The 56,522-nt window shown below is 73.5% G+C and carries 50 protein-coding genes (1 of these 50 cut by a window edge); 19 read left to right on the forward strand and 31 right to left on the reverse strand.

The window, feature by feature from the left end; all coding sequences use genetic code 11:
* Positions 1-30 precede the first annotated feature (30 nt).
* On the forward strand, positions 31-513 hold the full coding sequence (locus ACLQ14_RS06505) for a hypothetical protein (RefSeq protein ID WP_425811095.1): 483 nt from the start codon (positions 31-33) through the stop codon (positions 511-513).
* A 92-nt stretch (positions 514-605) separates the two neighbouring features.
* Here ACLQ14_RS06505 and ACLQ14_RS06510 read toward each other — a convergent pair whose 3' ends face one another.
* The 3 genes from ACLQ14_RS06510 to ACLQ14_RS06520 form a co-directional block, all read right to left on the reverse strand.
* A complete protein-coding gene (locus tag ACLQ14_RS06510; protein WP_425811097.1) occupies positions 606-1,637 on the reverse strand; it encodes an NADPH:quinone reductase in 1,032 nt (343 codons plus the stop codon).
* Positions 1,638-1,706: 69 nt separating this feature from the next.
* A complete protein-coding gene (locus tag ACLQ14_RS06515) occupies positions 1,707-3,149 on the reverse strand; it encodes a dihydrolipoyl dehydrogenase family protein (protein ID WP_425811099.1) in 1,443 nt (480 codons plus the stop codon).
* Position 3,150: 1 nt separating this feature from the next.
* Positions 3,151-3,717, reverse strand: a complete 567-nt coding sequence (locus tag ACLQ14_RS06520; protein WP_425811101.1) for a hypothetical protein — start codon at positions 3,715-3,717, stop codon at positions 3,151-3,153.
* A 211-nt stretch (positions 3,718-3,928) separates the two neighbouring features.
* Between ACLQ14_RS06520 and ACLQ14_RS06525 the strand changes: the two genes are divergently transcribed.
* The 4 genes from ACLQ14_RS06525 to ACLQ14_RS06540 all read left to right on the forward strand — a co-directional run bounded on the left by ACLQ14_RS06525 (position 3,929) and on the right by ACLQ14_RS06540 (position 7,776).
* On the forward strand, positions 3,929-4,543 hold the full coding sequence (locus ACLQ14_RS06525) for a TetR/AcrR family transcriptional regulator (protein WP_425811103.1): 615 nt from the start codon (positions 3,929-3,931) through the stop codon (positions 4,541-4,543).
* 171 nt (positions 4,544-4,714) lie between these two features.
* On the forward strand, positions 4,715-5,551 hold the full coding sequence (locus ACLQ14_RS06530) for an alpha/beta fold hydrolase (protein WP_425811105.1): 837 nt from the start codon (positions 4,715-4,717) through the stop codon (positions 5,549-5,551).
* Positions 5,552-5,597: 46 nt separating this feature from the next.
* The gene (locus ACLQ14_RS06535) at positions 5,598-6,026 is read left to right on the forward strand and encodes an organic hydroperoxide resistance protein (RefSeq protein WP_425811108.1); all 429 of its coding nucleotides are present in this window, start codon (positions 5,598-5,600) and stop codon (positions 6,024-6,026) included.
* A gap of 145 nt (positions 6,027-6,171) precedes the next feature.
* On the forward strand, positions 6,172-7,776 hold the full coding sequence (locus ACLQ14_RS06540) for a phosphodiester glycosidase family protein (protein ID WP_425811110.1): 1,605 nt from the start codon (positions 6,172-6,174) through the stop codon (positions 7,774-7,776).
* A gap of 49 nt (positions 7,777-7,825) precedes the next feature.
* Here the strand turns inward: ACLQ14_RS06540 and ACLQ14_RS06545 are convergent, their stop codons facing one another.
* Positions 7,826-8,986: an epoxide hydrolase family protein gene (locus ACLQ14_RS06545; RefSeq protein WP_425811112.1), complete on the reverse strand. Its 1,161-nt coding sequence runs from the start codon at positions 8,984-8,986 to the stop codon at positions 7,826-7,828.
* Between the two features lie 104 nt (positions 8,987-9,090).
* On the opposite strand from ACLQ14_RS06545, the gene ACLQ14_RS06550 reads away from it, so the two are divergent.
* Positions 9,091-9,690, forward strand: coding sequence for a TetR/AcrR family transcriptional regulator (locus ACLQ14_RS06550; RefSeq protein WP_425811114.1), 600 nt, complete (start codon positions 9,091-9,093; stop codon positions 9,688-9,690).
* A gap of 87 nt (positions 9,691-9,777) precedes the next feature.
* Here ACLQ14_RS06550 and ACLQ14_RS06555 read toward each other — a convergent pair whose 3' ends face one another.
* A complete protein-coding gene (locus ACLQ14_RS06555; protein ID WP_425811116.1) occupies positions 9,778-10,257 on the reverse strand; it encodes an ArsR/SmtB family transcription factor in 480 nt (159 codons plus the stop codon).
* A 56-nt stretch (positions 10,258-10,313) separates the two neighbouring features.
* Between ACLQ14_RS06555 and ACLQ14_RS06560 the strand changes: the two genes are divergently transcribed.
* On the forward strand, positions 10,314-11,192 hold the full coding sequence (locus ACLQ14_RS06560) for a S41 family peptidase (protein ID WP_425811118.1): 879 nt from the start codon (positions 10,314-10,316) through the stop codon (positions 11,190-11,192).
* 37 nt (positions 11,193-11,229) lie between these two features.
* Entirely contained in the window at positions 11,230-12,252 is a 1,023-nt protein-coding gene (locus ACLQ14_RS06565) for an LLM class flavin-dependent oxidoreductase (RefSeq protein ID WP_425811120.1), read from the forward strand.
* 44 nt (positions 12,253-12,296) lie between these two features.
* Here ACLQ14_RS06565 and ACLQ14_RS06570 read toward each other — a convergent pair whose 3' ends face one another.
* From ACLQ14_RS06570 to ACLQ14_RS06610, 9 genes are all read right to left on the reverse strand, one after another.
* Positions 12,297-13,400 carry an epoxide hydrolase family protein gene (locus ACLQ14_RS06570; protein WP_425811122.1) on the reverse strand — a complete coding sequence of 368 codons (1,104 nt, stop codon included), beginning with the start codon at positions 13,398-13,400 and terminating at the stop codon, positions 12,297-12,299.
* A gap of 60 nt (positions 13,401-13,460) precedes the next feature.
* Positions 13,461-14,120 carry a class I SAM-dependent methyltransferase gene (locus ACLQ14_RS06575; RefSeq protein WP_425811124.1) on the reverse strand — a complete coding sequence of 220 codons (660 nt, stop codon included), beginning with the start codon at positions 14,118-14,120 and terminating at the stop codon, positions 13,461-13,463.
* A gap of 35 nt (positions 14,121-14,155) precedes the next feature.
* Positions 14,156-15,151 (reverse strand): LacI family DNA-binding transcriptional regulator, encoded by a 996-nt coding sequence (locus ACLQ14_RS06580; protein WP_425811126.1) that lies wholly within the window; start codon positions 15,149-15,151, stop codon positions 14,156-14,158.
* A gap of 9 nt (positions 15,152-15,160) precedes the next feature.
* The gene (locus ACLQ14_RS06585) at positions 15,161-16,564 is read right to left on the reverse strand and encodes a Gfo/Idh/MocA family protein (protein ID WP_425811128.1); all 1,404 of its coding nucleotides are present in this window, start codon (positions 16,562-16,564) and stop codon (positions 15,161-15,163) included.
* Positions 16,564-19,839, reverse strand: coding sequence for a hypothetical protein (locus tag ACLQ14_RS06590; protein WP_425811130.1), 3,276 nt, complete (start codon positions 19,837-19,839; stop codon positions 16,564-16,566). The genes ACLQ14_RS06585 and ACLQ14_RS06590 overlap by 1 nt, the downstream gene beginning before the upstream one ends.
* Positions 19,836-20,765 carry a carbohydrate ABC transporter permease gene (locus ACLQ14_RS06595; protein WP_425811132.1) on the reverse strand — a complete coding sequence of 310 codons (930 nt, stop codon included), beginning with the start codon at positions 20,763-20,765 and terminating at the stop codon, positions 19,836-19,838. Before ACLQ14_RS06595 ends, ACLQ14_RS06590 begins: the two co-directional genes overlap by 4 nt.
* A 5-nt stretch (positions 20,766-20,770) precedes the next feature.
* Complete coding sequence (locus tag ACLQ14_RS06600) at positions 20,771-21,607, reverse strand: carbohydrate ABC transporter permease (protein ID WP_425811134.1); 837 nt, start codon at positions 21,605-21,607, stop codon at positions 20,771-20,773.
* A 228-nt stretch (positions 21,608-21,835) separates the two neighbouring features.
* Positions 21,836-23,242: an ABC transporter substrate-binding protein gene (locus tag ACLQ14_RS06605; RefSeq protein WP_425811136.1), complete on the reverse strand. Its 1,407-nt coding sequence runs from the start codon at positions 23,240-23,242 to the stop codon at positions 21,836-21,838.
* A 55-nt stretch (positions 23,243-23,297) separates the two neighbouring features.
* Entirely contained in the window at positions 23,298-23,975 is a 678-nt protein-coding gene (locus ACLQ14_RS06610; protein WP_425811138.1) for a prolyl oligopeptidase family serine peptidase, read from the reverse strand.
* Between the two features lie 159 nt (positions 23,976-24,134).
* Between ACLQ14_RS06610 and ACLQ14_RS06615 the strand changes: the two genes are divergently transcribed.
* Together ACLQ14_RS06615 and ACLQ14_RS06620 are read left to right on the forward strand one after the other, a co-directional pair.
* Complete coding sequence (locus tag ACLQ14_RS06615; protein ID WP_425811140.1) at positions 24,135-24,647, forward strand: GNAT family N-acetyltransferase; 513 nt, start codon at positions 24,135-24,137, stop codon at positions 24,645-24,647.
* A 118-nt stretch (positions 24,648-24,765) separates the two neighbouring features.
* Entirely contained in the window at positions 24,766-25,896 is a 1,131-nt protein-coding gene (locus ACLQ14_RS06620; protein ID WP_425811142.1) for a GntR family transcriptional regulator, read from the forward strand.
* Here the strand turns inward: ACLQ14_RS06620 and ACLQ14_RS06625 are convergent.
* The 6 genes from ACLQ14_RS06625 to ACLQ14_RS06650 all read right to left on the reverse strand — a co-directional run bounded on the left by ACLQ14_RS06625 (position 25,838) and on the right by ACLQ14_RS06650 (position 33,069).
* Positions 25,838-26,920, reverse strand: coding sequence for a glycoside hydrolase family 76 protein (locus ACLQ14_RS06625; protein WP_425811144.1), 1,083 nt, complete (start codon positions 26,918-26,920; stop codon positions 25,838-25,840). The two genes, ACLQ14_RS06620 and ACLQ14_RS06625, sit on opposite strands and share 59 nt — an antisense overlap.
* The gene (locus ACLQ14_RS06630) at positions 26,917-28,176 is read right to left on the reverse strand and encodes an ABC transporter substrate-binding protein (protein WP_425811146.1); all 1,260 of its coding nucleotides are present in this window, start codon (positions 28,174-28,176) and stop codon (positions 26,917-26,919) included. Before ACLQ14_RS06630 ends, ACLQ14_RS06625 begins: the two co-directional genes overlap by 4 nt.
* 67 nt (positions 28,177-28,243) lie before the next feature.
* Positions 28,244-29,155 carry a carbohydrate ABC transporter permease gene (locus ACLQ14_RS06635; protein ID WP_425811148.1) on the reverse strand — a complete coding sequence of 304 codons (912 nt, stop codon included), beginning with the start codon at positions 29,153-29,155 and terminating at the stop codon, positions 28,244-28,246.
* Positions 29,152-30,129: a carbohydrate ABC transporter permease gene (locus ACLQ14_RS06640; protein ID WP_425811150.1), complete on the reverse strand. Its 978-nt coding sequence runs from the start codon at positions 30,127-30,129 to the stop codon at positions 29,152-29,154. The genes ACLQ14_RS06635 and ACLQ14_RS06640 overlap by 4 nt, the downstream gene beginning before the upstream one ends.
* Positions 30,126-31,454 carry a glycoside hydrolase family 125 protein gene (locus ACLQ14_RS06645; RefSeq protein WP_425811152.1) on the reverse strand — a complete coding sequence of 443 codons (1,329 nt, stop codon included), beginning with the start codon at positions 31,452-31,454 and terminating at the stop codon, positions 30,126-30,128. The genes ACLQ14_RS06640 and ACLQ14_RS06645 overlap by 4 nt, the downstream gene beginning before the upstream one ends.
* Positions 31,455-32,007: 553 nt before the next feature.
* Positions 32,008-33,069: a YihY/virulence factor BrkB family protein gene (locus tag ACLQ14_RS06650; protein WP_425811154.1), complete on the reverse strand. Its 1,062-nt coding sequence runs from the start codon at positions 33,067-33,069 to the stop codon at positions 32,008-32,010.
* 83 nt (positions 33,070-33,152) lie between these two features.
* Between ACLQ14_RS06650 and ACLQ14_RS06655 the strand changes: the two genes are divergently transcribed.
* Together ACLQ14_RS06655 and ACLQ14_RS06660 are read left to right on the forward strand one after the other, a co-directional pair.
* Positions 33,153-33,614 carry a VOC family protein gene (locus ACLQ14_RS06655; RefSeq protein WP_425811156.1) on the forward strand — a complete coding sequence of 154 codons (462 nt, stop codon included), beginning with the start codon at positions 33,153-33,155 and terminating at the stop codon, positions 33,612-33,614.
* On the forward strand, positions 33,611-33,949 hold the full coding sequence (locus ACLQ14_RS06660; protein ID WP_425811158.1) for a DUF2200 domain-containing protein: 339 nt from the start codon (positions 33,611-33,613) through the stop codon (positions 33,947-33,949). Before ACLQ14_RS06655 ends, ACLQ14_RS06660 begins: the two co-directional genes overlap by 4 nt.
* A gap of 86 nt (positions 33,950-34,035) precedes the next feature.
* Here ACLQ14_RS06660 and ACLQ14_RS06665 read toward each other — a convergent pair whose 3' ends face one another.
* The 4 genes from ACLQ14_RS06665 to ACLQ14_RS06680 form a co-directional block, all read right to left on the reverse strand.
* Positions 34,036-37,899 carry a phosphodiester glycosidase family protein gene (locus tag ACLQ14_RS06665; RefSeq protein WP_425811160.1) on the reverse strand — a complete coding sequence of 1,288 codons (3,864 nt, stop codon included), beginning with the start codon at positions 37,897-37,899 and terminating at the stop codon, positions 34,036-34,038.
* A 195-nt stretch (positions 37,900-38,094) separates the two neighbouring features.
* A complete protein-coding gene (locus tag ACLQ14_RS06670; protein ID WP_425811162.1) occupies positions 38,095-38,610 on the reverse strand; it encodes a hypothetical protein in 516 nt (171 codons plus the stop codon).
* Positions 38,611-38,707: 97 nt separating this feature from the next.
* Positions 38,708-39,322 (reverse strand): DUF6580 family putative transport protein, encoded by a 615-nt coding sequence (locus ACLQ14_RS06675; RefSeq protein WP_425811164.1) that lies wholly within the window; start codon positions 39,320-39,322, stop codon positions 38,708-38,710.
* Positions 39,301-39,789 (reverse strand): DUF4430 domain-containing protein, encoded by a 489-nt coding sequence (locus ACLQ14_RS06680; protein ID WP_425811166.1) that lies wholly within the window; start codon positions 39,787-39,789, stop codon positions 39,301-39,303. Before ACLQ14_RS06680 ends, ACLQ14_RS06675 begins: the two co-directional genes overlap by 22 nt.
* 87 nt (positions 39,790-39,876) lie before the next feature.
* Here ACLQ14_RS06680 and ACLQ14_RS06685 point away from each other — a divergent pair, with 87 nt between their 5' ends.
* Positions 39,877-40,266 carry an OsmC family protein gene (locus tag ACLQ14_RS06685; protein ID WP_425811168.1) on the forward strand — a complete coding sequence of 130 codons (390 nt, stop codon included), beginning with the start codon at positions 39,877-39,879 and terminating at the stop codon, positions 40,264-40,266.
* A gap of 28 nt (positions 40,267-40,294) precedes the next feature.
* On the forward strand, positions 40,295-40,909 hold the full coding sequence (locus ACLQ14_RS06690) for a 4'-phosphopantetheinyl transferase family protein (RefSeq protein WP_425811170.1): 615 nt from the start codon (positions 40,295-40,297) through the stop codon (positions 40,907-40,909).
* On the opposite strand, the gene ACLQ14_RS06695 is transcribed toward ACLQ14_RS06690, so the two are convergent.
* The 3 genes from ACLQ14_RS06695 to ACLQ14_RS06705 form a co-directional block, all read right to left on the reverse strand.
* On the reverse strand, positions 40,875-42,188 hold the full coding sequence (locus ACLQ14_RS06695) for a M1 family metallopeptidase (protein ID WP_425811172.1): 1,314 nt from the start codon (positions 42,186-42,188) through the stop codon (positions 40,875-40,877). The genes ACLQ14_RS06690 and ACLQ14_RS06695 overlap by 35 nt on opposite strands.
* 25 nt (positions 42,189-42,213) lie before the next feature.
* Positions 42,214-46,158, reverse strand: coding sequence for a Pls/PosA family non-ribosomal peptide synthetase (locus ACLQ14_RS06700; RefSeq protein WP_425811174.1), 3,945 nt, complete (start codon positions 46,156-46,158; stop codon positions 42,214-42,216).
* A 159-nt stretch (positions 46,159-46,317) separates the two neighbouring features.
* On the reverse strand, positions 46,318-48,447 hold the full coding sequence (locus ACLQ14_RS06705) for a DNA gyrase/topoisomerase IV subunit B (RefSeq protein ID WP_425811176.1): 2,130 nt from the start codon (positions 48,445-48,447) through the stop codon (positions 46,318-46,320).
* A gap of 129 nt (positions 48,448-48,576) precedes the next feature.
* Between ACLQ14_RS06705 and ACLQ14_RS06710 the strand changes: the two genes are divergently transcribed.
* Positions 48,577-48,813, forward strand: a complete 237-nt coding sequence (locus ACLQ14_RS06710; RefSeq protein ID WP_425811651.1) for a DUF7455 domain-containing protein — start codon at positions 48,577-48,579, stop codon at positions 48,811-48,813.
* A gap of 222 nt (positions 48,814-49,035) precedes the next feature.
* Entirely contained in the window at positions 49,036-50,106 is a 1,071-nt protein-coding gene (locus ACLQ14_RS06715) for a fatty acid desaturase family protein (protein WP_425811178.1), read from the forward strand.
* 187 nt (positions 50,107-50,293) lie between these two features.
* Here ACLQ14_RS06715 and ACLQ14_RS06720 read toward each other — a convergent pair whose 3' ends face one another.
* The 3 genes from ACLQ14_RS06720 to ACLQ14_RS06730 all read right to left on the reverse strand — a co-directional run bounded on the left by ACLQ14_RS06720 (position 50,294) and on the right by ACLQ14_RS06730 (position 53,666).
* Entirely contained in the window at positions 50,294-51,877 is a 1,584-nt protein-coding gene (locus ACLQ14_RS06720; protein WP_425811180.1) for an RNA polymerase sigma factor, read from the reverse strand.
* Between the two features lie 241 nt (positions 51,878-52,118).
* Positions 52,119-52,481 (reverse strand): universal stress protein, encoded by a 363-nt coding sequence (locus tag ACLQ14_RS06725; RefSeq protein ID WP_425811182.1) that lies wholly within the window; start codon positions 52,479-52,481, stop codon positions 52,119-52,121.
* A gap of 33 nt (positions 52,482-52,514) precedes the next feature.
* The gene (locus ACLQ14_RS06730; RefSeq protein WP_425811184.1) at positions 52,515-53,666 is read right to left on the reverse strand and encodes a DUF4192 domain-containing protein; all 1,152 of its coding nucleotides are present in this window, start codon (positions 53,664-53,666) and stop codon (positions 52,515-52,517) included.
* 130 nt (positions 53,667-53,796) lie between these two features.
* Between ACLQ14_RS06730 and ACLQ14_RS06735 the strand changes: the two genes are divergently transcribed.
* Complete coding sequence (locus tag ACLQ14_RS06735; protein ID WP_425811185.1) at positions 53,797-54,417, forward strand: hypothetical protein; 621 nt, start codon at positions 53,797-53,799, stop codon at positions 54,415-54,417.
* A gap of 10 nt (positions 54,418-54,427) precedes the next feature.
* Positions 54,428-55,531 carry a polyprenyl synthetase family protein gene (locus ACLQ14_RS06740; protein WP_425811187.1) on the forward strand — a complete coding sequence of 368 codons (1,104 nt, stop codon included), beginning with the start codon at positions 54,428-54,430 and terminating at the stop codon, positions 55,529-55,531.
* 51 nt (positions 55,532-55,582) lie between these two features.
* Here the strand turns inward: ACLQ14_RS06740 and ACLQ14_RS06745 are convergent, their stop codons facing one another.
* A complete protein-coding gene (locus ACLQ14_RS06745) occupies positions 55,583-55,990 on the reverse strand; it encodes an Rv2175c family DNA-binding protein (protein ID WP_425811189.1) in 408 nt (135 codons plus the stop codon).
* 87 nt (positions 55,991-56,077) lie between these two features.
* Here ACLQ14_RS06745 and ACLQ14_RS06750 point away from each other — a divergent pair, with 87 nt between their 5' ends.
* Positions 56,078-56,522 carry the start of a protein kinase domain-containing protein gene (locus ACLQ14_RS06750; RefSeq protein ID WP_425811191.1) on the forward strand. It continues 1,697 nt past the right edge of the window, so only the first 445 of its 2,142 coding nucleotides appear in the window; its start codon is at positions 56,078-56,080; its stop codon lies off the right edge, out of view.

Here is a 56,522-nt window from a genome sequence, read left to right on the forward strand (position 1 = left end):
CGCCGTCGGACCGCCCCTATGCTGGCCGGCGTGGATCACCCCTGGATCGTCCTCGTCTGCGCGGTGATCGTGCTGTTCGCGATGGTTGTCGCCCTCCGCCGCCCCCGCTATCCCGAGTCCGGGCCGGTGGCATCGGGCGCGTCCCGGCCCCCGACCGGTCCCGTCACGCTGCCTGACGACGTCCGCGCCGAGATCGACCGGCTGGTCGCGCGGGACGACACCATCCGCGCGATCAAGCTCCTGCGCACCACGGTCCCCGGCCTGAGCCTCGTGGACGCGAAGAACCACGTCGACGCGTGGCGCACCACGGGACACACCGGAGTGATCGGCGTGCAGGGCACGGTCCCCGCCGACGGCGCCGCGACAGCTTGGGCGCCCGACGTCGTGGCCGACATCGACCGCTACATCACCGAGCGCAAGCCGATCCAGGCGATCAAGCTCGTGCGCGAGCACACCGGCTGGGGACTGCGCGAGGCCAAGGAATGGGTGGACGCCCGCACCGCCGGACGCTGACGCACCTCGGGCACCGCCGTCGACGTGCCCGAGAGGACGGAAGCCCGGCGGCCGCTGCCGTTCGTCGGGCGTGGCCACGGATCGTGCTTCGCTCAGGGTGCGGGGTTCACGTCGATCAGCACCTTGCCCACGGTGCCGGCCTCGACCGCGGCGTGCGCGTCGGCGGCACGCTCGAGCGGGAAGCGGGTGATCGGGAGCCCGGCCGCCTCGCCCACGCCGAGCTCCCCGTCCTCGAGCGCGCGGGTGATGTCCTCGGCCGCCGCGGCGACGGCGTCCCCGCCGACGGTGTAGAGGAGCAGGAACTGGTACCGGACGTTGAGCGCGAAGTGGGTCCGCACGTCGAGGGTGAGCTCGCCGCCCCCGTCCGTCGCGTACACGGCGACGGTGCCGTGGTTGGCCACGACGCTCGCGTTGAGGCCGGCGTTGCGCGCGGGTGAGACCTCGACGACGACGTCGACACCGTCGGGGGCGACCGAGCGGATCGCGTCGGCGGTGTCGCCCTCGCGGTAGTTGACGACGTGGTGCGCGCCCGCCGCGGTCGCCAGCGCAGCCTTGCGGGGGCCGCTCACGGTCGAGACGACCCGCGCACCCGACCAGCGGGCGAGCTGGATCGCCGCGTGGCCGACGGCGCCGGCGCCCCCGGCGACCAGGACGGTGCGCCCGCTGAGCGCTCCCGGGCCCAGCCGCGCGGGGCCGCCGTCGGCGACGGTGAGAGCGCGGTGCGCGGTCACGGCGGGAACGCCGAGGCTGGCCCCGACGTCGAGGCTCGCGGCATCCGGCAGGCGGACGACACGCTCGGCCGGCTGCACGGTGTAGTCCTGCGCGGTGCCGCTCGGTCGGCCGTGTGCGGCGAGCAGGACCCAGACGCGGTCGCCGACCTCGAGGCCGGTCACGCCGGTCCCGAGCGCATCCACGACGCCAGCGCCGTCCTGGTTCGGGACCACCTCGGGGAACGCGGCGGGGCGGCCGGGCCGCTCCCCCGCCCGTGCCTTCCAGTCGGTCGGGTTCACCCCGGACACCACGACCTTCACCCGCACCTCACCCCGGCCCGGCTCCGGGAGGTCGCGCTCCACGAGGTGCAGGACGGACGGCTCTCCGGTCTGCGAGTAGACGATCGCCCTCATGTCGGCAGGCTACCCGGCGGGGTGAGCGGCGGCTCGCGGTCCCGCCGCCGCAGCCGTCGAGAGCGCCCCCTACGCGGCCCGGCCGTACGTCTCCAGGAGCCGCAGCCAGATCTCGCTCATGGTCGGGTAGGCCGGGACCGCGTGCCAGAGCCGATCGACCGGGACCTCCGCGGCGATCGCGACGGTCGCGGCGTGGAGGAGCTTGGCGACGTCCGGGCCGACGACGGTGAACCCGACCACCACCTTCCGGTCCTGGTCGACGATCATCGACGCCCGGCCGGTGTACCCGTCGGCGTGCAGGGACGCGCCGGCGACGGCCCCGAGATCGTGCTCGACCACCCGGACGCGCAGCCCGGCCGCCGCGGCGGCGGCGGCCGTGTAGCCGACGCTCGCGACCTCCGGGTCGCTGAAGACCACCTGGGGCGTGGCGCGCTCGTCGGCCGTGGCCGCGTGCCTCCCCCACGGCGTCGTGTCGACCGGGCCGCCCGCAGCACGGGCGGCGAGGGCGTCGCCCAGCGCGCGGGCCTGGTACTTGCCCTGGTGGGTCTGCAGCGCGCGGCCGTTGACGTCGCCCGCGGCGTAGAGCCAGTCGCCGGCCGGCGTCCCGTCGTCGCGCACGACGCGCAGCGCGTCGTCGACCCGGAGCCAGCTGCCGGGCGTGAGCCCGACGGTCTCCAGACCGAGGTCACTGGTGCGGGGTGCCCGGCCGGTGGCGACGAGGAGCTCGTCGGCCTCGACGGTCGTGCCGTCGGTGAGCCCGACCTGCACCGTCCCGGCCCGGTCGCGGCGGACGGCGTCGGTCCCGACGTGCAGGTGCAGGGTCACGCCGCGGGCCTTCAGGGACTCGGCGACGAGGTCGCTCGCGAACGGCTCCACGGCGGGCAGCAGGCCGCCCCGGGCGATCAGCGTGACCTCTGCGCCGAGCGCCGCGTACGCGGTGGCCATCTCGGTCCCGACGACGCCGGCGCCGAGGATCGCCAGCCGACCGGGGACGGACGGGGAGGACGCCGCCTCCCGGCTCGTCCACGGGTCCGCGTCGGCCAGGCCGGGGATCCCGGGCAGCCGGGCGCTGCTGCCGGTGGCGACGACGACCGCGTGCCGCGCCTCGATGACGGACGTGCGCCCGTCGGTGCCCGTCACGGTGACGGTCCGCGGGGCGCTGATCCGCCCGTGCCCGCGGACGAGCGCGATGCCCGCCCCCTGCAGCCAGCCCGCCTGGCCGTCGTCCTGCCAGTGCTCCGCGAACGCGTCGCGACGGCGCAGGACGGCGGCCGGGTCGAGCTCGCCGGTGACGGCGGCACCCGACCCGGGCAGGCTCCGTGCGGCCCGCAGCGCCGCGGCGTCGCGCAGCAGCGCCTTGGTGGGCATGCAGGCCCAGTAGGAGCACTCGCCGCCGACGAGCTCGCTCTCCACGACGGCGACCGTGAGGCCGCCCTGGACGGCCCGGTCGGCGACGTTCTCGCCCACGGGTCCCGCGCCGATGACGACGACGTCGAAGGTGGTCGCGCTCATCTCAGCGGTCCTCCTTCGCGACGCGGCCCAGGCGCAGGGCGGAGGCGAGGAAGAAGACGCCACCGAGCGTGGCGTAGCCCGCGAGCGCCGTGAAGGTCGGGTCCGCACCGCCCGCCATGGCGACGAACCCCGCGCCGGCCAGCACCGAGATGCCGCCGCTGAGGATCATGGGCCACTGCCCGCCGAGGCGGTAGCGGGTGATCGCGACGGCGAGCTGCACGAGGCCGGCGGTGATCGCCCAGGCTCCCCACACGCGCAGCACGGCGGGGACGTCCGAGGCGGCGGCGATGCCCAGGCCGACGGCGGCCAGCAGGCTGAGCGCCATGTTGACGACGAGGCCGACGGCGGGCCGCTCGCTCCTGCTGGACCGGAAGTCGACGACGGCGGCGGCGACGTCGAACAGGGGGTACACGACGAGCAGCACCCCGACGAGCGGGCCGAGGCTCTTGCCGGCCGCGAGCAGCAGGGCCGCCCAGACGACGGCGAAGCCGAACCGGACGAGGTAGAGCCTGCGCAGCGAGACGGCGGTGGCGTGCGCGGAGGGCCGCGCGACGGTGGAGGTGGACATGGGACGACCTTTCGAGGAGTGCCGGGGCGTGCGCCCACGGCTTCGGACGAGGTAGTAGACGAACTAGTACCCCTACGCCGAGCGACAGTACCCACCACCAGCCGCCGCGCGCAAGAGAGGCGGGGGCACGTAGAGTGACCCGTCCGTCCACCTGGGCGCGTAGGCTTGAAATCACGCCGATACGCAGCAAGGACGGGAGCACGTCACCGAGATGAGCACGACCACCGCGAGCGCCGCCACGACCGGCGCGGCCGCCACCCCCTCGACGCGCGACCGCATCCTCGAGGCCGCCACGGAGCTCTTCTACGCGAACGGGATCCGTGCGGTCAGCGCCGACAAGATCATCGAGCGCGTCGGGATCACGAAGGTCACGTTCTACCGCCACTTCCGCACCAAGGACGACCTCGTCGTCGCCTATCTCGAGCGCCAGGCGGCCCGGGAGCGGGGGGCCCTGGAGGGCGTCCGCGCGTCGGCCGGCACGGACGCCGAGGCCTTCCGCTCGTTCGCCGAGCTGATCGGCACCGCGAGCTGCCAGCCGGGCTTCCGCGGCTGCGCGTTCATCAACGCGGCCGCCGAGTACGCCGACCCGGGCAGCGCGGTGCGTGCGATCGTCGCCGACCACCGCGCCTGGTACCGGGAGACGTTCGCCGAGATGCTCGGCAGCATGGGCGTGACCGACGTCGAGGACGCAGCAGACGAGGTGCTCATGCTGCGCGACGGCGCGATGGTCGCCGGCTACCTGAGCGAGGCGCCGCGCGTCGGCAGGGCGCTGGGCGCCGCCATCGCCGCCGTCGCGAGCGCGCACGGAGCGCCGAGCGCCCGGTAGTCCGCCGCCACACCAGCCAACGAGCCCCTCCCCAGCACCTGGGGAGGGGCTCGTTCTCGTTCGGCGCGAGGCTGCGCCCGTCGGCCGCCTTGCGCTTCTCGAGCATGCATGGCTAACGTAGACGTACTAGTTCGTCTACCGAGGCGAACCGTCACAGAAGAGAGAAGTCTCATGAGAGCTCAGTCCTCGAAGCGCCGGACGCTGGTCACGTTCGCAGGAGCCGCGATCAGCGGCGCGCTCGCCCTCGGAGTCGTCGCGAGCGCGGCGCAGGCCCAGCCGGGCCGGCACGACGGCGGCTCGGCCGAGAACCCGACCGTCGTCCTGGTGCACGGCGCCTTCGCCGACGCGAGCGGCTGGGGCGGCGTGATCACCAGGCTCGAGCACGACGGGTACCCGGTGCTCGCCGTCGCCAACCCGCTGCGCGACCTGGCGTCCGACGCGGCGTACGTCCGCAGCGTCGTCGACTCCATCGACGGCGACGTCGTCCTCGTCGGGCACTCGTACGGCGGCGGAGTCATCACCAACGCCGCCACGGGGGCCGACAACGTCGACGCCCTGGTCTACGTCGCCGCCTTCGCGCCTGACGAGGGCGAGACCGTCGGCCAGTTCAACGACCCGGTGAAGTACCCGGGCGGCGAGCTCACGACCGACTCCCTCGTCCTGCGGCCCTACCCCGGCGGCGTCGACGCCACCATCGACCCCGCCCGGTTCCGGCGGATCTTCGCCGCGGACCTGCCCGAGAAGCAGGCGAGCATCATGGCGGCGACCCAGCGACCGGCCGACGTCGCCGTCCTCGAGCAGCCGTCGGGCACGCCGGCGTGGAAGACGATCCCCAGCTGGTACCAGGTCTCGAACGACGACAAGGCCCTCTCGCCCGTCGCGCAGCGCTTCTTCGCCCACCGCATGGGCGCTCACACCAGTTCGATCAACGCCTCGCACGCCGGGTACGTCTCGCACCCGAAGGAGACCGCGGACGTCATCGAGGCGGCGGCCCGCGCAACCAGCTGAGCATCCGCCCACACCCCCACACCCTCAGAACGAAGGAGCAACCACCATGACCGACGGCCTGTACACCGCAGTGGCGACCTCGACCGGCGACGGCCGTGCCGGAGGCCGCGCCGTGACCGACGACGGCGCGCTGGACCTCACCCTCGCCGTCCCGACCGGCCTGGGCGGCCCCGGCGGCGGCACCAACCCCGAGCAGCTCTTCGCGGCCGGCTGGGCCTCGTGCTTCCACAGCGCCCTCAAGGGCGTCGCCGCGGCGCAGAGGGTCACCTTCTCCGACTCTGCGGTCGTCGCCGAGGTGAGCATCCACCCCGCCGACGACGGCGCGTTCGGCCTGAGCGCCGCGCTCCACGTCGAGCTCGCCGGGGTCGACCAGGGGACGGCCGATCACCTGGTCGAGGCCGCCCACAAGGTCTGCCCCTACTCGAACGCGACCCGCGGCAACATCCCCGTGACGATCGACGCGACGGTCGCCTGACCTCGACGCGACGGCAGGGCGCCCGGACGGCTCCGGCCTTCCGGGCGCCCTGCACTCTCGTCCTGTCGCGTTGCCCGCCGAGAGTTCACCTTCTCGTGCGCAACCGGCCATCCCCGCGGCCCACGCGGTTCCTAGCGTGACCGGCATGACCCTTCGCCTCGCGTCATCCCGCCGCGCCCGCCCGCTCGCCGCCGCGGGCGCCGTCGTCGCCGGCCTCGCCGCCGCCCTGGTCGCGGCCCCGACCGTCGCCTCCGCCGACCAGCACTCCCCGTCCTGGCTCTCGTCGATCAGCTGGTCGGCGACGACGCTCGCCCCCGGGGTGACGCTCCGCACCGGCACCCTCAGCGGCGCCCAGTCGGCGCCGTTCTGGACGGTCACCCTGCAGTCGAGCACGACGAACCGGCTCACGGGCAAGCCGGCGGCGACCGCCCTCGGCACCGCGGCCTGGGCGGACACGACGTCGCAGGCGCTGACCGCCGCCGGGTACACCCCGCGCCGGGACGACGTCGCCTGGCCCCGCTACGCGGACGTCGCCGGCGGCGTCCAGGGCGTGCGCGTCCGCACGGGCCACTACGCGACGCAGGCGCAGGCCGCCGCGGCCGTGACCGCGCTGAAGGTGCTCGGCCTCGCCGCCGTCGCCGAGTGGACGGGCTACGACGTCGACACCTCCCCCGACGGCGAGCGGATCCACGTCGCGACCATCGACCAGCGGGCCTTCCACGGGAACGTCTACGCGACGCACGGCGGCCCCATCGCGTCGCGCACCAAGCTCTCCGCGGTGACCGCGCAGCTCCAGGCGACCGTCGGCGTCAACGCAGGCTTCTTCGTCACCGCGGACGCCGACGGCTACCAGGGCGCGCCCACCGGCATCGCCGCGTACGAGGGCACGCTGCAGTCCCTGAACAACGGGCCGCGCAGCGCCGTCGTGCTCGGCGACGGTCCGGCCCGCATCGCCCGCCTGACGGCGACGGTCACGGTCCGCTCGGGCGGCGCGACGGAGGACGTCAACGGCATCAACCGGAAGCCGGGCGTCGTGCGCGACTGCGGCCGGCCCGGCGGGCTGCCGACCGCGGAGCCGCGCCAGGACATCACCTGCACGACGAGCTCCGAGCTGGTCCTGTTCACCCCGCAGCTCGGCGCCGCGCTCCCGACCGGCGACGGCGTGCAGGTCACGCTCGACGCGCACGACAAGGTCACCGCCGTCGGCACCCGCGGCGGCACCGTCCCCGCCGGGGGCACGGCGATCCAGGGCATCGGCAACGACGCGACCTGGCTGGCGGACCACGCCGTCGTCGGGAAGCCGCTGCGGATCAAGGAGAAGGTGCGCGACGAGGACGGGCGCAACGTCCCGCTCACCCGGCACACGTCCATCGCGAGCGCCGCACCCAACCTGCTGACCGACGGCCGCATCGACATCCCCGCCGCCGGCGAGGGCGTCATCGACCCGCTCGACCTGTCGTTCAACTTCGCGTGGGCCGAGGTGCGTCAGCCGCGCACCATGATCGCGACCGACGCGAAGGGCCGCCTGCTCCTCGTCACCGTCGACGGCCGCCAGCCCGGCGTCTCGGAGGGGCTGACCCTCGTCGAGGAGGCGCAGCTGCTGCGCAGCCTCGGCGCCGTGGACGCCATGAACCTCGACGGCGGCGGCTCGACAGCGATCGCCACGAACGGCACGCTGCTCAACACGACGTCCGACGCGACGGGCGAGCGCGCCGACGGCGACTTCATCGTCGCGGTCCCCGCGAGCTGACCCCCCCATCGATCAGGCCGTATGCCCGCAGCGGAGGGACGGCCCGGCATCAGGACCGCAGGCTCCGCAGGCCTGTCCGGATCTCGCCGACCAGGATGTCGGGCTGTTCCAGCGCCGCGAAGTGCCCGCCCCGCTCTGCCTCGCCGTAGTGGATCAGGGTGCTGTAGGTGTCCTCGATCCAGCTTCGCGGCAGGAGCGGGATGTCCTTGGGGAAGACGGTCACCGCGACGGGCAGCGTCAGCTTCGGGCCGGCGAGGGTGCCGGAGCTGTTCTCCCAGTAGATGCGCCCGGACGACGCGGCGCTGTTGGTGAACCAGTAGAGGGAGATCGCGTCGAGCATGTCGTCCACGCTGAGGGCGTCCTCGGCGAGCCCGTCGTTGTCGGTCTTGGACTGGAACTTCTCGTAGATCCACGCCGCCTGCCCGGCGGGAGAGTCCGCCAGCGCGATCCCCACGGTCTCCGGCTTGGTGCGCTGCAGGTGGTTCGACCCACCGAGCTCGCCGGTGTAGAAGGCGAGGGTCTCCACGGCGTGCCGCTGCTCGGGCAACAGCGCGTCGGGGATCTGGGCGGGGAACGCGTACGGGGTGTTGAGGTGGATCCCGACGAGCCCCTCGGGCTCCATGGCGCCGAGCGCGGTGGTGACGACGGCGCCCCAGTCGCCGCCTTGAGCGGCCCATCGCGTGTAGCCGAGCCGCCTCATCAGCTCTGCCCACGCCCTCGCGACGCGCGAGACGTCCCACCCGGTCCGTGCGGGCTTCTGGGAGAACCCGAACCCGGGGAGCGACGGGACGACGACGTCGAACGAGTCGGCGGCGTCTCCCCCGAACGCGACCGGATCCGTCAGCGGGCCGATCAGGTTCAGGAACTCGACGATCGAACCCGGCCACCCGTGCGTGAGGACGAGCGGCAGCGCACCGGGGTTCTTGGACCTGACGTGGATGAAGTGGATGTCCAGGCCGTCGATCTCGGTGAGGAACTGGGGGAACCGGTTGAGCCGGGACTCGAAGCGCCGCCAGTCGTAGCGGTGCTGCCAGTGGTCGACCAGAGCCCGGGCGTTCGCCACGCGGACCCCTTGCGACCAGTCGTCCACCGTCTCGGGGTCGGGCCAGCGGGTCCTGGCGAGCCGCTGCGTCAGGTCGTCGATCTCCGCGTCAGCGATCGAGACGGTGAACGGGCGGACGAGGGTCGGGTCCGACGCTGTCGGTGTCATGGTCGTGGTCTCTTCTCGTGAGGGTCGAAGCGCAGCACAACCCTCCGCTGCACACTGGTGTGCAGCGTATGCCCCTTGCACACCAGTGTGCAAGGATGGGCGCCGTGCCCACCGAGTCCTCCCGTGCGCGCTCGACGACAGAGACACGCGACCGCATCCTCGACGTCGCCCTCGTGGTGCTGGGCCGGGAGCCCGACGCCGGGATGGGCGAGATCGCTGCGGCCGCCGGCGTCGTCCGACGCACGGTCTACGGCCACTTCCCCTCACGACTGGACCTCGTCCGGACCCTCACGGAGCGGGCCGTCGCCGAGATGACGGCCGTGCTCGCCGAGGTCGACTCCCCCGATGCGGACGCGGACGCGACGTGGGCCGGGTTCGTGGCGCGCGTCTGGCCGGTGGCGCACCGGTACCGCGTGCTGGTGGCGCTGCGGCGCGGCGAGTACGGGGAGACGATCCACGGCCTGCTCGGGCCCCTCGACGAACGGCTCGCCGACCTCGTGAGACGAGGCCAGGAGGCCGGCACGTTCGCGCGGCACCTGCCCGCCGGCAGCCTGAGCCAGCTCGCCTACGGCGTGGTGTTCGCCGTCGCCGACGACGGCCGGTCGGACGAGACCGTCGGCGCCCGCGCCGCGACGATCACCAGCCTGCTGCTGCTCGGAGTGCCCGAGCCGCGCGCGCTCGCCCTCGTGGGCGACCGGCCCTGACCGGCGTCGCACGGGCCCGGCCGTCGGCCACCGCCGCGACAGGTCTCGCCGACGTCGACGGCACCCACGGCGCGCCTCGACGAGGACCTACCGCCCGTACACGCTGACGAGGACGCCGTAGGACGCCTCCCGCTCCCCCGCGGGCTCGAGCTCGGTGACGACCCGGTCGAGGTGCCGGGCGAGCGCCTCCGCCTGCCGGCGCGTGAGCCGGATCGTCCGGTGGTTGAGCAGCGGGTCGCGCGCGGCCGCGACCTCCTCCGCGACGGACGACAGCAGCGCGCGCGTGGCGTCCGTCGCGCTGGAGTCCAGCTGGAGCCGGGACGTGACGGCGACGTAGTACTGCTCGGTGCCGCCGCGGACGGTCCGGGCGCGCCCCGGGGCGAGCAGGCCCACCGCCACCAGCACCTTCACGTGGTGCGCGACGTTGCCCTTGTTGGTCGCGAGACGGTTCGCGAGCTGGCTGACGGTGGCGCCGGCCGCCCCGGTCTCGCGCCAGATCCGCTGCCGCATCGGGTGCCCCAGGGCGCTGAGCTGGGCCGGGGTGGCGAGGTCCGTGTCGTCGGTCACGAATCAAGCGTCAAGAGCGCTGGACGCTTTGTCAACGCGACCCGTTGACTGGCGCCATGCTCGTCACCCGCATCCAAGACCTCGTCCGCGACCACTACGTCTTCCCCGACGTGGCGGCCCAGATCTGCGCCGCGCTCGACGGCGTCCGCCTCCCCGGCGACGACGACGCCGTCACCGCGGACGTCCTCACCACCGCCCTGCAGTCGATCAACGGCGACCGCCACCTGCGCGTCCGGCACTACCCCGACGGCGTGCCCCCGACCGACGACGACGCGACCGTGGACGCCTGGTTCGACGAGCTGGTCCGCACGCAGGGCCCCGGGATCACGGAGGTCCGCCGGCTCGACGGCAACGTCGGGCTGATCGGCGTCGGACCCGTCGTCCCGCTCCCGGAGCACGTCGGACCGGCCGCCGCCGCGGCGTTCGGCCTGCTGTGCGGCGTCACCCGGATGGTCCTCGACCTGCGCGCGTGCGTGGGAGGCGTACCGGAGTCGGTCGCCCTGATCGTCAGCCACCTCACGGGCGACGAGCCCGTCCACCTGCAGGACCTCGTCAACCGCGACGGCACGACCACCGCCGCGTGGACCACGCCGTCGGTCGCGCCCAGGCTGCCGGCGGGCGTCCCGGTCGACGTCCTGACGAGCGCCCGCACGTTCAGCGGCGGCGAGGAGCTCGCCTACGACCTCCAGGCCCTCGGCCGTGCGCGCATCGTCGGCGAGACGACCGGTGGCGGCGCCCACCCTCGCGACGCGTTCGACCTCGGCCCCCACCTCCAGCTCCACGTGCCCATCGCCCGGTCCGTCAATGCGGTCACGGGCACCAACTGGGAGGGCATCGGCGTCGTCCCGGACCTCCCGTGCCGCGCCGAGGACGCCCTCGAGGCCGCCCTGTCGACGCCGGCCGGCGTCCCCGGCGTCGACGCGAGGTTCTCGTAGCGGAATACCCGGCGAGCGGCTCGCGGTTCCGACTGACGTGACCAAGAAGATCGGCTTCCTCTCGTTCGGCCACTGGACCGCGCACCCGACGTCGGCGACGCAGTCGGCGTCGGACGCGCTGCTCCAGAGCATCGACCTCGCGGTGGCGGCGGAGGAGCTCGGCGCCGACGGCGCCTACTTCCGCGTCCACCACTTCGCGCGCCAGCTCGGCTCGCCGTTCCCGCTGCTCGCGGCGGTGGGCGCCCGGACGAGCCGGATCGAGATCGGCACCGGCGTCATCGACATGCGGTACGCGAACCCGCTGGCGTTCGCCGAGGACGCGGGAGCGGCCGACCTGATCGCGGGCGGCAGGCTGCAGCTCGGCATCTCGCGCGGGTCACCCGAGCAGGTCGTCGACGGCTGGCGGTACTTCGGCTTCGAGCCCGCCGACGGCGAGACCCAGGCCGACATGGCGCGCCGCCACACGAAGGTCGCGCTCGAGGTGCTCGAGGGCAAGCAGTTCGCGCAGCCGAACCCGCGGCCGATGTTCCCCAACCCGCCGGGGCTCCTGCGGATCGAGCCGTACTCCGAGGGGCTGCGCGAGCGCATCTGGTGGGGCGCCGGCTCGGACGCGACCGCGCGCTGGGCGGCGAGCGAGGGCATGAACCTCATGTCGTCGACGCTCAAGGACGACGAGTCCGGCGAGCCGTTCCACGTGCAGCAGCGCAAGCAGATCGAGGCGTTCCGCGACGAGTGGGCGCAGCACGACCACGGCTTCGAGCCGCGCGTCTCGGTGTCGCGGTCGATCTTCGCGATCACCAACGACCTGGACCGCCGGTACTTCCTCGGCGGCGGGGACGGCGACGACCAGTTCGGGTACATCGACAGCACCCGCGCGGTGTTCGGCCGCTCCTACGCGGACGAGCCCGACGCGCTCGTCGAGGACCTGCGCCGCGACGAGGCGCTCGCCGCGGCCGACACGCTCCTGCTCACCGTCCCCAACCAGCTCGGCGTCGCGTACAACGCGCACGTCATCGAGTCGATCCTCACGCAGGTGGCGCCCGCCCTCGGCTGGCGCTGAGTCCCCGCCCGACGTCGTCGGGCACGCCCGCGAGCGCCGTCCGGTCAGCCGGAGAGGCCGGCGGCGAACGCGTGGAGGTCGGTGGCGAGGAGCTCCGGCTGCTCGTGGGGTGCGAAGTGCCCGCCGCGCTCGAAGCGCGTGTACCGGACGACGCGGTAGGTCCGTTCGGCGTACTCGCGCGGCGGGACGGCGAGGTCGTGCGGGAATGCGGCGACCGCCGTCGGGACGTCGCCCATGACGGGGCGCTGCGTGGGGTGGGCCAGGTAGTCGTAGTAGGGCTTGAACGACGTGCCGATGGTGTTCGTGAACCAGTAGAGCGACGCCTGGACGAGGATGTCGTCGTCGGTCCAGCGGGTGCTGACGTCGCCGTGGTCGTCGCTCCAGGCGCGGTACTTCTCGAGGATCCAGGCGAGCAGCCCGACGGGCGAGTCGCTGAGCCCGGAGGCGAGCGTGAGGGGCCGGGTCTGCTGCTGGTGCTCGTAGGCGCCCTCGTCGGCGGTCCAGGCCTCGATCCCCGCGAGGTAGGCCACCTCGTCCGGCGTGAGGTCGCTGTGGTCGGGCGCCCCCATGACGGCCATGAGGTGGATCCCGGCGACGGCGTCCGGGTGGGCGGCGCCGAGGCGTGAGGTGACGCCGGCACCGAGGTCGCCGCCGTGGGCGACGTAGCGGTCGTAGCCCAGTCCGGTCATGAGCCGGTGCCAGAGCTCGTGCGTCGGGAAGGCGGCGAGCGCCTCGGCCGGCGGGTCGGAGAACGTGAACCCGGGCAGCGACGGCACGACGACGTCGTGCCCGAGGTCCGCGAGCAGGTGCGCGACGGGGATCAGCTCGGCGAAGCTGCTCGGCCACCCGTTGGTGAGGACCACGGGCAGCCCCGTCGGCACCTCGGCCAGGACGTGCAGGAAATGGACCCGCTGCCCCTCGAACGTCGCGACCCGCTGCGGCTCGGCATTGAGGCGCCGCTCGTGCGCGCGCCAGTCGAAGCCTCGCGCCCAGTGGTCGACGAGGCGCTCGAGGAGGTCGCGGTCCGTCCCGGCGGCCCAGGCGGGCTCGGGCCATCGGCGCGGCCAGCGGGTGGCCTCGAGCCGGCGGCGCAGGTCCGCGACGTCTTCCTCGGGCACGGCGATGGTGAACTCGGTGACGTCGAGCATGGTGTCCCTTCTGCGTCTGGGCGGCTGGGGCGCGAGCGCCCGCCGTGCCGGCGACGGCGTTCAACCGCGCCGGAACTCCGCCCGCCACAGCCCGCCGCCGCCGCCCGAGCCGCCCAGCTCCTCGACCTGCACCGCCGACAACCCGCGCCTGCCGAACGCCTCGATCTCCGCGCGGGTCAGCGGCCAGGGCGGGCCGTCGTCGTCGGGCTCGGAGGCCGCCGCCTGGATCGCGAGCAGCGTCCCGCCCGGTGCGACGAGCGCCCGGACGCCCGCGGTCAGCTGGCCGCGGACGCTGCGGTTCACCGCCTGGACGGTGTAGATCTCGACCACGAGGTCGAAGGCTGCGACCCACTCGGCCGGCAGGTCGAGCAGGTCGCCGACGGCGTAGGTCACCGGCGAGCCCGGGTGCCGCTCGCGCGCGGCGGCGATCGCGGACGGCGAGATGTCGAACGCCGTGGTCTCGTAGCCGAGCCCGGCGAGGAGCTCGGCGTCCGCCCCGAGCCCGCAGCCGACGACGACGGCGCTCCCCCGCGCCTCGCCCGGTGCCGGGAGGCCCGGCCACGACGCGAGCGCCGGGTGCGGGTCGTCGTGGTCCCACGGCGTCGTGACGTCGCCGTCGCCCGCCGACGCCCAGAGCCGCTCGAACCAGCCGGTCGGATCGTGCGGGTCGGCGCCCGCGAGCACGTCGGCCTCGGACTGCCAGCGGCGGGGCTCGGTCATGGCGTCGACCCTAGTAGGCCGCCCGGCGCGAGCGCTCAGGTCGACGGCCCGAGCACGAGGGCCGGCTCGACGAACCGCTCGCCCCCGTGCGCCGCCGGGTCGATGACGTTGTCTGCCGCTACGCGTCCGACGCCGGTCAGGTCGAGGTCGACGGTGGTGAGCCGGCGCAGCTTCTGGTCCACGACGACCTCCTCCCAGTTGTCCACGCCGACGACGGCGACGTCGTCGGGCACGCGGCGCCCGCTGGCCTCGAGCGCGTCGAGCACGCCGAACGCGATGTGGTCGTTGCCGCAGAAGATCCCGTCGACCGGAACCGGCCCGTCGTCGAGGATCTCGACGGCACGCTCGCCCCATTCGCGACGCCACGTGCCGTGCAGCGTCGTCACCGCCTCGGTGCCGGCCTCCGCGAGCGCCCGTCGGAACCCCTCCTCCCGTCGGCGCACGGCGAGGTCGTCGGCGTCGGCGGTGACGTGCGCGATGCTCGTGCGGCCCCGCTCCAGCAGGTGTCGGCCCGCGAGGTACCCGGCCCGCTCGTTGTCGGGCAGGAACACGACGTCGTCGGGGTCGTCGGTCGCCGCGAACGCGTAGGTGACGGGGACGTCGAAGTGGTGGGTGATCGACGGCGTGAGCCTCGCGTAGCCGGACCCGACGACGAGCAGCCCGTCGATGCGCCGGTCCTGCAGCGTGCGGACGCTCTCAGCCATGTCGCGGTGGGCGTCGATGCGGCCGTCGAAGACGAGCACCGCGCGTTCCCTGCTCCCCAGGCGCAGGATCGCACCCATCACGACGGGCCGGGAGAAGGTGGCGGTCGCGCGGTGGGTGAGGAGGCCGACGGTCCGGCTGCGGCCCGACGCGAACGACAGGGCGAGCGCGTTGGGGCGGAAGTCGAGCCGCTCGGCCGCTTCCCGGACGCGGGCCTTCGTCGCCGGCGAGACCACCGGGCTGTCGTTGAGCGCCTTGGACGCGGTCGCCTTGGACACGCCGGCGACGGCCGCCACGTCGCTCAGGCGCACGGCCCGTTGTGTCGCCATGCCGTGATCCTAACGAGCCGCGGCCGGGCGCCCGTGGACCCCGGCGCGTTCGGCTCCGCCGCGGACGAACGCCGATCGCGCCGCACCGAACGGCAGCTCGTCGACGACGACGGGCAGACCGCCGGCGAGCGAGGCGTTCCCGGCCACGCCGACCGCGACCGCCCGGACGCCGTCGAGCCACGACGCCGCACGGCCGAGGTCGTCGTCCCGCGCGCCGAGGAAGACGTCGCGCAGCAGCGCGTCGTCCGCCCCACCGTGGCCCCCCGCCACCTGGGGGACCGCGACCTCGCGCGCCGCCTCGAAGTGCTGCTGCACGACCAACCGCTCCCCCGTCGGCCGCAGCGCCGCACCGCCGGCGGCGTCGCCCTGGGCGGTCGGGTCGACAGGCCCACGGGCTCCGTCGGCGACGACGGCGCCGCGCTCCACGACGGACAGCTCCGCACGCCCCTTCGTGCCGTTGAGGGCGACGGTGTACCCCTCCCACGGCGAGTGTGCGTTGAGGGAGTACGTCATGGTCGCTCCCCGCGCGTAGTCCACGACGACGGCGAGGTTGTCCTCGATGTCGATGCCGGGCCCGAACACGTCCCGGTCGCGCAGGTACCCGTCGTACGCCTCCTGCTCGTGGTACAGCCCGCTCAGGACGTCGTGCTCGCGCAGGTCGAGCGCGAACGGGTCGAGGTGGGCCCCGTCGAAGGTGCCGCGGGCCGGGCGCTCCCCCAGCCCGCGACGCTCGGCGTTCTCGGCGCCGTAGAAGCGCAGGCCGCCGCTGGCGAAGACGCGGGTCGGGACGTCGGACAGCCACCAGTTGACCAGGTCGAAGTGGTGGGACGACTTGTGGACGAGAAGCCCGCCGGAGTTCCGCTTCTCCCGGTGCCAGCGACGGAAGTAGTCGGCGCCGTGCGAGGTGTCGAGCAGCCACTCGAAGTGGACGGACGTGACCTCGCCGATGTCGCCCCGCGCGACGACCTCCTTGAGCGCCGCGTTCCGCGGCGAGTAGCGGTAGTTGAACGTCGTGACGACGGCGCGGCCGGTGCGCTCGACGGCGTCGGCGATGCGGCGCACACCGTCGGCGTCGGTGGTCAGCGGCTTCTCCACGACGACGTCGGCGCCGCCGTCGAGGGCCGCGGCCACGATGTCGGCGTGCGTCCGGTCGGGGGCGGTGACGATGACGCGCTCGATGCCCAGCCGGGCGACCTCGGACGCGAGCCGCTCGAGGTCGACCCGCATCGGAGCGGCGAGCCCCGCCTCGGTGAGCTGCCGCTCGTTCCAGTCCAGCCGCCCCGCGTTGGTGTCCCCCCAGGCCACCAGCTCTGCCTGCGCGGCGTAGGGGCCCGACAGCGCCTCCAGATAGAGCTGGGCGCGGGCGCCGGTGCCGATCAGCGCGTACCGGGTGGTGGTGGTCGTGTGGGTCATCACAGTCCTCTCGGCGCGACGGGGACGTCGTGCCATCGGTGGGAGCAACGCAGAGCAGGTGCGGGCAGGTTGGTCGGGGCCGGTGGCGTCGCGCCGGGGGCGGCACAGGGGACGTCGTGCGAGGGGGCTCCGACAGGGACGACGGGGAGGAACAGCGCGGCGTCCTTGCTCGCCCCGATGCCGCCGCCCCACTGCAGGAACCCCTCACGGGTGCCGCCGTCGTCGTCGTTGACCAGGATCGAGAACGAGAAGGCGCCATCGGCCGGGTCGATGCCGAGCACGTCCCACGGCACCACGACGTCGTAGGTCGTCGTGCCGTCCGCACGTGCGACCTGCGTCGTCGCGTCGACCTCGGGGCCGACCGGTGCCGTGTACCGGTAGACGCTCGGGGCCGCCAGGTCCGGGTGGATCCCCAGCTCGACCCGCGAGCCGGGGTCCTGTCCCGGAAGTCCGCGGCCGACGGCGAACTGAATCGAGTCGCCGTCCCAGAGCCGATCGGCCGTCGCGGCGGGTCGGTGGTCGGTGTCCCGCACAGCGGCGTGCAGACGGAGCCCCTCCTCGCTCCACGAGAGCGCGAACGTGCCGCTCAGGTCGTCGTCGTCGGGCACCCCGCCGCTCAGGGCGACGTACGTGCCCCGGGCCTTCCAGTCGACCGTGACGGCATTCGCGGGGTCGTCGGCGACCGGGGCCAGGGCTGTCGTCCCCACGAGTCGTCGCTGCTCGCCCCCGGCCGCCGCCGTCACCGTGAACGGGTAGGGCTGCCAGGTGTCGAGCGGGGCTTCGATCGCGAAGGAGGCCATGGCGCCGGGGGCGACCGCGAGCGCCGGCAGGGTGCCGGACCGGTCGCCGAGTGTCCAGGAGATGTCGTCGACATCGACCGGGTCGGCTCCGACGTTCGCCGCCCGGAGGGACGGCCGGACCGTGCCGTCGGCGTCCTGGCCCGGCCCGAAGGCGAGGACGGGGTTCTCGACGACGTCGACCGAACCGGCGACGTAGGCGACGACCGCGTCCGCGCTGCGCACCGTCGTCGTGACCGGGTGCGTGCCGAGCTCCCGCAGAGGCTCCAGCGGGAGCGCGCCCTCCGCCACGTCGCCCGTCCCGGTCAGAGTGGTGCCGGCACCGACCGGCCCGACGACGCTCACGTCGCCCGTCATGTCGAGCGCGCCCCGTTCGACGGTGACGGGGGCGTCGACGCCCGTGTCGAGGGGCACCTCCTCCGGGAGCCCGACATGCACGGCGGGGGCGGCGACGACGGCCGGGGTGCCAACCGCACCGGACACGAACACGGGGTCTGCGTCGACGGTCAGCTCGACGCGCGAGTTCGGCCGCGCGCGCCACGAGCGGCCGTCGCCGCGCACCACCCGCGCCGACGCGCCGGTCTCGACCGCGACCGTCACCGGTGCGTCGGTCGCCCACACCATCCGGACGACCTGGCCCGCGGCGTCGACGTAGTCGGCCGTGATCGCACCGTCGAGGCGACGCAGCTGCGCGAGCGTGCGTCTCGCGGTAAGGCGGTCGAAGACCGCGAGCGCCGGGTAGGCGGGCTTGGGTGTGAGCGCCGTGCCTCCGTCGGCGGGCCTCCGGACGAGGCCGAAGTTGTGCTCCGTCTCCGCTGGGTTCACCCCGGAGTCGATCAGCTCGTAGAAGACGACCCGCTCGACGCCGGCGGCCTCCAGCAGCGCTGCCGAACGGACGACGAACGCCGCCTGCTGCTGCTCCGTCGTCCCGCCGGTGGTCGTCGTCCAGCCGTGTTCGGTCAGCCAGATGGGGAGGTGCACGCCGGGCGGCGCGTACTGGTCGACGAGCCGGCGGAGGGTCGCGACGCCCGCCTCCGCCCTGCCCTCGGGTGCGACGGGGAAGTCGTACGTGTGGTAGCTGACGGCATCGAGGTAGTCAAGGCCCCCGAGGGCGAACAGGTCCTCCATGAAGTCCCACCTCGCGCCGGCGAGGACGGGCCCCACGACGCGAGCCCCCGGGGCCGCGTGGTGCACTGCGTCCGCTGTTGGTGCGAGCAGGGCTAGGTAGCAGGCGGCCGTCGTCCCGCACGCACCGGTGTTGAAGCTGTCGTTGAACTCGTTGTAGATCTCGTAGTCCACGTCGGAGCCGTAGTGGGCGGCCGCCGCGGCGGCGTAGCGCGCGAACGCGGCGATGCCCTCCGGCGAGCTCGGCGTCGTTCCGTCGTCGTACCAGCGGCTGGCGTAGGCGAGGATGACCAGGGGCCTCTCGCCGCGGGACTTCGCGGCCGCGACCTGGGCATCGAACAGCGCGGGGAACTCGTAGACGCCCGGGGACGTCTCGACCGTATCCCAGGACGGGCCCTCGCGCATCGTTCCGGCGCCGAGGGGCGCCATGAGCGCGTCGACCTGCTCGACCGAGTAGCGGTTGACGTGCACCGCCAGGCCGACCTGCCGGTCGGCCGTGGGGACCGCCGCGGCCGGGGCGTCGAGGATCGCGAGCGTCGCGGTGCGGGTCGTCGGAGACGGCGCGTCGACGCCCAGTGTGAGCTCGTAGTAGCCGGCGGGCAGGGCCGAAAGGTCGATCGAGGCTCCGCCGTCCGTGACCGTCACTCGGCCGGTGTCGAGGCGCTGCCCGGAGGACGCACGGAGGTCCCACGCCACCGTCTGCCCGGTCGTGGTCACGCCGACGTGGGCGTCGCCCGAGGAGTACACGAGGGCCGGGTCGGAGAACGCCAGGGCGCCGGGCGGCGGCTCGTGCTCCTCGAACGAGGGGTTCACCACGAGGTTCTGGTCGTCGCCGGCGACGGCCACGTGCACGTCGTCGAGCCAGACGGTTCCCGCGCCGCGGACGAGGAACCGCATGACGAACGACATGCTGCCCGCCGGCTGGGTGTAGCTCCACGCGAGCCGCGTCCAGCCGTTCGTCCCGGCCGGCAACTCGACCCGCTCGCTGTGGTCGCTGCTCAGCACGACGTACGCGGCACCGGCGGAGGAAAGGTTCTCGGTGCGGACCCAGACACTCATGTCGTACGTGACGCCGCCGTTCGCGCGGACACTCTGGCGCAGGTCGACGTAGGAGGTCGAGTAGAGCGAGTCGAAGTCGACCCGCGCCGAGGTCGCGCCCTCGTGACCGGTAGCGGTGTCGGCCGCGATCACGAAGTCGGGGCTACCGGACACGGTCGTCGTCCAGCCGTCGAACGTGTCGGACGCTGCGAGGTCCGCGTGAGCGGTGGCCGGGAGTGCCATGAGCAGCCCGCCGAGGAGCGCCACCAGAGCCAGGACCGCGAGGACGGCGCGCGGCGTCCGGGTCGCCGTCATCCCTTCACCGCCCCGGCCTGTCCCGCGCTGCGCAGGAACTGGCGCTGGAACAGGACGAACAGCAGCACCGGGATCACCACCGAGATGAACATCCCTGCCATGAGCAGGTGCGTCGGTGCGGTCTCGCTCACCCGGAACAGGCCGACCGACAGCGGCTGCTTGTCGGGCGAGGGCAGCACGAGCATCGGCCACAGGAACTCCTTCCACGACGCCACGATCGTCAGGAGCGAGACGACACCGACGACGGGTCGCGACAGCGGCAGCACGATCGCCCAGAACACGCGGAACACTCCCGCGCCGTCGATCCGCGCCGCCTCGAATACGTCGCGCGGCAGCCGGTCGAAGAACCGAGCCACGAGGAGCACGTTGAAAGCGCTCGCCGCGCTCGGCAGCCACACCGCCCAAAAGGTGTTGACGAGGCTGACGTGGACCAGCGGCACGTCGAGCACGGTCACGTACAGGGAGATCAGCGACACGACCCCGGGGATGAACAGGGTCGCGAGGACGGCGGCGTTGACCACCCTCGCGTAGCGGGGACGCAGCACCGCGATGCCGTAGCCGCCCGTCAGAGCCACGAGGAGCCCGAAGAACCAGCAGCCCGCCGACATCCAGACCGTGTTCAGCAGGTACTGCCCGACGTGGATCTGGGTCCACGCGTCGTGGAGGTTGTGCCACTGGATGCCGCTCGGAAACCAGGCGAACGGCTCCCGGAGGATGTCCTGGCTGGTGGACAGCGCGGCCTTGAGGAGCCAGAGCAGCGGACCCAGGGCCACGACGCACAGCGCGGCGATGAGGACCGCGGTCATGACGCGCGACGTCAGTCGGACGCTGCGTCGCGACCGGTCCAGGGTCGAGACGTTGGAGCGCTCGTCGGGGTCGTCGGCGCGGGGCGCACGCCGGCCCACGGGTCGCACGGTGGACGTCACGGAGGTCACGATTCGCTCCACTTCCGGGTGAGCCGCAGGTACACGGCGGAGACGAGGCTGAGGGCGACGGCGAGCAGCAGGCTGAGGGCCGTCGCCTTGCCGAAGTCGCCCGAACGGAAGGCGTAGTTGTAGACGAGCATCAGCAGCGTGACCGTGTGGTTCTCGGGGCCACCGCCCGTCATGACGAACGGCTCGGTGAAGACCTGCATCGTGCCGATGACCTGCAGCAGCAGCATGAGCAGGATCACGCTGCGCAGCTGGGGCAGCGTGACGTGCCACGTCCGCTGCAGGATCGAGGCGCCGTCGACCTCCGCCGCGTCGTACAGCTCCGTGCGGATCGACATCAGCGCGGCGAGGTAGATGATCGTGGCCGTCCCGGCCGTCGCCCAGGTGGCCTGCACGACCATGCTCGGCATCGCGAACGCCGGGTCTTGCAACCAGCCGACGGGCGAGATGCCGAACCAGCCGAGGACGGTGTTGAACAGGCCGGTCGCCCCGGGCTCGTAGAACTGCTTCCACAGCAGGACGCTCACCACGGGCGGGATGATCACCGGAAGGTAGGCGAGGACACTCGAGATCTGCCGGCTGCGCCGCAGCTCGGCCATGACGACCGCCATCAGGATCGGGAGCGGGAAGCCGATCACGAGGGCCAGCACAGCGAACCAGACGGTGTTCCCCAGAGCCGTCCAGAGCAGAGGGTCCGCGACCACGCGACGGAAGTTGCTGAGGCCCACCCAGGTCGGGTCGGTCACGAGGTCCGTGTGCTGGAACGCGAGCACGAGGCTCTTCAGGATCGGCCACCAGGCGAAGTAGCCGAACGCCAGGAGCAGGGGGACGAACATGGCCAGTGTGCCCGGCCCCCCACCGCGCGCCCAGCGGGCGAGCGCTGCGAGCGGGGATCGGCGGCTCCGCGCCTCGGAGCGGAGCGAGGTCGCTTCACGCTGCGATGCAGTCGTGCCGTCGACGGACGGCGGGGCGGTGACGGTCACGGGGGCAGCTCCATCTTCTTGGTCGTGTTTCTGGCGAGCCGGTCTCCGCGGGCGGCGTGAGGCCGCCCCCGGAGGCCCGGCTCAACCGGCGTCGACCAGGTCCTGGACCTGGCTCTGCGCCGACCTCAGCAGACTCTCGGGGTCCGCGTCCTTCCGCGTGAGGGCTGCCTGCACGACCGGGTCGAGCGCCGCGTACAGCTCCTGGGCCTTCACGGCGGGCTCGGACACGATCGTCGCGTCCGGCAGGCTGTCGAGGTAGGCCCGGTAGTTCGCGCGCGGCACGTTGACGTAGGGCTCGATCCATCCGAGGTAGGTCGCGTACTGCTTCTCGGAGACGACCGGCACCTCCGGCAAGCCCACGGGCAGATCGTCGGCGACCTGGGACTTGGCCCAAGTGACGGCCGCTTCCTGGTCGACGTAGCGGTCGAGGAAGTAGTACTTCGTCCACGCGAGCGCGGCGCACACCTGGTTGGCGCTCGCCTTGGGGTTGAACCACTGGATGTTGCCGCCGCCCAGGACGCCGACGGAGTCGTCACCGGCAGGGAAGGGGGCCAGCCCGAAGTCGTCGGCGGGCATGCCCCGCGCGATCACGACGCTGTTGTAGAGGTTCGCGCCGTTGAGGGTCTGACCGACGGACCCCGCCGCGAGGTCGTCCCGGATCGTGTTGTTGTCGTGGAGGAAGTTGGCGCCGGCGGCGCCGTCCTCCCACCGGACGTCGTGCAGGAACTTCAGGCTCTCGCGCATGCCGGGCGTGTCGAGCGTGACCTTGGTGGCGTCCCCCGTGCCCTCCTCGGCGAGGCTGCCGTTCGAGTACGCCATGGACGTCAGGAGCCAGCCGCCCACGTTCGCCGTGGTCGGGATGATGAACCCCGCCTTGCCGGTCTTCGCCGCGATCGTGGCGGCGTCCTCGCGCACCTCGTCCCAGGTCGAGGGCGGCGCGTCGGCGTCGAGGCCGGCCTTCGCGAAGAGCGCCCGGTCGTACACCAGGCCCATGGTGTAGGCGGCGCGGACCACGCCGAACGTGTGACCGTCCGCGTTCTGCGTCACTGACGTGAGCTGGGGGTTGAGCTTGCTGAGGACGTCGTCCTCTTTGACGTAGGACGTGATGTCCGCGGCCTGCCCGCGCTCGATCAGGGACTGGATGTCCGTGAACGGCACCTGCAGGGTGGTCGGCAGCGTGCCACCGACCAGGAGCGCGGAGAACGTCGAGACGTCGTACTTGGTCTCCTCGTCCTTGATCGTGATGTTCGGGTGCAGCTTCTCGAACGCCGCGATCGACTTCGTCCACGCCTCCAGGGTGGCGGCCTGGTCCGACGTCGGTCGCTCGCCGACCGTGATGGTCACGTCGGCCGCCGGGTCGCAGGTCCCCCGGTCCTTCGCCCCCGCGCCCGGCGCGGCGCCGCCACCCGAGCATCCGCCCATCGCGAGGCCCACGAGCGCGACGCTCGAGACCAACCCGCCGATACGGCCCCATCGCGCGACAGTCATGCTTCTACCCCTTCGTAGAAATCCTAGGAAAGCCCACCGGCTGAAACCGGTTTTTCTAAGAGTGCCCGGTGGCTGGTGGCGTGTCAATCCCCTCGGTCGCGGACGCCGTCCAGCCCTCGCGCGCCAGCCACGCCTCGCAAGCGCGCGTCCAGCCGACCCGGTCGGGAGCCAGGCCGCAGCCGTGCCCCCCGACCGGGTACAGGTGCAGCTCGTGCGCCACGCCGGACGCCGCGAGCGCTGACGACAGCAGCAGCGAGTGCTCGACCGGCACCTTCGGGTCGTCGAACGAGTGGAAGACGAAGAACGGGGGGGCCGTGGGGGTCACCAGCCGCTCCAGAGAGAGGACTGCGCGGCGGTGCGGGGTGTCGTGCTCCCCGAGCAGGACGGCCGCGGAGTTGCCGTGAGGCCTGTCCTGGAGCGACACGACGGGGTATCCGAGCACCACCCCGTCGACGCCGGCTGCCGCACTGACGGGCGCGAGCGCGGCCAGACCGGCCGCGTGACCCCCGGCCGAGAACCCGACGAGCAGGATCCGTTCGACGCCCTGCGCCCGGAGCTCAGCGACCCGCGCGCCGATCGCCCGGTGTGCCGCCGGATGCGCCCGGCGGACGGGGTAGCGCAGCACGGTGGCCGGCAGCCCCATCCTCTCGAGCCACACGGCGACAGGCTCCGCCTCGTGCGGCGCGTGGGTCTGGTAACTACCTCCGGGGAGCACGAGGGCGTGCTGAGTCATCCGACCATCCTTTGAAACCGGTTTTGGCGCGAGACACAGCGTGCCACCAGCTCACGGCCCGCGGCAAGCCGAGCGCGGTCGCTCCAGGACCGCTCCGCGCCGGGCACCACCCGTCGCACTCCCGTGCACCTCGTGCACCGGTCCGCATAGGGTCGGAGCATGGGTGCCGGCATCGAGATCCGCGAAGCCACGGCCGACGACTGGCCGGGCATCTGGAAGGCGCTGGAGCCCACGTTCCGCGCCGGCGAGACGTACACCTACCCGCGCGACATCACCGAGGACAACGCCTTCCGCGCCTGGATGGCCGCTCCCGGCGCGCGCGTGCTGGTCGCGGTGAGCGCGCGCCCCAAGGACGCCGGCATGATCCTCGGCACCGCCAAGTACCTGCCCAACCACCCGGGCGCGGGGTCGCACGTCGCGAACGCCAGCTTCGTCGTCGGGCCTGACGGCGCGGGGCGCGGGACCGGCCGCACCCTCGCCCGCGCGGTGCTCGACGGCGCCCGCACCGACGGCTTCCGCGCGATGCAGTTCAACGCCGTGGTCGAGACGAACGAACGGGCGGTGCGGCTGTGGCAGTCGCTGGGGTTCGAGGTCCTCGCGACGGTCCCGGCGGCGTTCGCCCACCCGACCCGCGGGCTCGTCGGGCTGCACGTCATGTACCTGGCGCTCTGACGCGGCGCGCCACCGGCGCCGCAGCGCGAGCGCGACACGCCCGGCGAGCCCTCCGACCAGGGACGACGTTCTGCTGTATTATCAATCGGCCAAATAAGCGCAATCTTGGAGTGACGCCGTGCTCTACCGCCAGCTCTACGAGGACCTTCTGGCCGCGATCCGTGGTGGCGACTACGCCGTCGGCGACCGGATCCCGACGGAGGCGGAGCTTCGGGCCCAGTACTCCGTCAGCGCGATCACGGTCCGGCGCGCGCTCGACATGCTCCGCCAGGACGGATACGTCGAGCGACGCCCGCGCATCGGCACGACGGTCATCAGCACGGAGCCGACCCGGCAGACCCAGCAGATCGGGTCGGCGCCGGTCGTGGGACTCGTGCTGACCAGCTTCGACGACACCTTCGGCGCTCGCCTCCTCGAGGGCGCGCTCGACGCCGCGCAGGGCGAGGCGCACCTCGTCGTCGAGCGGACCCGTGGCGACCTCGAGCGCGAGGCCGAGGCGATCGCGGCGGTGCTCGACGCGGGGGCGCAGGCCCTCGTCCTCCTGCCCAGCAGCTCCGCCATGATCCCGCCGCCGGTCCTCGGCCTGGTCACCCAGTCGTTCCCCGTCGTCATGGTCGACCGGCGGTTCGAGGGCGTCCCGGTCGCGACGGTCACGAGCGACAACATCTCGGCCGGGTCCACGGCGACCGAGCACCTCTTCGAGCTCGGGCACCGCAGGGTCGCGCTGGTGACCTCCGACAGCAGCGTCACCTCGAACGACGACCGGCGCCGAGGCTGGGTGGGCGCCCACGCCCGCAACAAGGTCACCCTCGACGACGACCTCGCGTTCCACGAGATCGAGTCCACGCTCCCCGGCTCGTCGGCGTCGCGCGAGGACGACGTCAAGCGGCTCGAGGCGTTCGTCGCCGAGCACCCCGACGTCACGGGCTACGTCGCCGGCGAGTACAACATCGCCCTGATCCTCCGCGACGCGCTGCACCTGGCGGGCCGACGCATCCCGGCGGACGTCTCCGTCGTCTGCTTCGACCACCCCGACGCCTGGTTCGACACCGAGCTCTTCCGGTTCACGCACGTCGCCCAGGACCAGGCGACGCTCGGGGGCCGGGCCGTCGCGAGCGCCCTCAGGCAGATCCGCGACGGCGCCGGCCCCGAGAAGGTGGTCGTCCCGACGACGTTCGTCGTGGGCGCCTCTACCGCTGCGGCGCCGACTCGAGCGCCGCGCGCTGCTCCGTCGCCATCAGGGCGCTGAGCTCGGTCGAGTAGTACACCCGGCCGGACGGCGGCGTGGACCAGTCGTTGCCCGCGAGGAGCGGGCCCTCGGCGTCGTCCCGGCCGTCGAGCCCGTCGGACCACAGCGCGTCGGTGCTGCGGCGCAGGAAGCCGTCGAGCAGCTCGCGGTCCGCCGACCCGGCCGGCAGCCGGTCCGCGAGCAGTCCGGCGTAGCGGTAGAAGACGCCCTTGAACAGCCCCTCGTCGCCGTCGGGACCCTCGTCGTGGAAGACCCTCCCGTCCGAGAGCTGCTCGATCGCGACCCGCGCGGTCCGGACCGCGTCGTCGAGGGCGACGCGCCCGTCGACGTACGGCTCCAGCTCCACGACCGCGCCCACGTAGAGGCCCTGGTTGTAGGTGAACCGCCACTGCGTGTCGACCTGACCGTCGCCGACGCGGTTGATCCCGTCCTCGACGAAGCCGTCGGGACTCCGCAGCGTCCGCGTCACCCAGTCGAGCGCCGCCCACGCCTTCTCGAGGTACTCGGACTTGCCCGTCCGCCGGTGCAGGCGCGCGCCCAGGATCGCGAGCGGGCCGTTGGCCGGCGTGTTCTTGTACTCGAGCTGCTGCTTGCGCCAGGCGAGGCTCGGGCCCTGCGCGTCGTTCCAGCCGTGCTCGACGACGTGGTCCCACAGGGCGACGGCGTCGTCCTCGTAGCGCTGCTCGCCGCCCAGCTCGGCGAGCCGCAGGGTCGCGAGCGCGAACCACAGCATGTCGTCGAAGTAGTCGTTGAACAGCGAGCCGCCGTTTCGCTCGACGATGTTGCGGTGCGCGGTGCGCGCCTCGTCGAGCCAGCGCCCCTCGCCCGACCGGTCGTACGCGTCGAGCCGGCAGTCCATGAGGTGCGCGAGCCACCAGTAGTTGAAGGTCGCGTCGTCACCGTCGGCGAACGGGACGGTGTTGTGCAGGTACTGCGGCCACGGCGCGCCGTACAGCGCGGCGACGCTGTCCTGCAGCCGGTCGGCCCGGCCGGCCCACGTGGCGTCGGTCGAAGGGTGGTTCACTTGCGGTCCTCCTGAAGGATCTGGTCGCCCTGCTTCTGGGCCTGCGAGAGCGCCTGCTGTGCGGTCAGCTCTCCGGACATGAACTTCTGCAGCGCCGGCGTGAGCGCCTTGCCCTCGACGTCGGAGTACCCGGGCACGCTCGGGCGGACCGCCGCGTAGTCGAGGGACGTGATGAAGGGCTTGAACCGCGGGTCGTCCGTGAAGTACGGGTCGTTGGCCGCGGTGCGGTTCGCGGGGATCCAGCCGGAGATCTTGGCGAAGTCCACGCCGTTCCGGGCGTTGGCCGCCCACCACTTCATGAAGGCCCAGGCACCGTCCGAGTCCTTGGCGCCGGTCGGGATCGTGAGCCCGAAGCCGCCCATCATGGTGCCCTTGTCCCCCTGCGGGCCGACGACCGGCTCGCTCACGCCCCAGTCGAGCCCGTCCGCCGCGTCGAGGGTCGGGATGTCCCACTCGCCGTCGTACTTCATGGCGGCGTTCCCGGCCGCGAACGCGTCGTTCGTGTCGCCGAAGCCGTTGGAGTAGACCCCGGCGTCGAGGAGCTTCTTCCAGAAGTCGAGCACCTCGATGCCCTGGGGGCTGTTGAACGCGGTCTTGGTGCCGTCGTCGGAGACGAGCCGGCCGCCCGCCTGGAGGAGCCACATGTTGAAGAGGCCCGGGTCGTTGAGAAGGAAGCCGGACGTCGCGAGCTTCCCGCCCTTCTTCACCGTGAGCTTCTCGGCCGCGGTCTGCAGCTCGTCCCAGGTCGTCGGGACCTTGACGCCCGCGTCCTTGAACATGGTCTTGTTGTAGGCGAGCGCGTGGACGTCGACGAGCAGCGGGAGGCCGTAGAGCTTGCCGTCGTACTTCATCTCCCCCAGGGCCTGCGGGTAGAAGTCGTCGAGCTTCACGCCGTCGGCCTTCACGCGGTCGTCGATGGACTGCAGCGCGCCCTTGGGCGCGTAGAGCGAGGTCTGGTACCGGTCCCACATGACGAGGTCGGGCACCTGTCCGCCCGCGATCGCGGTGAGCAGCTTCTGCTCCACCTGCTCCTGCGCGACGTACGTCACCTCGTACTCGTCCTGGGACTTGTTGAAGGCGGCGGCCTGCTGGTCGATCTGCTTGACCTGGTCGCCGGACCACGAGCCCCACATGACGACCTTGTGACGGCCGTCGGCCGTGGTGTCGCTGCCGCTGCCGGACGAGCACCCCGCGAGGGTGAGCGCGCCCGCGACGAGCGCGGCGACGGCCAGGAGCGGCCTGCGATGTGACTTCATCGTCGATCTCCTTGAAAGGTCCTGAGGTATGTCGGTCGAACGTGACGAGGTGGGCACGGGCGGGCCGCTACTTCCCGCCGGTGTGCGCGATGCCCTGGACGATCCAGCGCTGCGTGAGCAGGAAGAGGATCAGCACCGGGAGCATCGTGATGACGGTGCCCGCCATGAGCGGGCCGTAGTCGGTCGCGTAGTTGTTCACGAAGCCCGCAAGGCCGACCTGGACGGTCATCATGTGGGGGTCGTTGAGGACGATGAGCGGCCACAGGAAGTTGTTCCAGCCGGCCTGGAAGCTCAGCAGCCCCAGCACCGCCAGCCCCGACTTCGCGAGCGGCATGTAGACGGACGCGAAGATCCGGAACTCGCTCGCGCCGTCGATCCGGGCCGCCTCGGCGATGTCGTCGGGCAGGGTCTCGAAGAACTGCTTCATGAAGAAGACGGCGAACGCCCCGGCCGCACCCGGCAGCACGACCGCCGCGTAGGTGTTGATCAGTCCCGTCCCGCCGTTGCCGGTCAGGTCGTTCCCGCCCGCGAAGGGAAGGTGCCGCAGGATCAGGAAGGTCGGGATCATCGTGACGATCCCGGGGATCATCATCGAGGCCAGGTAGGCGCTGAAGACGGCGCCCCTCCCCCGGAACTGCAGCTTCGCCAGCGCATACCCGGCGAGCGAGCCGAAGAACAGGTTCGCGACCGCGCCCCCCACCGCCACGATGAGCGTGTTGAGGAAGTACCGGGCGAACGGGACCGTCGAGAAGACGTGCGCGTAGTTGTCGAGCGTCGGGGAGCGGGGCACGAGCGACAGCGCGTGGGCGAGGATCTCCCCCGCAGGCTTGAACGACGTCCCGAGCGTCCACAGGAGCGGCGCGACCGTCAGCACGCTGACGAGGCAGACGGCGACCCACCAGACGACCGCGCCCGCCGCGCGACCGCGCCGCGCCCGCTCCGACGTGATGGGGGGTGCCGTGAGGGTGTGGGCGGTCATCTCGACTCCCGGTTGGTCAGTCGCGCGTTCACGAGCGAGAAGATGAAGATCACGACGAACAGCACGAACGACAGCGCCGACGCGTAGCCCATGCGCAGCGCGCCGAAGCCCCGGTCGTAGATGTAGTAGACGATCGTGACCGTCGAGTTGCCCGGGCCGCCCTTCGTCAGCACGTAGGCCTGGTCGAACACCTGGAACGCGTTGATGATCAGCAGGGTGGAGACGAGGAACGTCGTCCTGCGGATACCCGGGAGCACGACGTACCGGAACACCTGCCAGGCGTTGGCGCCGTCGAGCCGCGCGGCCTCGCGCTGGTCCGTCGACACGCCCTGGAGCCCGCCGAGGAAGATGATCATGTTGGTGCCGAAGCCCGCCCAGACGCTCATCATGACGATCGCGAACATCGCCCAGTGGGAGCTGTAGAGCCAGGCAGGCCCGTCGATGCCGACCCACCCCAGCGCCGTGTTCAGAAGTCCGCGCTGCGGGTCCAGGACCCAGTACCAGATGGTCGCCGTCGCGACCGTCGACGAGACGACCGGGATGTAGAACAGGGTCCGGAACACGCGCGAGACGCGGGGGCGCCGGTTGAGGAGCATGGCTGTCGCGAGGCCGATGACGAGCCCCAGGGGGACGTACAGGACCGTGTAGAGCAGCGTGTTCCTCATCGCCGTCCAGAAGAACGGGTCGTGGACGATCTCCGTGTAGTTCTTGAGCCCCACCCAGCTGGGCGACCCGATGATCGCGTAGTCGGTCAGGCTCACGCCCGCGGCGAGCACGGCGGGCAGCAGCGTGAACACCAGGAAGAACAGGCCTGGCAGCAGGAGGAACATCCACGCCGCCCGAGCCTGGCGCCGCGCCACCCCGGTCCGCGGCACGCGGGCCGCTCGCGGCTTCGGCGAGACCCGCGGGCGCTCCCGGCTCCCGCGGTCGTCCCCACCCGTCGGCGCGGCCGACGTCAGCGTCTGGTTGCTCATGAGGCGGCCCTGGTCGACGGCTCGCCGCCCCGCGGCGCGGCCGCGAGCGCCGGCTCGCCCACCCCGACGACGTCGAGCACCAGCTCGCAGAACATCGCGTTGGCCCAGGAGAACCAGGGCCGGGTGAAGCTCGCGGGGTCGTCGGCGTGGAAGGACTCGTGCATCAGGCCGGTGCCGCCGTCCGTCGAGCACAGCACGTCGAGCAGGCGCAGCCTCTCCGCGCCGTCACCCGAGGTCAGGGCCTGCACCGCGAGCGCGATGGGCCAGATCTGCGCGCCCGGGGTGTGCGGGCTGCCGACGCCCGACGCCGCCTTCCCGCTGAACCAGTAGGGGTTCGCCGACGACAGCACGGCGGACCGGGTGCGACGGTAGAGCTCGTCCTCCGGGTCGATCCAGCCGAGCATCGGCAGGGACAGGAGGCTCGGGAGGTTGGCGTCGTCCATGACAAGGGCACCGCCGAGGCCGTCGACCTCGTACGCGAGGATGTCGCCGCCGTCCGGGCCGGGGACCACGCCGTGCCTCCAGATCCCGGCCTCGAGCTCGATCGCGAGCGCCTCCGCCTGCTCGGCCAGCGCGGGGTCGCCGCAGGCCTCGCGAGCGAGGACGGCGCCGTCGCGCAGGGCGACGACGGCGAACGCGTTGCCCGGGACGTTGTAGCCGTAGGTGGTCGCGTCGTCGCTGGGACGGAAGCCGCTCCACGTCATCCCGGTCGGCGCGACGAGCGGCCCGCGGCCGTCGCGGGCGAGCGTGTCGGTCGGGAGGAACGGGTCCGGGCGCTCGAACGTGTACGGCGAGCGGGCCTCGTGGTCCTGCTCGACCTGCCACACGCGGACGACCGCGGCGAGCGCTGCGGGGAACTCGTCCAGGTGGTCGGTACGCCCCGTCCGGTGCCACAGGGTGTGCGCCAGTCGCAGGGCGGAGCACAGCGAGTCGACCTCGTACTTGCGCTCCCAGACCCAGGGCGTCATCGCGGTGCTGTCGTCCTGGTGCCCGGCGCCGTCGGGTCCCGCGTTGAACGCGTTGGCGTACGGGTCGAGCTGGACGTAGCGCAGCTGACGCCGGGAGACGGCGGCCACGAGGTCGGCGAGACGGGAGTCGCGATCGACGAGCCGCAGGTACGGCGTGAGCTGCCAGTAGGAGTCACGGAGCCACATGGCCGGGATGTCGCCCGTGACCATGAAGGCCATGCCGTCGTCGTCGATCTCGACCGTCGAGTCCAGCGTGTTCGTGAAGCAGCGCTCGAACGTCTCGGCCACCTCGGGCGAGATGCGTTGGGCGACGATGCCGACGATCTCGTCCACGAGATCTGGTGCGATGTGAGCCACTGTGTTCCCTTGCCTGGCCGATGATGCGTCACAACTATATTCATACTTCGTCACGACGCAACTCTCCGTTTTAGTATACGTAATGAGCCACACGCTCCTCTGCATCAAGAGGAGGGCTCGCGCTTCGCCGCGCACCAGCTCGCGGCCGCGAGCTCACGCGGCCGCGACCTGTCGGGCACGTGTGTTCGAGCGCACAGGCGGCGGCCCGGTCCCACGGCCTCGGCCTCGGCCTCGGCCTCGGCGAAGGCTCGCAGTGCCGGACGGGGACTTCACGTCACGGTCGTCGACGCCTTCCGGCGCGCCCGTCGTCCGACGGCGCGCCACCCTTCACGCGAGGCTTGACGACCCCGGCACCACCGAGGTCCTCAACGACGGTACGGACGTGCGCCGGGGACTTCAAACCAGCCCCCGGACGGGTCCGCCGGACCTCTCGACGAGCGCAGACGGTCGAATCGGGACGGATCTCGCAAGCCTCCCGAGCACGCCGGAAGTCTCCACGACGTCCGTGTGAGGGGCCCGGGCACCCGGCGCAGGGACGTCGCCGACCTCCCCGTCACGCGTCGGGCTCGGCCTCGGCACTCCGCCCGTCCGTCGCCCGCAGCGCCCGCGCCTGCTCGACGTCCTTCGCGCGCTTGGCGGCCTGCTTGTCGCTGGCCTTGGTGTCCCGCAGCGGGAGCTGGACCTGCTCCTCGGCGGCGACCCCGGCCTGCAGCTCGCGCCCGCGCTCGAGCTCGGCGTCGAGCTCGGCGCCGAGCAGGAGCACCATGCTGAGGATGTAGATCCACAGCAGCAGGATGAACAGGCCGGCCAGCGTCCCGTACGTCGCGTTGTAGTTGCCGGCGTGGCCGACGTAGAAGCCGAACGCGAGGGTGGCGACCGCGGCGATGATCAGCGCGACGAGCGCGCCCGGGCTGAGCCAGCGGAACTTGGTCTGCTTGACGTTCGGCGTCGCCCAGTAGAGCAGCGCCACCAGCAGGACGGCGAGGACGGCGATGACGGGCCACTTCACGATGTTCCACACGGTGACGGCGGTGCTCGACAGCCCGACGAGGTCGCCGACCTGCCGGGCCACCGACCCGGACAGCACCATCGCCGCGATGATCGCGACGACGATCACGAACACGACCGCCGTCACCAGCAGCAGCCAGGGGCGCAGCTTCCAGACCGGCCGCCCCTCCGGCACGCCGTAGACCCGGTTCATCGCGCGACCGAACGCGCCGACGAACCCCGACGCCGACCACAGGGCAAGGACGAGCCCGATCACGAGCGCCCACCCCGAACCGGTGCTCCCGGCGATCGGCCGGATGAAGGACTCGACCTGGTCGAGCGTCTGCGGGGGCGCGAAGTCCTTGATCGAGTCGAGGGTGTCGTTGATCGCCTTCTCCGGGTCCCCGACGAACCCGAGCAAGGACACGAGCGCCACGGTCGCCGGTGCGGCTGCCAGCACCGCGTAGAAGGTGAGCGCCGCGGCGAGGTCCTGGCCGCCGTCGGCCTGGAACTCCCGGAACGTGCGCTTCGCGACGTAGCCCCACGAGGGCTTCTTCGCGGGCTCGGCGGACGACTGCCCGCCCGACGGGTCGGCACCGACGGCAGGGTCGGCAGAGTCAGTGGCCATGTTTTCAGTCTGGGCCGACCTTCTCCCCCACGCTCGCGGAGGCGCCGTCGCGCGCGGCACCCGGACCGCCGTAGTGTCGGGAGATGACCGTGCAACGGCTGGACAACGTCGCCGTCGTCGTCGACGACCTCGACGCCGCGATCGCCTTCTTCGCCGAGCTCGGGCTGGAGGTCGAGGGCCGGACGGTCATCGAGGGCCCGTGGGCGGGCCGCGTCGTCGGGCTCGACGACCTGCGCTCCGAGATCGCGATGATGCGCACCCCCGACGGGCACGGCCGGCTCGAGCTCACCGTCTATCACGCGCCGGCGACCGTCGTCCCGGAGCCGCGGGAGCCGCCGTCGAACACGCTCGGCCTGCACCGTGTCATGTTCGCCGTGGACGACGTCGCCGACGTCGTCGAGCGCCTGCGTCCGCACGGTGGCGAGCTCATCGGGGAGCTCGTGCGCTACGAGGACGCGTACCTGCTCTGCTACCTGCGGGGCCCCGCGGGGATCGTGGTCGCCCTCGCCGAGGAGCTGCCTGCCGAGGGGGCCGCCGACCGATGAGGATCTTCACGACGCCCTTCGGCGACGTCTATCCGCTCTACGTGGCCAAGGTCGAGCGCAAGGGCCGCACGACGGCCGAGCTCGACGAGGTCGTCCGCTGGCTCACCGGATTCAGCGACGCCGAGCTGGCGCGGCACCTCGCGGACGGCACGACCTTCGAGGACTTCTTCGCCGCGGCCGACCTCAACCCGGACGCCAAGCTCATCACGGGCGTGGTCTGCGGGGTGCGCGTCGAGGACGTCGAGGACCCGCTCATGCAGAAGATCCGCTACCTCGACAAGCTCGTCGACGAGCTCGCACGCGGCAAGGCGATGGAGAAGATCCTGCGATCCTGACGCGCCCCAGGGATCGGGCCGGGGCGGACGTCGGTCCGCCCCGGCCCCTGCTCACCCGCTCTGGGCTCGCGTCGTGCGCACGCGAGCTACCGCGGCCAGGCGCCCGCCCCGGTGAGACCCGAGCCCGTGCGAGCACCCGGTCCGTCGTCGCCCCAGCCCCACCGGATCGTCGTGCTCGTGCCGCTCAGCGGGACCGTCCGGGTCGCCTGGGCCGCGTTGGTGCTGAACACGAGCGACGCCGTCGACGTCGCGCCCGGGTGCACGGGTGCGAACCTGACCTCCACGGCGCAGGTCGCGCCGGGGGCGACCGACCGGTTCGAGCACGCGTCGCGCACCACCCGGAAGTCGCTCCCGCCCCGCTGCGAGACCCGCACCGAGCGCACCCGCAGCGCGGCCGTCCCCGTGTTCGTCACGGTCACCGTCCGCACCTGCCCGGGCGTGCCGACCGGCTGGTCGGTGAACACGGGCGTCTCCGCGCTGAAGCCGGGGCCGCTCGTCGACGGCACCACGGTGACCGTCTGCGACGTCGTGACCGGCGCGAGCGAGCTCGCCCCGGTGTAGGTCCGCATCGCGTCGTTCGTCACCGTGACCGTCACCGTCCCGGTGCGCAGTGCGGTGAGGGTCCGGGTCTGCGGATCGAGGACGGCAACCTTCCGCTCGGCGCGCGCACGCGCGACCGCGTCCTTGCCGCTGCCGATCGCGAGGCCCGACGAGCCGCTCCACGCCACCGACATCGGGTACGCCAGCGGCACGACGCGCGTCCCGCTCGCCACACCCTCCGGCTGCACGATGCTGCCGGAGAGCTGCGCCGTCGTGCCGGTCTCCAGGGTCTCCGGAGCGTCGAGCGTGACCGACTGGGCGAACGCGCGGACGTCGGCCTCGATCCACTGCTGGCCCGCGCTGCGGGTCGGGTCGACGGACCAGTCGACCCAGCCCGTGAAGCCGCCCCGGTCCGGCGTGCCGTAGGGGTCCTTGCCGGACGACGGCAGCACCGTGTACGGGACGCCCTCCACCCGCTCCACGCTCGCGATCTGGGCGTGCGAGCCGACCATGGTCGCGCCCTTGCCGGACGTCCCACGGAAGTCGGTGAGCATCTTCTCGACGAGCGAGACCTCGTCCCGGTCGCCGAGCTGGCTGGACCTCGTGTCCGCCGGGTCGTCCACGGGGTGGTGCGCGAAGACCACGACGTTCTTCACCGACCGGTCCTTCTTCGCGTCCGCGAGCGCCTGCTGCATCATCGGCAGCTGCTCCCAGGCGGTGCCGCGCAACGTGCCGAGGGAGCTCGCGAGCAGGATGAACCGCGTGCCCTTGTGGTCGAACGTCCGGTACGGCCGGCCGAACTCGGTCGTGAAGTTCGTCAGGTCGGACTGGGTGTTGTTCAGGCCGTACGACTCGTGGTTGCCGGGGACGTAGTAGCACGGGATCGACCCGGCCTTCGGGTCGGGCGTCGAGTCCGCGGCCGGCTCGTCGCCCACCGGGATCAGGTCGCAGCCCGCGTCGGTGAGCACCTGGCGCGCGAGCGCCAGGTCCTGCGGCAGGCCACGGTCCGTGATGTCACCGTTGAGGACCACGAGGTCGGGGTGCGTCGTCCGGATCTTGTGGATCGCCGCGGTCGCGACCTGCGAGAGCGCGGGGCTGTCGGCGGTGAACTGCACGTCGGACAGCGTCGCGAAGGTCCAGGCCTTCTTCCCGTCCAGGAGCGTCCCGTCGGTGGAGACGAGCGGGTCGGCGACGAGGCCCGGCTGGGCAAGCAGGTCGATCGACGTCGGGACGTCGGCCTCGATGCGGTCCAGCACGAACGTGCCCGCCTTCTGCTGCGCGACGGCCGTGTTGATGCCCTGGAAGCTCGCGATCGAGATCGGGAACGCCGTGCTCGCCGGAAGCGTGAACGTGGCGTCCTGCCAGTCGTCGCCGGCCGTCAGCCCGGTCCCGTAGACGCCGCTCGCCTTGCCGTTCGCGTCGTAGTACCCGAGGTAGGTCAGGCCGCTCGGCACGGCGATGCTCGACCTCAGACGCACCCGCACCCGCAGCGGCTGGCCGGGCACCTCGACCCGCTGCGCCGCCGACGCCGCCGAGATGCCCACGTTGCGCATCGCCGCGAAGTCGACCTTCAGCCCGTCGGGGTCCGCGGAGAAGGTGGTCGCCGCGGTGCTGTTGTTGCGCCAGCGGGCGAGCACGTCGTCGTCGAAGTCGTACACCGTCTTCGTCTGGACGCCGATCGTGATCGGGAGCTGCGTCGACACGCCGCCCGCGGTGACCGTGAGGATCGTGCCGGCGTCCGTGAGCGGGGTGATCTTGAGCTTTCCTCCCGCCGACGTGATCGACACGACCGTGTGGTCGTAGTCGAGCGTGAGGTCCCGCGGGTCGATCGGCGCGGTGTAGCCCTGCTCGTCGCGGCCGGTGACCGAGACCGTCACCGCGTCGTCGGGCGTGGCGTCCGGGATGGACAGGCGCTGGGAGGACAGCTCGACGGTCTTGACCGGGTCGAGCACGGTGACGTCGGCGGCGCCCGCCCGGTTCTTGGCCGACGCGCGGACCGTCACGGTGCCGTGGCCCTGCGCCGGGACGGCGAGCGTGCCGTCACGCACGACCGCGCCTCCCCCGACGCTCCAGCGGACCGACCCGGTGGGCAGGGCGACCGGCGTCGCATGGTCGTCCACGCCCTTCGCCGTGAGCGTGCGGTGCATCCCCGGGAAGACCTTGATCCCGCCGTCGGAGGACGCCTGGCCCGGACCCGCGGCGACGAGGAGGTCGTGAAGCCTTCCGTCGCCGGGCGACACGAAGACGCCGACGCCGTTCGGGTCGTTGCGCTCGTGCCCGTCCGACGGGACGTTGCGCACCGTGGCCTCGTCCTCGCCGAGCGCCCTCGCGACCATCGTGGTCGAGCCGCCGCCGTCGAGGTTCACCGCGGTCTGGACGCCGAGGGCCGCGAGGTCGCGTGCCTCCTTGTCGATCCCCACGCCGCCCTTGCCGGTGCCGCCTGGGCCGTCCCACGTCGCCAGGACGAGCGTCTTGCCGCCGTCCTTGAACCCGAGCGCCGTGCGCGGCGCGATCGAGGTCTGGAGGCCGTCGACGACCTTCCCGTCCTTGACGATCGTGCCGCCGTCGCCGAGCGCGAACTTCATGGTCTTCGCGACGTCGTCGGCGAGGGCGTAGGTCAGCGCGACCGGGTCGCCGGGCTGCAGCGCGCGGACCGCGGCAGCGGCGGCGTCCCGTCCGACGAGCACGAAGCCGTCCGCGGGGATCGTCCCCGAGCCGGCGGGCCCCTTCGGGGTCACGGACACCACGGTCCCGTTCTCGACCAGGACCTCGGCGAGCGCATCGTCCGAGACTCCCGGGAAACCGCGGCTGCGGCTGTAGTCGCCCCACGCCGACGTGTAGGCGACCAGGCCGTCCGCCGGGACGCCGCTGCCGTTCGCGGCGTTGATCGACAGGACCTTGTGCTGGACGCCGCCGAAGGTCGCCGTCGCGTCGACGGTGAGGTCGACGAGCTGCGCGATGCCGTCGGCGCTGACGCCCACGTGGTCGCGGCCTCCGACGTCCGCGGTCTTGAGGAGCTGGCCGTCCTGGACCTCGCCGCCCAGGGCCGCGTTGCTGTTGCCGATGTCGAAGAACTCGCCGTTGACGCCGGCGACCGCTCCCGCCTTGTTGGCCGCGGTGCTGAGCGGGCCGCCGGACGCGACCGGGCCCGACGTCAGCAGGTCGGTGCTCACGGCACCGTTCGCCAGGTCGACCGAGAGGAACTGCGCGTCGTACCAGCCGGTCTGCTCGAGCGCCTTGACGTGCTGCAGCGCTATCCCCGGACCGACCTTCTCGGTCGTGTCGGTGAGCGCGAGCCCGCCCGTCGCCGGGGCGGCCGTGCTGCTGGTCACGCCGTCCGGTGCCGGGGCGGCGCCCGCGAACGCCGCGGTCGGGAGAGTGGAGAGCGCCGTGGCAGCCACGGCTGCCACGGCGTAGGGAACTGCTCGTCGACGGTGCGCGACCATCGGTCTCATGCGACTACCTCGCCTCGGGTGCGACTCGGTGGCGGGGCCGTCCGGCCCCGCAGCGCCTCCGTGTGCCGGAGGCACCGGATCGACCCTGGGGGTTCGCTGAGGCCGGCGGGTGAACGGGCACGGGCCGGCGCGTGAAGCCTGTGGTGCGGACTACCGTCCCGGTCGACGGAGCGCCGCCCGCCATCTCGCGAGTCGCTCCCGGCGACGACGGCGCGCCGCGACCGTCCGGGGATGCACCCACCCGACCGCCAGCTCGCGAAAGCGTTCGAGCTCTCGCTCGAGGTGCTCCTCGTACGAGGCCCGGTCGAACCTCACGCTGAGCGGTGCGCCGCCGTCGAGAATCGGCGTGATCTCGGGGAAGTTCTCGTCCTGGAACCCGAGGTCCCGCCACTCGACGGTCGTCTCCGTGAACCGCACCCTCGCCGTGACGGCCCCGCAACCCAGGTCGCCGCACTCCGGACACACGTAGATCGAGGTCCGGCCGTCCGGCAGGTCGGGATCGGCCAGGCCGAGCAGCCGCTCGATCGACTCGATCGCACCGTCCGGCCACCCGTCGTGAAGTGCCGAGATGTCGTCGGACTCGTACCCCAGGCAGCAGGCGACGAGGTCGTGGACGCGTTCGCCGCCGAGCGTGAAGTCCAGGTACGTGACCGGAGTCTGGGTCAACCCGTCCGGCCGTAGGGTCGTCGTCGCACCCGCCGGCAGGCCGCGCGCTCGCTCCGCCGCGACGAGCCCGAACCGCCCCGTCCTCAACGCCGCCCGCTCAGCGCGCGGCGACCGTGTGGTGCTGCGCGGCGCGCTCCAGCCGCTCGACGAGCGTCACGACGCCCGCGGCGAGGGGCACGAGCACGAGGTTGCCGAGCAGCATCGGCCGCAGGAACGGCAGCCCGGCGACATAGCAGTCGACGAGCCCGCCGACGGTGTGCGGGTACCACGCGCCGTCGCCCATGAGCCAGACGCCGAAGTTGGTCCACGCGAAGAACCCCAGGGACGAGCCGAGCCCGAAGCCGAGGGCGGTCGCGTACCGCTTCCAGCCGCCGTGGCGCCCGCCGCGGAACCGCGGCAGCAGCACCGACGCGACGCCGATCACGGCCCACGCCGACCATGTGAAGACGAGGATCGAGGTGTTCCCGAGCACGAGGTCGCTCACGGCCGCCACGGCGAGCGGCGCGAGCGCGGCCGTCCGGTTGCGGAGCAGCAGGGCCGCGGCGAACGTCGCGGCGGTCGACAGCTCGAGGTTCGGCGGTACGCCCAGGTCGTCCTTGACGAGCCGCCAGCCGACGGCCAGCGCGAGGAGCGCGACGACGACGGCGACCCGCCACCAGCGGTGGGCCAGGTCGCGCCAGGACAGGGGGCTCAGTACGTCGCGAGCGTCCACGTGATGGTCTCCCCGTCCTTCGTCTTGAGCGTTCCCGCGCCCACCTGGGCCTGCTTGCCGTCCACCTCGAGCGACCAGAACTCGTGCTTGGCGTCGTCGGCGGTGCGCCCGCCGATCCCCACGACGAACGCGTTCTTGCCCGTCCCCTTCACCTTCGCGGTCGGATCGACGCCGAGCAACAGGTCGAGCGCCGTCTCGCCGTCCGCGCCGGGATACGTGATGCCCGTGACCGCGCCGTCGGCGTCGCGCGTGAACTGGTCGGTCGGCGTCGCGCTGGGCGTGACGCCCGACGGCCACGCCGCCGCGGTCTGCGTCCCGGTCGCCGCCGGCTCGTCCGACGACGACGACGCGCACCCGCCGAGCAGGCCCGCGGCGAGGGCGACGGGCACGACGGCGCCCAGGAGGGCTCGTCGTCGGGCGAGGGGCTTCCGGGCGCGCCCCGAAGGCTCGACGTGCAGGCTGGTCATGGGCTCATCCTAGGGACCGCGCCGGGCGCGCCACCGGTTGTCCGCGCACCGGACGCGCGTCGCGGCCCGGCGGCGCACACTCGTCGCATGGAGCTCTCACCGTTCGGGGTCCGCGCGAGCGCGGGCACCCTGCGCTCCGGAGCCGGCGTCACGCTCGAGCATCCGTGGACCGTGGCGGGCGTGCTCGCGGCGCCCGCCACGAACGGCGCCCAGGTGCTCCACCTCGCGGTCGCCCTGTGCGTCCTCAACGACACGTTCCGCGAGGGCCAGCGGCTGGGCGTCGCCGTGCACGGCGTGGTCGTCGAGGCGGACGGCGGGTTCGACGACCGGTGGCGCTCGACGGGCGTCGCCTACGAGGTCGCCGTCGACTCCCCCGCGTCCGCCGAGGACGTCGCGCGGCTGGGCGCCGTGGTCGACGACGTCGCCGAGATCCCGCGGGCGCTGCGCGGCGGCGTCCCGGTGGTCCGCCGCCGCTGACGGCGGGCGCACCGGGCAGACTGGGGCGATGCTCCTGACCCGCGAGGCCCGTGTCGCGGGGCGGCCGCGCGCCGACGCCCGCGACCCGCTCCTGCGCGCGATGCTCGCCGACGCCGGGATCCCGGCGCCCGGGCCGGACGGCGCGCCGCTGCTGGTCCGGTGCTGCGTCACGTGCGGGTCCCGCGCGCACGGCAAGCCGGAGGCCCCCGGGGCGCTGGAGGCCGGGTGGCACCTGTCGGTGTCCTACGCGGCGGGCGTCGTCGTGGTGGCGCTGACCGACGAGGGACCGGTCGGCGTGGACGTCGAGGACGTCGCCGCCGTCGCGCACGCGGACGTCCGCCCCGTCCTCCTGTCCGACGACGAGCGCGCCGCCCGCCCCGCCTGGACCGACCGCGACGTGGCCCGCGCCTGGACCCGCAAGGAGGCGCTGCTCAAGGCGACGGGGCACGGGCTGGCAGTGGCGCCGTCGTCGGTCACGCTGGGCGACCCCGACGCGCCCGGCGAGCTGCGCCGCTGGCCCGCCGACGCCGGCCCCGCACCCTCGCCCCGGTGGGCCGCCCTCGACCCGGTCGTCGACGGTCTCGAGCTCGTCGGGGCGGTCGTCGTCCTCAGCGGGGCAGCGCCGGCAGCGCCGGCCGGGTGAGCCACGCGTCGAAGAGGTCCTCCAGGCCGTCGGTCCCGCACACCTCGGCCGCGAGCGCCCTCAGGTCGGCGGTCGCGACGGTGCCGAACCGGTGCCGCTCGGTCCAGGCGTGCAGGAGGCGGAAGAACGCGTCGTCGCCGACCGTGAGCCGCAGGGCGTGCAGGGTGAGGGCGCCGCGCTTGTAGACGCGGTCGTCGAACATGTCGTCGGGTCCGGGGTCGCCGACGACGAGGTCCTGGGGCAGGCGCGCGAGGCGGTCGTGGGCGGCGCGGGCCTGGGCGTCGGTGGCGGACCCGCCCGAGGCCCCCGACCAGATCCACTCGGCGTAGCAGGCGAAGCCCTCGTTGAGCCAGACGTCCTGCCACCGTCCGACGGACACGCTGTTGCCGAACCACTGGTGGGCGAGCTCGTGCGCGACGAGGCGGTCCGCGCCGCCGTGGCCGTCGAGGTGGTTGGACCCGAAGACGGCGGCGGCGTGCGCCTCGAGGGGGATCTCCAGGGGGTCGGGCGTGACGACGAGCGTGTACGACGAGAACGGGTAGGGACCGAACGCGTCCTCGAAGACGCCGACGAGCTCGGCGTGCCGCGACAGGTCGGCGTCGACGCGGCCGGCGAGCGCGGCGGGGCGCGCGACCTGCGCGCCGGGGCCGAGCGGCGCGAGGTCGTACTGCCCGACCTGCAGCGTCATGAGGTAGACGCACAGCGGCTCGGTGCGCTCGAAGACCCAGGTGCGGGTCGACGACCGGCGGGTGACCCGCTGCACGGGCGAGCAGGCGACCACGGTGTACGGGGCGTCCACGGTGACCGTGAGGTCGAGCGTCGCCTTGTACCCGGTGTGGTCGTTGCACGGGAACCAGGTGGGGGCGCCGTCGGGCTGTCCGGCGACGAGGACGCCGTCGGTGAGCTCCTCCCACCCGGTCTCGCCCCAGGTCCCGCGTGACGGCCGGGGGTTGCCGCTGTAGGCCACCTGGACGGTCAGCTCCGTGCCGGCGGGCGCCGGCGCGGCCAGCCGCACGACGACGGACCCCGCCTTCTGCGCGTACCGCGCGGCCCTCCCGCCGACCTGGACGCGCGTCACCTTGAGCCGGTCGAGGTCGAGGCGCAGCTCGGTGACGTCGACGAGGGTGCGGACGTCGAGCGTCGCGGTCCCCTCGAGCCGGTTGGGCGTCACGCGGTAGACGAGCTCCAGCCCGTAGTGCGTCACGACGTACGCGGCGGACCCGTGGCCGGGCACGTACGGGTCGGGCCAGCCGCCCGCCGGGGTCTTCCTGATCGTCACCGTTCTCCTCTCGCGCCGGGTCAGCCTACGGTGCCGGCCAGGGCACGATCGGGTTTCCCTGCCAGCGCGAGCCGGCCGGCACGTCCTCGCCGCGCATGACGAGCGACGACGGCCCGGCGCTCGCGCCCGCGCCGAGGTGGGCGGCGGGGAGCACCACGCTGTGCGGTCCGACGGACGCGCCGTCCGCCAGGGCGACGGTGTCGAGGCTCATGACGCGGTCGTGGAACAGGTGGGTCTGCACGACGCTCCCGCGCCCGACGACGGCCCCGTCGCCGAGCGTGACGAGGTCGCACTCGGGCAGCCAGTACGTCTCGCACCAGACCCCGCGCCCGATCCGGGCGCCGAGGAGCCGGAGCCACACGACCAGCACGGGCGTCCCGAGCACGTGGTTCGCGAACCAGGGCGCCGCGACCACCTCGGTGAACGTGTCGGCGAGCTCGTTGCGCCAGACGAACGAGCTCCACAGCGGGTGGTCGCCGGCGCGGAACCGCCCGACGAGCAGCGCCTTGAGCCCCGCCGTGAGCAGCGCGGCGAGCGCGCCCGTGGCGAGCAGCACCGGCCCCGCGAGGAGGAGGGCGAGGCCCCACCCGCGGTCGGCGGCCGCGAGGACCCCGAGGACCGCACCGACCCCGAGCGCACCCGTCACGACCACCGCCGCCAGCCGCAGCACCTCGACGCTCCCCCGCGCCCACAGCAAGCGCGCCGGCGGGTCGTAGGTGAGCGACTCGTCGCCGTCGGACGCGGACCGGCGCAGCTGGACGGGCGGGCTCCCGATCCAGGACGTGCCGCGGCGCGCCTTGCTCGGCGCGGCCGACAGGACGGCGACGAGGCCGTTCTTCGGCACGGAGCGGCCGGGCGCGGTGATCCCGGAGTTCCCGAGGAACGCCCGCTTGCCGACCTTCGCCCGCGCGACGCGCAGGTAGCCCCCGCCCAGCTCGTACGGGGCGACCATGGTGTCGTCGGCGAGGAACGCGCCGTCGGCGACGTCCATCATCGACGGCAGGCCCACGACGGTGGACGCCTCGACCCTCCGGCCCACGCGGGCGCCGAGGACGCGCAGCCACAGGGGCGTGACCAGGCTCGAGTACAGCGGGAAAAGGGAGGTGCGGGCCGCGTCCATGGCGCGCTCGGTGCACCACGCCTGCCAGCCGACGCGGGAGCGCACCGGGTGGAAGCCCTCGGTGAGCCCGATCCCGAGCAGGCGGACCACGGCGACCGTGAGGACGGCGAGGGACGCGAACGCGGCGAGCGCGGCGAGCGGCACCCGCGCCAGGACGGGCCACGCGACGTCGGCCAGCGCCTGCGTGCCGTCGCCCAGCGCGGGCACCAGCACGAGCGCCCCGACGACGACCGCGAGCAGCGGCACCAGGCCCAGCAGCGCGCCGCTCACCCCGTACACGACGACCCAGCGTGTGCCGCGCGCCGGCCGCTCCTCGGGCCACGGGTGCCGGACCACCTTGCGCCGGCGCGTCGCGGGCGACCCCTCCCAGTACTCCCCCGCCCCGACCTCGCCGACGACGGCGGAACCGGCGGCGACGTCGCTGTCCGCGCCGACCCGCGCGCCGGGCAGGAGGATGCTCCGCGCCCCGACGGTCGCGCCCGCGCCGACGACGATCGGCCCGACGTGCAGGGTGTCCCCCTCGAGCCAGTGGCCGAGCAGGTCGACCTCCGGCTCGACGGCGCAGCGGTCCTTGAGCGTCAGCATCCCCGTCACGGGCGGCAGCGAGTGCAGGTCGACGCCCCGCCCGACGCTCGCCCCCAGGGCCCGCGCGAAGACGCCGACGAACGGCGCCGCCGTCAGCGTGAAGCCCCCGAGCGCCTCGAGGAGCTGCTCGACGAACCAGATCCGCAGGTGCACCGACCCGCCCCGCGGGTGCTCGCCCGCCCGCACCCCGCGCAGCAGCGCGCGGGCCGCGAGCGCCGTGAGCGCGAGACGCCCGAACGGCGTGACGAGCACCAGCCACGCCGCGACGACGACCCACCAGGTGACGTCGGGCACGAGGCCCGCCGCCCCGAGGCCGAGCAGGTGGACGACGCCCGCGCCGACCGCGAGCCACGTGACCCAGCGCAGCCCCGCGACGAACCGGAGGACCAGCAGGAGGAGCACCTGGACCGCCTGCGCGCCCCGCGGCGTCGGGCGGGGCACGGCGCGCGCCGGGGCGGCGGCCGCGCCGTCCGTGCCCTGGCCCGAGGCCAGGTCGTGCTCCCCGTACGTGGCGGGCAGGAACGCGGCGAGGTCCGCCAGGCCCGGGTGCGCGTACAGGTCGGCCACGGTGGTCAGCGGGTAGCGCGTGCGCACCGCCGAGACGACCTGCGCGGCCGTGAGGCTCCCGCCGCCGAGGTCGAAGAAGTCGTCGTCCGCGGAAGTCGGGCGCACGCCCAGGACGTCCGCCCAGCGGTCCGCGAGCCACGCGGCGCCGGGACCGCCGAGCGTGGCGGCGTCGGCCTCGGGCTCGTCGGCGCCCGCCCCCGCTCCGGCGAGCGGCCACGGCAGCGCGTCGCGGTCGACCTTCCCGGAGGTCCGGGTGGGGATCTCGTCGACCACGCCGAGCAGCGGCACGAGCGCCGCGGGCAGGCTCTCGCGCAGGTGGGCGAGGACGGCACCCTGGTCGAGCCCGTCGCCGTCGGCGACGACGTAGCCGACGAGGATCTTCGTGCCCGACGCCGACCGCCGCACGGCCGCCGCGGCGTGCCCGACCCCCGGCGCGGCGAGCAGCGCCGCGTCGATCTCGCCGAGCTCGATGCGCCGCCCGCCGACCTTCACCTGGTCGTCGGCGCGCCCCACGAACAGCAGGCCCTCGGGGTCGTTCACGACCAGGTCGCCGCTGCGGTACGCACGCTCCCAGCCCACGGACGGCAGCGGCGCGTACTTCTCGGCGTCCTTCGCCGGGTCCAGGTAGTGCGCGAGGCCGACGCCGCCGATCACGAGCTCGCCGGTCGCCCCGGCCGCCACCGGCCGGCCCGCGTCGTCGACGACCACGAGGTCCCAGCCGGGCAGCGGCAGCCCGATCCGCACCGGACCGACGCCGTCGAGCGGCGCCGCGCACGCGACGACCGTGGCCTCCGTGGGCCCGTAGGTGTTCCACACCTCGCGGCCCGGGCTCGCGAGCCGGGCGGCGAGCTCGGGCGGGCACGCCTCGCCGCCGAAGATGAGGAGCCGGACGGCCGCGAGGTCGTCCGCGGCGATCAGGCCCGCGAGGGTCGGGACGGTCGAGACGACCGTGATCCCGCGCTCGGCGATCCACGGGCCCAGGTCGAGGCCCGAGCGGACGAGCGCCCGGTCCGCGGGCACGAGGCACGCGCCGTGCCGCCACGCGAGCCACATCTCCTCGCAGCTCGCGTCGAACGCGACGGACAGGCCCGCCAGGACCCGGTCGCCCGGACCGAGCGGCGCGTCCTGGAGGAACACCTGCGCCTCGGCGTCGACGAACGCGGCCGCGCTGCGGTGCGTGACCGCGACGCCCTTGGGCGTGCCCGTGGAGCCGGACGTGAAGATGATCCACGCGTCGTCCTCGAGGCCCGCGGCGGTCGCGGCGTCGTCGGGCCGGACGGTGTCCGGGGCGGCCGGTCGCGGCGGCGCGGTGCCCGGGCCCGTCGCCAGGTCGTCCCCGACGACGGCGACCACGCCCGCCTCCCCGAACACCAGCGCGGCGCGCTCGGGCGGGTCGTCCACGTCGACCGGCACGTACGCGGCGCCGGCGCGCAGCACGGCGAGGATCGTGAGGTACAGGTCCGCCCGGCCCGACGTCGCCCGCACGCCCACCCGGTCGCCGACCGCGACGCCGTCCTCGCGCAGCCGCCCGGCCCGCACGTCCACCTCGGCCTCGAGCTCCGCGTAGGACCACACCCGGGCGCCGTCGTCGATCGCGGGGGCGGTGGGATGCGCGGCGGCCGTGGCGGCGAGCACGTCGACGAGCGTGCGTGGCGCGGGGGCCCGGTCTCCGGCGCGCAGCGGGTCCGAGAGGCTCATCCGGTCCTTCCGTCGCCGTGGCGGACGGCGGCGCACGTCCCGCGCGATGGTGGCAGGCCCAGGTGAACGGGAGGTGTCGCGACGCGTCGCCGCGCCCCGCCCGCCCGGCGACGCCGGGCCCGTCGATCCCGTCGACCGGCTCGGTGCGGGGCTGGGCGCTCAGGCGTCGATGCGGTCCCGGTCGAGGTTCGCCGCGCCCGCGACGATGAAGTCCTTGCGTGGCGCGACCTCGGAGCCCATGAGCAGCTCGAACACGCGCTCCGCGGCCTCGGCGTCCGCCGCGGTGACGCGGCGCAGCGTCCGGTGGCGGGGGTCCATGGTGGTCTCCGCGAGCTGGTCGGCGTCCATCTCGCCGAGGCCCTTGTACCGCTGGATGTCGTCCTTGTAGCGGCGGCCGGCCTTGTCGAGCTTCTTCAGCGTCGTCTGGAGCTCCGCCTCCGAGTAGGTGTAGATGTACTCGTTCTTGCGCGAGCCGGCGCCGATCACCTCGACCCGGTGCAGCGGCGGCACCGCCGCGTAGATGCGGCCGGCGTCGACGAGCGGGCGCATGTACCGGAAGAACAGCGTGAGCAGGAGGGTGCGGATGTGCGCGCCGTCGACGTCGGCGTCCGTCATCATGACGATCTTGCCGTAGCGCGCCGCCTCGAGGTCGAACGAGCGCCCCGACCCGGCGCCCAGCACCTGGATGATCGCCGCGCACTCCGCGTTGCGCAGCATGTCGGAGATCGACGCCTTCTGGACGTTGAGGATCTTCCCGCGGATCGGCAGCAGCGCCTGGAACTCGGAGCTGCGCGCGAGCCGCGCGGTGCCGAGGGCGCTGTCACCCTCGACGATGAACAGCTCGGAGCGCTCGACGTCGTCGGTGCGGCAGTCGGCCAGCTTGCTCGGCAGCGACGAGGTCTCCAGCGCGTTCTTGCGGCGCGAGATCTCCTTCTGCTTGCGGGCGCTCACCCGCGCGCGCATCTCCGAGACGACCTTGTCGAGCAGCAGCGACGTCTGCGCCTTGTCGTCCCGCTTGGGCGACCCGAACAGCGCCGCGAGCTGCTTCTCGACGACGCGCGCCACGATCGCGCGCACCGGGCCCGTCCCGAGGACCTCCTTGGTCTGGCCCTCGAACTGCGGCTCCGCGAGGCGGACCGTGACGACGGCGGTCATGCCGGCCAGCACGTCGTCCTTCTCGATCTTCTCGCTCGAGTCGCGCGTGCTGACCTTGAGCCGGCGCGCGTTGGTCTCCACGGCCTTGCGCACGACCTTGAGCAGGCCCTGCTCGAACCCCGCCTGGTGGGTGCCGCCCTTGGGCGTCGAGATGATGTTCACGAACGTGCGCAGCTCGGTCTCGTAGCCCGTGCCCCAGCGCAGCGCCACGTCGACGTCGCACTCGCGCTCGACCGCCTGCGGGGACATGTGGCCGCGCTCGTCGAGCACCGGCACGGTCTCGGTGAACGAGCCCGACCCCTCCAGGCGCCACGTCGCGGTCACCGGTGTGTCGGGCGCGAGGTAGTCGACGAAGTCCACGGAGCCGCCCGTGTGGACGAAGGTCTCCTCGTGCGGACCGGCCTCGCCCGGTGTGCCCGCCAGGCCGCGCTCGTCGCGGACCGTGATCTCCAGGCCCGGGACGAGGAACGTCGTCTGGCGCACGCGGGTCACGAGCTCGTCGTACGAGAACACCGCCGTCTTGGGGAAGATCTGCCGGTCCGCCCAGTAGCGCACGCGCGTGCCGGTGCGCCCGCGCGCCACCTTGCCGACGACGGCCAGCTCGGAGCCCGACACGAACGGCGTGAACGGGCTCTCGGGCGACGGCCCGGCGGCGGGATCCGCGAAGGTGCCCGGCTCGCCGCGGTGGAACGTCATCCGGTACGTCTTGCCGCCCCGGTCGACGTACGCGTCGAGCCGGGACGACAGCGCGTTCACCACCGACGCGCCCACGCCGTGCAGGCCGCCCGACGCGGTGTACGAGCCGCCGCCGAACTTCCCGCCCGCGTGCAGCTTCGTGTAGACGACCTCGACGCCCGACAGGCCCGTCTTCGGCTCGATGTCCACGGGGATGCCCCGGCCGTCGTCCTCGACGGTGACGGAGGTGTCGGCGTGCAGGACCACGCGGATGTGCGTGCAGTGGCCGCCCAGGGCCTCGTCGACCGAGTTGTCGATGATCTCCCACAGGCAGTGCATGAGACCGCGGGAGTCGGTGGTCCCGATGTACATGCCCGGTCGCTTGCGGACGGCCTCGAGCCCCTCGAGGACGGACAGGTGCCGCGCGGTGTAGCTGGACTCGGCGGAGGTGGTCGTCACGGTGACCAGGGTAGGCGCTGCCGGGGACAGACCGTGTGAGGCGTGCCGTGGCTCACACGACCGGCGGCCCCGGCGGCGCTCGCGCTACGCGCGGAGCGAACGAGGGGCCTCCCGGGGCCCGTCGAGGGCATGCCGGGCGCCGTGCGATGGTTACATGTTCTCGTGAGCACGACGACCGAGACCCTGACCGCTGCCGACCGCTGCGACCGCTGCGGAGCCCAGGCGTACGTCCGTGTGGTCCTCGCCAGGGGCGAGCTGCTGTTCTGTGCGCACCACGCACGCGAGCACGCAGCCGCCTACGCGGACGTCGCGACGTCCGTCCACGACGAGACCCACCGGCTCCTCGCCGACCACGGAGCACGCTGACCGCTCCCCCGAGACCTCCGTCGCGACGTGGTGTGCGTCGCGACCTCAGATCGAAGGCCCCCGCCCGACCGGGCGGGGGCCTTCGTGCACCCGCCCGCGGGTCCGGGCCGCGCGACGTCGTCGACGGCGGGAACCTCCCCCGCGGCGCAAGGGGGACAGCCCCACCCCGGTCGGCGGACGGCACCACAGACGCGCCGTCGCGTGCTCCCTAGCGTCGAGGACGTGACCACCACCGCCCCCGCCCGCGACCGCCACAACCGCGTGACCAGCTCGTTCACCGACCTGTCGCGGACCGTCCGCGAGAACGGCCTCCTCGCCCGGACGACCGGCTTCTACCTGACGCTCCTCGCCGTGCTGGGCGTGGCGCTCGTCGGGATCGTTGCCGGCGTCGTCGCGCTCGGCTCGTCGTGGTGGCAGCTGCTGCTCGCGGCCGCGCTGGGCGTCGTGATGACGCAGCTCGCGTTCGTCGCCCACGAGGCGGCCCACCGCCAGGTCTTCTCCTCGAACCGCGCGAACGACCGGCTGGGGCGGATCCTCGCGAGCGCCGTCGTCGGGATGAGCTACTCGTGGTGGCAGGCGAAGCACTCCCGGCACCACGCCAACCCGAACAAGGCCGACGCCGACCCGGACATCGGCGAGGGCGTCGTCTCGTTCCTCCCCGAGTACGCGGCCCGCGCCCGCGGGATCAAGGCGGTCGTCAACCGCTACCAGGGGTGGCTGTTCTTCCCGCTGCTGACCCTCGAGGGGCTCAACCTGCACGTGACGTCGATCCGCTCGGTGGCGCGGGACGTGCGTCACGACCGCGAGCGGCGCGCCGAGCTCGCCATGATCCTCACGCGCCTCGCGCTCGGGCTCGCCTTCGTCCTGGCGGTCATGCCGCTCGGCCTCGCGCTGGCGTTCCTGGGCGTCTGGGGCGCCGTCTTCGGCGTCTACATGGGAGCCTCGTTCGCGCCGAACCACAAGGGGATGGCGATCCTGTCGCCCACGTCGCGCGTGGACTTCCTCAGCAAGCAGGTCCTGACGTCACGCAACATCCGCGGGGGTTGGACGATGAACCTGCTCATGGGCGGCCTCAACTTCCAGATCGAGCACCACCTCTTCCCGAGCATGCCCCGGCCGCACCTGCTCGCCGCGCGTCGGCTCGTCCAGCAGCACTGCGCCGAGGTCGGCGTCCCCTACACCGAGACCAGCCTGCTCGAGTCGTACGGGATCGTCGTGCGCTACCTCAACGAGGTGGGCCTGAGCGCGCGCGACCCGTTCGACTGCCCCACGTTCCACCGCCTGCGCCGCTGAAGCCCCGCCGACGGTGACGCTCCGTTCGCCGACGGGTGACGTGTCAGACGACGGCGCGTGGCCGGACCGCCTGGCCGCACCCGCCCGCGGACCCGACCACGGACGCCTACGTCACCGTCGGCTGACGGGAGACGCGGAACGGCCCGGACACCAGTGGCGTCCGGGCCGTTCGTGGAGCGGGTGATGCTCAGTCGAGGTAGTCCCGCAGGACCTGCGAGCGGCTGGGGTGCCGCAGCTTCGACATCGTCTTGGACTCGATCTGACGGATCCGCTCGCGCGTGACGCCGTAGACCTTGCCGATCTCGTCGAGAGTCTTCGGCTGACCGTCCTGCAGGCCGAAGCGCATCGAGACGACGCCCGCCTCGCGCTCCGACAGCGTGTCGAGCACGCCGTGCAGCTGCTCCTGCAGGAGCGTGAAGCTCACCGCGTCGGCCGGGACGACCGCCTCGGAGTCCTCGATGAGGTCGCCGAACTCGCTGTCGCCGTCCTCGCCGAGCGGGGTGTGCAGCGAGATGGGCTCGCGGCCGTACTTCTGGACCTCGACGACCTTCTCAGGCGTCATGTCGAGCTCCTTGGCCAGCTCCTCCGGCGTGGGCTCGCGGCCCAGGTCCTGGAGCATCTGGCGCTGCACGCGGGCGAGCTTGTTGATGACCTCGACCATGTGCACCGGGATGCGGATGGTGCGGGCCTGGTCGGCCATGGCGCGGGTGATCGCCTGCCGGATCCACCAGGTGGCGTACGTCGAGAACTTGTAGCCCTTGGTGTAGTCGAACTTCTCGACCGCGCGGATCAGACCGAGGTTGCCCTCCTGGATGAGGTCCAGGAACAGCATGCCGCGGCCGGTGTACCGCTTGGCGAGCGAGACGACGAGGCGCAGGTTCGCCTCGAGCAGGTGGTTCTTGGCGCGCTTGCCGTCGGCCGCGATCCACTGGAGCTCGCGCACGAGCTGACGCGTGGTCGCGTCGGCCTTGGCGCGGTCGTAGCCCGGGTACTCCTTGGCGAGCTTCTCCTCGGCGAACAGGCCGGCCTCGATGCGCTTCGCGAGCTCGACCTCCTGCTCCGCGTTGAGGAGCGCGACCTTGCCGATCTGCTTGAGGTAGTCCTTGACCGGGTCGGCGGTGGCGCCGGCGGTCACGACCTGCTGGGCCGGGGCGTCGTCGTCGTCGGCGTCGGAGTAGACGAAGCCCGAGTCCTCGTCGCCCGACGACTCCTTCTTGGCCGCGTCGCCGCCCGTGGCCTCGGTCGCGTCGGCCTCGACGTCGTCGACGACCTCGCCGTCCGGCTCGTCCGTCTTCGCGGCGGCGCGGGCGCGGGCGGTGGTCTTCTTGGCGGCCGTGGCCGTGCCGGTCTTGCTCGCGGCGCGGGAGCGCGACGTGGTGGACCGGGTCGCGGGCTTCGCCGGGGTCTCGGCGGCCTCGTCGGTGGAGTCGGCGTCGCCGTCGGCGGCCGCGGCGCGGGTCGACGCGGCGCGCGAGGCGGTGGTCGAACCGGCGGCCTTGGTGCGCGACGTCGCGCGCGCCGTGGTGGTGGAGGACGCGCTCGAGGCGGCGGCGACCTTGACCGAGCCGAGCTCGACCTGGACGCCGGCGCCCGCCAGGGCACGCATGACGGCCTTGAGCCGCTTCGCGTCCTGCACGCCCGCCTCGTCGCAGGCCACACGGACGCTCTGGGCGTCGACCTTGCCAGAGGCCGCCCCACGACGGAGGAGGTCCTGCAGGGCGGAGTGCTCGAACTCGCGCGGGAGGGTGTTGTCAGAGGTGAGGGGCGCCACGAACGACCTTTCGGCTGGCGGGGGATCAGACGGCGAGTGACCGGTCGGACAGGCCGGCGTTACTACCATTGTACCGGCCGACCGCGTCCCCGGGGCTCGTCGAGCGGCCCCGGGCGGGTGGGATTCTGGGGTGGAACTGACGGCAACAACGCGGCGCGGAGCCCAGGTATTCCGCGGGATCGTGGGCCCCAGCGGTGGCCACAGGAGCCGCCGCCGCCCCTCCTCGCGGTCCCGCCGCAGGTCAGGAGGCGGGCTTGACCGCGAGCACCGGGCACGGCGCGTCGAGGAGGATCCGCTGCGCCCCGGCCCCGAGGATGAGCTTGCCCACCGGGCTGCGCCGCCGCAGGCCGATGACCACGACGTCCGCGCCCGAGCGCTCGGCGGCCTCGACGAGGCGCGCCGCGAACTCGCCCTCCTGGCTCGGGGGGGCTTGCCGGGCCTCCACCCCTGCGGCCTGCGCCGCCGCGAGCGCCTCGTCGGCGGGCTCGTCCACGCGGCCTGGGACCAGGACGAGGGCGGTCGCGCGGCGCGCGGCCTCGGCGACGGCGGCGTCCAGCGCGCGCGCACCTTCGGGTGTGGAGAGCACCCCGACGACCACTGGCATCCGTTCCTCCGTCCGCGTTCCGACGGGTAGACGCTACCGGACGGCCAGGTGCTCCGCCCGCGTCCAGCCTGGCCCGACGCCGCGGGCGAGCGCGTCGTGCACGAGCCGGGCGAGCCCGTGGTCCGGGCCGACCTCGAGCGCGCGGGCGGCGCGGGCCCCGGCGAGGCCGCCGTCGCCGACCCACCAGGCCAGCGCGGCCGCGAGCCCGAGCGCGTAGGCCTGCCCGTCCCCCCGCGCGTGCGCGGCCACGAGCTCGGCGGCGACGCGCGCGGTGCGGGCGTCGTCGGGATCGGGCGCAGCCCCGCGGTCGGCGTCGACGAGCAGGCCGACGGCGTCGATCGCCTCGTCGAGCGCTTCGATACCGACCCCCGTCGACGCGGCGTCGACCAGGCGGTCGGGCAGCCCGGGGTCGCCGGTCGGCAGGACGGTGAGCAGCACGGCGTCGCGCAGGATCGGGTCGGTGAGGGCGGCGGCCACCCGCCCGAGGCGGGAGGCCGCGACCTGGACGACCGCGGGCTGGACCGCCCGCCGCGCGTCGGCGGCGGCGACCGCGGCGCGCACGTCGCGCCAGGCGCGCAGCGACGCCCGCCGCCATGCGCGGACCCCGAGCTCGTCGCGCCGGCGCACCCAGGTGCGCGCGGTGCGCAGGGCGGACGCCCGGCGCGACGGCTCGGCCGGGACGAGCGCGTACGCCTCCTCGCGCGACGGCGCGACCGCGACGCCCGCGTAGACCAGCCCGGCGGCGACGGGGCTCGCGTCGATGTCGGCGAGCGGATGGCCGCCGGGCGGGCAGCACCCGGGGTCGGCGCAGCCGAGGCCGCGGTAGCCGGTCGAGGTTACGTGCCACCGGGCGGCGACGGAAACGTCGGACCCGAGCTCCGCCAGCGCGTCCTCGAGCGCGTCGGTCCCGCGGAGCGCGGCGCGCTCGTCGTCCCCGTAGGCGACCAGGACGACGTCGCGCGGGTCGTCGCGGAGCACGTGCGCGGCGACGGCACCGGCGAGGGCGCCGCCGCCGCGCTTCTCGCCGAGGTCGGCGAGGTCGGACCGCACGACGAGCCCGACCGCGCCGCCGGCGCGGAGGCTCGCGGCGACGACGCTGTCGCGGGGCCGGTAGCCGAGGCGGAACGGGACGTACGCGAGGAGGTCGGCGGGACGGGCGGCGGCGAGGCGGGTCGTGGGGTCCATGCCCGCCATCCCACGGGCCGGCGAGGCCCGAGGGAAGCCCCCTCCGGGGCCTGTGGAACGCCGATCCGTCGGTGGTCGGCCTCCGGCGCTGTGTCCGGGCCGATCCTCCGTCCTGGGTACGGTGGGGCGCGTGAACGCCACCCGCAGCTCCGCCCGCGACGCCGGACGCCGCCCGGACGCGACCCGCCCGCACCGTGCGGCCCGCGTCCTGCTCGGGGTCGTGGTCGCGGCCGTGGTCGTCGGCGTCGTCTGGAAGGTGGGCACGCTGCGGGACGACCCCGCGGTCGCGAGCACCGCCGCGCCGTCGACGGTGACCACGACCCTCCCCTCGTTCGCGGCCGGCTCGACCGCCGGCGCGCTGGCGCCCGACCTCCCGGCCGACCTGGCGCCCGTCCCCAGCGGCGCCACCGTGCTGTCGAGCTCGGCCGAGCGCACCGAGGACGGCGCGCACCTCCTGCTGTCGCTGAGCCTGCGCACCACGTCCGACCCGTCGAAGGTCGTGACGACGTACACCAAGGCGTGGGCGAAGGCCGGCTTCACGCGCGCGTCGGGCAAGCCCCAGGGCGCCGACGCCGGCGCCACCTACCGCAAGGTCTCCGAGACCGCGAAGGCCGGCACGAAGGTGGGGTCGACCGAGCTCGCGGACTACCTGCAGGTCGCGGTTGTCGACGAGCACGGCACGTCCCTGGTCACCGTGTCCGGGCAGGTGGAGGCCCCGAAGACGAAGAAGGCGTCCGGCACCGGCCGATAGGATCGGGCCCATGCCCTCCCCTGCCGTCCTCGTCGACCAGGAGGACGTGCGCCGCGGCGTCGACGGCGTCCTGCGCGCCACGCTCGAGGCGGAGCGCGAGCGGCTCCGCGAGGTCAGCCCGGAGGCCGAGACCCTCGCCGACTCCCTCGACTCGATGCTGTCCGGCGGCAAGCGCCTGCGCGCCGCGCTGTGCTACTGGTCGTGGCGCGCCCACGGCGGAGACGGCGAGGCCGGACGCGACGCGGCCCTGGCGGTCGGCGCCGCCCTCGAGCTGTTCCAGGCGGCCGCCCTGTTCCACGACGACGTCATGGACGCGTCGGCGACCCGGCGGGGGCTGCCCGCGGCGCACGTCGCGCACGCGGACCGGCACCGCGAGCAGGGCTGGTCCGGCGACCCGGGCCGGTACGGCGAGTCGGCCGCGATCCTGCTCGGGGACCTGGCCCTCGTCCTCGCGGGGCGCGCGCTGGGCGGCGCGACGGCCGTGCTCGACCGGCCTACCGCCGACCTCGTGCGCGAGCTGTTCGACGACATGGAGCTCGTCGTCACGACCGGACAGTTCCTCGACGTGCACGCGCAGGCCGTGGCCTGGGGCGTCGACCCGGCCGCGGACGAGGAGCGTGCTCGCACCGTGATCCGCGCCAAGTCGGCACGCTACTCCGTCGAGCACCCGCTGCTGCTCGGCGCGGCGATCGCGGGGGCGACGAGCGGGGCTCTCGCCGCGGCGTCGTCGTACGGGCTGCCGCTGGGAGAGGCGTTCCAGCTCCGCGACGACCTGCTCGGCGTGTTCGGGGACCCGGCCCGCACGGGCAAGCCCGCGGGCGACGACCTGCGGGAGGGCAAGCGGACCGTGCTGGTCGCGCGCGCCCTGGCCACCGCCGACGACGACGACCGGGCGCTCGTGCAGGCGGCGCTGGGTCGCGCGGACCTCGCCGCCGACGAGGTGGACGGCGTCCGTGAGGCGCTCGTCCGGTCGGGCGCGGTCGCCGCCACGGAGGCGCTGATCGACGAGCTCGCCGACGGCGCTCTCGCCGCGCTCGAGGCCGACGCGCTCGTCGAGCCGGGCCGGACGATGCTGCTCGCCCTCGCCCGCGGGCTCGTCGAGCGCGACGCCTGACGGCGCCGGACGGCCTCGCCCGTCAGTGACGCGGCCCGTCGGCGGGCCTGGTCAGCCGAGGCCCTGGGCCACGCGCCGCACGGCGGCACGCTGACCCGCGCGCAGCGCGGCGACGGGCGTCAGTCCGCCGAGCGTGTCCTCAGGCGCGAACAGCCAGTCCACGATCTCGTCGTCGGTGAAGCGGGCGTCGTCGAGCACGACCACGGTGCCGTGCAGCGCCGGGATCGGCTGCAGCGTCCCCTCGTGCTCGACGAGGAACGCGTCGGGCACCCGGAGCACGTTCCGCTCGCCGCGGCGCACGGCCACGAGCCGCCGCTCGCGCAGGAGCTGGCGGACCCGGATCACGTCGATCCCGAGGCGGTCGGCGACGTCCGGGAGCGCGAGCCAGGTGGCGTCGTCGGGCGGGGAGGCGGGGGCGGTCGCGTCGGTCGGGGCCTGCTCAGGCTGCTGCTCGGTCACGGCAGCAGCGTACCGACCGGGTGAGACTCGCCGCCCCGCGCTGCGGTGATGCGGCGGCTCGGCCCTACGGGTCCGTAGACTTCCACCGTGGCAACAACGACCTCTGACCCGTTCGTCGGCACCCTTGTCGACGGCCGGTACGAGGTCGTCTCCAGGATCGCCCGCGGCGGCATGGCGACCGTGTACCTCGCGGTCGACCGTCGCCTCGACCGCAACGTCGCGCTCAAGATCATGCACGCCCACCTCGTGGACGGCGTCGAGGGCGCGGAGTTCGTCTCCCGGTTCCGGCGCGAGGCCCGGGCCGCGGCCCGGCTGACGCACCCCGGGCTCGTCGGGGTGTACGACCAGGGGTTCGACGGCGAGACCAGTTACCTGACCATGGAGTACGTCCCGGGGACCAACCTCCGGGCGCGCCTGCGCGAGGAGCGGACGCTCAGCCTCGGCGAGACGCTCCGCCTCCTCGAGGAGGTCCTCGACTCGCTCGCCGCGGCGCACCGCGCGGGGCTCGTCCACCGGGACATCAAGCCCGAGA

The sequence above is a fragment of the Luteimicrobium sp. DT211 genome (assembly GCF_049844995.1).
In the GTDB taxonomy this organism is placed as follows: domain Bacteria; phylum Actinomycetota; class Actinomycetes; order Actinomycetales; family Cellulomonadaceae; genus Luteimicrobium.

Excerpts from the sequence above, each read along its gene's own strand:
- ACLQ14_RS06510 (WP_425811097.1), bottom strand. The coding sequence starts at position 1,637 with ATGAGGGCGATCGTCTACTCGCAGACCGGAGAGCCGTCCGTCCTGCAC.
- ACLQ14_RS06515 (WP_425811099.1), bottom strand. The coding sequence starts at position 3,149 with ATGAGCGCGACCACCTTCGACGTCGTCGTCATCGGCGCGGGACCCGTG.
- ACLQ14_RS06520 (WP_425811101.1), bottom strand. The coding sequence starts at position 3,717 with ATGTCCACCTCCACCGTCGCGCGGCCCTCCGCGCACGCCACCGCCGTC.
- ACLQ14_RS06525 (WP_425811103.1), top strand. The coding sequence starts at position 3,929 with ATGAGCACGACCACCGCGAGCGCCGCCACGACCGGCGCGGCCGCCACC.
- ACLQ14_RS06530 (WP_425811105.1), top strand. The coding sequence starts at position 4,715 with ATGAGAGCTCAGTCCTCGAAGCGCCGGACGCTGGTCACGTTCGCAGGA.
- ACLQ14_RS06535 (WP_425811108.1), top strand. The coding sequence starts at position 5,598 with ATGACCGACGGCCTGTACACCGCAGTGGCGACCTCGACCGGCGACGGC.
- ACLQ14_RS06540 (WP_425811110.1), top strand. The coding sequence starts at position 6,172 with ATGACCCTTCGCCTCGCGTCATCCCGCCGCGCCCGCCCGCTCGCCGCC.
- ACLQ14_RS06545 (WP_425811112.1), bottom strand. The coding sequence starts at position 8,986 with ATGACACCGACAGCGTCGGACCCGACCCTCGTCCGCCCGTTCACCGTC.
- ACLQ14_RS06560 (WP_425811118.1), top strand. The coding sequence starts at position 10,314 with ATGCTCGTCACCCGCATCCAAGACCTCGTCCGCGACCACTACGTCTTC.
- ACLQ14_RS06570 (WP_425811122.1), bottom strand. The coding sequence starts at position 13,400 with ATGCTCGACGTCACCGAGTTCACCATCGCCGTGCCCGAGGAAGACGTC.
- ACLQ14_RS06575 (WP_425811124.1), bottom strand. The coding sequence starts at position 14,120 with ATGACCGAGCCCCGCCGCTGGCAGTCCGAGGCCGACGTGCTCGCGGGC.
- ACLQ14_RS06580 (WP_425811126.1), bottom strand. The coding sequence starts at position 15,151 with ATGGCGACACAACGGGCCGTGCGCCTGAGCGACGTGGCGGCCGTCGCC.
- ACLQ14_RS06585 (WP_425811128.1), bottom strand. The coding sequence starts at position 16,564 with ATGACCCACACGACCACCACCACCCGGTACGCGCTGATCGGCACCGGC.
- ACLQ14_RS06590 (WP_425811130.1), bottom strand. The coding sequence starts at position 19,839 with ATGACGGCGACCCGGACGCCGCGCGCCGTCCTCGCGGTCCTGGCTCTG.
- ACLQ14_RS06600 (WP_425811134.1), bottom strand. The coding sequence starts at position 21,607 with ATGTTCGTCCCCCTGCTCCTGGCGTTCGGCTACTTCGCCTGGTGGCCG.
- ACLQ14_RS06605 (WP_425811136.1), bottom strand. The coding sequence starts at position 23,242 with ATGACTGTCGCGCGATGGGGCCGTATCGGCGGGTTGGTCTCGAGCGTC.
- ACLQ14_RS06610 (WP_425811138.1), bottom strand. The coding sequence starts at position 23,975 with ATGACTCAGCACGCCCTCGTGCTCCCCGGAGGTAGTTACCAGACCCAC.
- ACLQ14_RS06615 (WP_425811140.1), top strand. The coding sequence starts at position 24,135 with ATGGGTGCCGGCATCGAGATCCGCGAAGCCACGGCCGACGACTGGCCG.
- ACLQ14_RS06630 (WP_425811146.1), bottom strand. The coding sequence starts at position 28,176 with ATGAAGTCACATCGCAGGCCGCTCCTGGCCGTCGCCGCGCTCGTCGCG.
- ACLQ14_RS06635 (WP_425811148.1), bottom strand. The coding sequence starts at position 29,155 with ATGACCGCCCACACCCTCACGGCACCCCCCATCACGTCGGAGCGGGCG.
- ACLQ14_RS06640 (WP_425811150.1), bottom strand. The coding sequence starts at position 30,129 with ATGAGCAACCAGACGCTGACGTCGGCCGCGCCGACGGGTGGGGACGAC.
- ACLQ14_RS06650 (WP_425811154.1), bottom strand. The coding sequence starts at position 33,069 with ATGGCCACTGACTCTGCCGACCCTGCCGTCGGTGCCGACCCGTCGGGC.
- ACLQ14_RS06655 (WP_425811156.1), top strand. The coding sequence starts at position 33,153 with ATGACCGTGCAACGGCTGGACAACGTCGCCGTCGTCGTCGACGACCTC.
- ACLQ14_RS06660 (WP_425811158.1), top strand. The coding sequence starts at position 33,611 with ATGAGGATCTTCACGACGCCCTTCGGCGACGTCTATCCGCTCTACGTG.
- ACLQ14_RS06680 (WP_425811166.1), bottom strand. The coding sequence starts at position 39,789 with ATGACCAGCCTGCACGTCGAGCCTTCGGGGCGCGCCCGGAAGCCCCTC.
- ACLQ14_RS06685 (WP_425811168.1), top strand. The coding sequence starts at position 39,877 with ATGGAGCTCTCACCGTTCGGGGTCCGCGCGAGCGCGGGCACCCTGCGC.
- ACLQ14_RS06690 (WP_425811170.1), top strand. The coding sequence starts at position 40,295 with ATGCTCCTGACCCGCGAGGCCCGTGTCGCGGGGCGGCCGCGCGCCGAC.
- ACLQ14_RS06700 (WP_425811174.1), bottom strand. The coding sequence starts at position 46,158 with ATGAGCCTCTCGGACCCGCTGCGCGCCGGAGACCGGGCCCCCGCGCCA.
- ACLQ14_RS06710 (WP_425811651.1), top strand. The coding sequence starts at position 48,577 with ATGCCGGGCGCCGTGCGATGGTTACATGTTCTCGTGAGCACGACGACC.
- ACLQ14_RS06725 (WP_425811182.1), bottom strand. The coding sequence starts at position 52,481 with ATGCCAGTGGTCGTCGGGGTGCTCTCCACACCCGAAGGTGCGCGCGCG.
- ACLQ14_RS06730 (WP_425811184.1), bottom strand. The coding sequence starts at position 53,666 with ATGGACCCCACGACCCGCCTCGCCGCCGCCCGTCCCGCCGACCTCCTC.
- ACLQ14_RS06740 (WP_425811187.1), top strand. The coding sequence starts at position 54,428 with ATGCCCTCCCCTGCCGTCCTCGTCGACCAGGAGGACGTGCGCCGCGGC.